At 61.7% G+C, this 57,246-nt stretch carries 47 protein-coding genes and 1 pseudogene (1 of these 48 only partly in view); 24 read left to right on the forward strand and 24 right to left on the reverse strand.

Annotation, left to right across the window (positions count from 1 at the left end; all coding sequences use genetic code 11):
- Positions 1–194 precede the first annotated feature (194 nt).
- A complete protein-coding gene (locus ABD819_RS08255) occupies positions 195–596 on the reverse strand; it encodes a DUF4783 domain-containing protein (protein WP_345122973.1) in 402 nt (133 codons plus the stop codon).
- Between the two features lie 172 nt (positions 597–768).
- Between ABD819_RS08255 and gpmI the strand changes: the two genes are divergently transcribed.
- The gene (gene gpmI / locus ABD819_RS08260) at positions 769–2,313 is read left to right on the forward strand and encodes a 2,3-bisphosphoglycerate-independent phosphoglycerate mutase (protein ID WP_345122975.1); all 1,545 of its coding nucleotides are present in this window, start codon (positions 769–771) and stop codon (positions 2,311–2,313) included.
- Entirely contained in the window at positions 2,306–2,911 is a 606-nt protein-coding gene (locus tag ABD819_RS08265; RefSeq protein WP_345122977.1) for a hypothetical protein, read from the forward strand. The genes gpmI and ABD819_RS08265 overlap by 8 nt, the downstream gene beginning before the upstream one ends.
- 9 nt (positions 2,912–2,920) lie before the next feature.
- Here the strand turns inward: ABD819_RS08265 and ABD819_RS08270 are convergent, their stop codons facing one another.
- The 5 genes and pseudogenes from ABD819_RS08270 to ABD819_RS08290 form a co-directional block, all read right to left on the reverse strand.
- Positions 2,921–4,459, reverse strand: coding sequence for a hypothetical protein (locus ABD819_RS08270; RefSeq protein ID WP_345122979.1), 1,539 nt, complete (start codon positions 4,457–4,459; stop codon positions 2,921–2,923).
- A gap of 206 nt (positions 4,460–4,665) precedes the next feature.
- Positions 4,666–5,739, reverse strand: coding sequence for a peptide chain release factor 1 (prfA, locus tag ABD819_RS08275; RefSeq protein ID WP_345122981.1), 1,074 nt, complete (start codon positions 5,737–5,739; stop codon positions 4,666–4,668).
- A gap of 71 nt (positions 5,740–5,810) precedes the next feature.
- Positions 5,811–6,431, reverse strand: a complete 621-nt coding sequence (locus tag ABD819_RS08280) for a glutaminase (RefSeq protein WP_345123225.1) — start codon at positions 6,429–6,431, stop codon at positions 5,811–5,813.
- Positions 6,355–6,789, reverse strand: a pseudogene (locus tag ABD819_RS08285) (glutaminase); the annotation flags it as partial. The pseudogene ABD819_RS08285 and the gene ABD819_RS08280, both read right to left, overlap by 77 nt.
- 779 nt (positions 6,790–7,568) lie before the next feature.
- Positions 7,569–15,203: an FG-GAP-like repeat-containing protein gene (locus ABD819_RS08290; RefSeq protein WP_345122983.1), complete on the reverse strand. Its 7,635-nt coding sequence runs from the start codon at positions 15,201–15,203 to the stop codon at positions 7,569–7,571.
- A 168-nt stretch (positions 15,204–15,371) separates the two neighbouring features.
- On the opposite strand from ABD819_RS08290, the gene ABD819_RS08295 reads away from it, so the two are divergent.
- From ABD819_RS08295 to ABD819_RS08320, 6 genes are all read left to right on the forward strand, one after another.
- Positions 15,372–16,004, forward strand: a complete 633-nt coding sequence (locus tag ABD819_RS08295) for a response regulator (RefSeq protein WP_345122985.1) — start codon at positions 15,372–15,374, stop codon at positions 16,002–16,004.
- A gap of 842 nt (positions 16,005–16,846) precedes the next feature.
- The gene (gene thrA, locus ABD819_RS08300) at positions 16,847–19,291 is read left to right on the forward strand and encodes a bifunctional aspartate kinase/homoserine dehydrogenase I (RefSeq protein ID WP_345122987.1); all 2,445 of its coding nucleotides are present in this window, start codon (positions 16,847–16,849) and stop codon (positions 19,289–19,291) included.
- Positions 19,292–19,395: 104 nt separating this feature from the next.
- Entirely contained in the window at positions 19,396–20,328 is a 933-nt protein-coding gene (locus ABD819_RS08305) for a homoserine kinase (protein ID WP_345122989.1), read from the forward strand.
- A 156-nt stretch (positions 20,329–20,484) separates the two neighbouring features.
- On the forward strand, positions 20,485–21,786 hold the full coding sequence (thrC, locus tag ABD819_RS08310; protein WP_345122990.1) for a threonine synthase: 1,302 nt from the start codon (positions 20,485–20,487) through the stop codon (positions 21,784–21,786).
- Positions 21,787–21,890: 104 nt separating this feature from the next.
- The gene (locus tag ABD819_RS08315) at positions 21,891–22,583 is read left to right on the forward strand and encodes a c-type heme family protein (protein ID WP_345122992.1); all 693 of its coding nucleotides are present in this window, start codon (positions 21,891–21,893) and stop codon (positions 22,581–22,583) included.
- Between the two features lie 344 nt (positions 22,584–22,927).
- Complete coding sequence (locus ABD819_RS08320; protein ID WP_345122994.1) at positions 22,928–24,229, forward strand: protoporphyrinogen/coproporphyrinogen oxidase; 1,302 nt, start codon at positions 22,928–22,930, stop codon at positions 24,227–24,229.
- Positions 24,230–24,304: 75 nt separating this feature from the next.
- Here the strand turns inward: ABD819_RS08320 and ABD819_RS08325 are convergent, their stop codons facing one another.
- The 5 genes from ABD819_RS08325 to ABD819_RS08345 all read right to left on the reverse strand — a co-directional run bounded on the left by ABD819_RS08325 (position 24,305) and on the right by ABD819_RS08345 (position 32,083).
- Complete coding sequence (locus ABD819_RS08325; RefSeq protein ID WP_345122996.1) at positions 24,305–25,708, reverse strand: MFS transporter; 1,404 nt, start codon at positions 25,706–25,708, stop codon at positions 24,305–24,307.
- A gap of 102 nt (positions 25,709–25,810) precedes the next feature.
- A complete protein-coding gene (locus tag ABD819_RS08330; RefSeq protein ID WP_345122999.1) occupies positions 25,811–27,634 on the reverse strand; it encodes an alpha-amylase family glycosyl hydrolase in 1,824 nt (607 codons plus the stop codon).
- A 117-nt stretch (positions 27,635–27,751) separates the two neighbouring features.
- Complete coding sequence (locus tag ABD819_RS08335) at positions 27,752–28,459, reverse strand: SDR family oxidoreductase (protein WP_345123001.1); 708 nt, start codon at positions 28,457–28,459, stop codon at positions 27,752–27,754.
- A gap of 153 nt (positions 28,460–28,612) precedes the next feature.
- Positions 28,613–30,502 (reverse strand): alpha-amylase family glycosyl hydrolase, encoded by a 1,890-nt coding sequence (locus ABD819_RS08340; protein WP_345123003.1) that lies wholly within the window; start codon positions 30,500–30,502, stop codon positions 28,613–28,615.
- Positions 30,503–30,637: 135 nt separating this feature from the next.
- Positions 30,638–32,083 carry a hydrolase gene (locus ABD819_RS08345; RefSeq protein ID WP_345123005.1) on the reverse strand — a complete coding sequence of 482 codons (1,446 nt, stop codon included), beginning with the start codon at positions 32,081–32,083 and terminating at the stop codon, positions 30,638–30,640.
- A 514-nt stretch (positions 32,084–32,597) separates the two neighbouring features.
- On the opposite strand from ABD819_RS08345, the gene glgP reads away from it, so the two are divergent.
- The 3 genes from glgP to ABD819_RS08360 all read left to right on the forward strand — a co-directional run bounded on the left by glgP (position 32,598) and on the right by ABD819_RS08360 (position 35,509).
- Positions 32,598–34,247 (forward strand): alpha-glucan family phosphorylase, encoded by a 1,650-nt coding sequence (glgP, locus tag ABD819_RS08350; protein WP_345123007.1) that lies wholly within the window; start codon positions 32,598–32,600, stop codon positions 34,245–34,247.
- A gap of 161 nt (positions 34,248–34,408) precedes the next feature.
- Positions 34,409–35,071 carry an SOS response-associated peptidase gene (locus ABD819_RS08355; RefSeq protein WP_345123009.1) on the forward strand — a complete coding sequence of 221 codons (663 nt, stop codon included), beginning with the start codon at positions 34,409–34,411 and terminating at the stop codon, positions 35,069–35,071.
- 87 nt (positions 35,072–35,158) lie between these two features.
- Positions 35,159–35,509 (forward strand): hypothetical protein, encoded by a 351-nt coding sequence (locus ABD819_RS08360; RefSeq protein ID WP_345123011.1) that lies wholly within the window; start codon positions 35,159–35,161, stop codon positions 35,507–35,509.
- A 28-nt stretch (positions 35,510–35,537) separates the two neighbouring features.
- On the opposite strand, the gene ABD819_RS08365 is transcribed toward ABD819_RS08360, so the two are convergent.
- The 4 genes from ABD819_RS08365 to ABD819_RS08380 all read right to left on the reverse strand — a co-directional run bounded on the left by ABD819_RS08365 (position 35,538) and on the right by ABD819_RS08380 (position 38,986).
- Positions 35,538–37,094, reverse strand: coding sequence for an alpha/beta hydrolase family protein (locus tag ABD819_RS08365; RefSeq protein WP_345123013.1), 1,557 nt, complete (start codon positions 37,092–37,094; stop codon positions 35,538–35,540).
- Positions 37,095–37,391: 297 nt separating this feature from the next.
- Positions 37,392–37,586 carry a hypothetical protein gene (locus ABD819_RS08370; protein WP_345123015.1) on the reverse strand — a complete coding sequence of 65 codons (195 nt, stop codon included), beginning with the start codon at positions 37,584–37,586 and terminating at the stop codon, positions 37,392–37,394.
- A gap of 52 nt (positions 37,587–37,638) precedes the next feature.
- Positions 37,639–38,094, reverse strand: a complete 456-nt coding sequence (locus ABD819_RS08375) for a septal ring lytic transglycosylase RlpA family protein (RefSeq protein ID WP_345123017.1) — start codon at positions 38,092–38,094, stop codon at positions 37,639–37,641.
- 7 nt (positions 38,095–38,101) lie between these two features.
- On the reverse strand, positions 38,102–38,986 hold the full coding sequence (locus tag ABD819_RS08380; RefSeq protein ID WP_345123019.1) for a glycoside hydrolase family 25 protein: 885 nt from the start codon (positions 38,984–38,986) through the stop codon (positions 38,102–38,104).
- 87 nt (positions 38,987–39,073) lie between these two features.
- On the opposite strand from ABD819_RS08380, the gene ABD819_RS08385 reads away from it, so the two are divergent.
- Both ABD819_RS08385 and ABD819_RS08390 read left to right on the forward strand, forming a co-directional pair.
- Entirely contained in the window at positions 39,074–39,349 is a 276-nt protein-coding gene (locus ABD819_RS08385) for a VF530 family protein (protein WP_345123021.1), read from the forward strand.
- A gap of 5 nt (positions 39,350–39,354) precedes the next feature.
- Positions 39,355–39,687, forward strand: coding sequence for a hypothetical protein (locus ABD819_RS08390; protein WP_345123023.1), 333 nt, complete (start codon positions 39,355–39,357; stop codon positions 39,685–39,687).
- A 341-nt stretch (positions 39,688–40,028) separates the two neighbouring features.
- Here ABD819_RS08390 and ABD819_RS08395 read toward each other — a convergent pair whose 3' ends face one another.
- The 3 genes from ABD819_RS08395 to ABD819_RS08405 all read right to left on the reverse strand — a co-directional run bounded on the left by ABD819_RS08395 (position 40,029) and on the right by ABD819_RS08405 (position 43,262).
- Complete coding sequence (locus ABD819_RS08395) at positions 40,029–40,412, reverse strand: Hsp20/alpha crystallin family protein (protein ID WP_345123025.1); 384 nt, start codon at positions 40,410–40,412, stop codon at positions 40,029–40,031.
- Between the two features lie 239 nt (positions 40,413–40,651).
- Positions 40,652–42,499, reverse strand: a complete 1,848-nt coding sequence (locus ABD819_RS08400; protein WP_345123027.1) for a BamA/TamA family outer membrane protein — start codon at positions 42,497–42,499, stop codon at positions 40,652–40,654.
- Positions 42,500–42,602: 103 nt separating this feature from the next.
- Complete coding sequence (locus ABD819_RS08405) at positions 42,603–43,262, reverse strand: NHL repeat-containing protein (protein ID WP_345123029.1); 660 nt, start codon at positions 43,260–43,262, stop codon at positions 42,603–42,605.
- A 182-nt stretch (positions 43,263–43,444) separates the two neighbouring features.
- Between ABD819_RS08405 and hemW the strand changes: the two genes are divergently transcribed.
- From hemW to ABD819_RS08425, 4 genes are all read left to right on the forward strand, one after another.
- Positions 43,445–44,578 (forward strand): radical SAM family heme chaperone HemW, encoded by a 1,134-nt coding sequence (gene hemW / locus ABD819_RS08410; protein WP_345123031.1) that lies wholly within the window; start codon positions 43,445–43,447, stop codon positions 44,576–44,578.
- Between the two features lie 159 nt (positions 44,579–44,737).
- Positions 44,738–45,169, forward strand: a complete 432-nt coding sequence (locus ABD819_RS08415; RefSeq protein WP_345123033.1) for a hypothetical protein — start codon at positions 44,738–44,740, stop codon at positions 45,167–45,169.
- 5 nt (positions 45,170–45,174) lie between these two features.
- Positions 45,175–45,852, forward strand: a complete 678-nt coding sequence (locus tag ABD819_RS08420; protein ID WP_345123036.1) for an alpha/beta hydrolase — start codon at positions 45,175–45,177, stop codon at positions 45,850–45,852.
- A 140-nt stretch (positions 45,853–45,992) separates the two neighbouring features.
- Positions 45,993–46,790: a cyclase family protein gene (locus ABD819_RS08425; protein WP_345123038.1), complete on the forward strand. Its 798-nt coding sequence runs from the start codon at positions 45,993–45,995 to the stop codon at positions 46,788–46,790.
- A 75-nt stretch (positions 46,791–46,865) separates the two neighbouring features.
- Here ABD819_RS08425 and rpmA read toward each other — a convergent pair whose 3' ends face one another.
- Positions 46,866–47,141: a 50S ribosomal protein L27 gene (gene rpmA / locus ABD819_RS08430; RefSeq protein WP_345123040.1), complete on the reverse strand. Its 276-nt coding sequence runs from the start codon at positions 47,139–47,141 to the stop codon at positions 46,866–46,868.
- Positions 47,142–47,250: 109 nt separating this feature from the next.
- A complete protein-coding gene (gene rplU, locus ABD819_RS08435; RefSeq protein ID WP_035560717.1) occupies positions 47,251–47,556 on the reverse strand; it encodes a 50S ribosomal protein L21 in 306 nt (101 codons plus the stop codon).
- A 506-nt stretch (positions 47,557–48,062) separates the two neighbouring features.
- Here rplU and ABD819_RS08440 point away from each other — a divergent pair.
- Positions 48,063–49,022, forward strand: coding sequence for a ribonucleoside-diphosphate reductase small subunit (locus ABD819_RS08440; protein ID WP_345123046.1), 960 nt, complete (start codon positions 48,063–48,065; stop codon positions 49,020–49,022).
- Between the two features lie 69 nt (positions 49,023–49,091).
- Here ABD819_RS08440 and ABD819_RS08445 read toward each other — a convergent pair whose 3' ends face one another.
- Together ABD819_RS08445 and parS are read right to left on the reverse strand one after the other, a co-directional pair.
- A complete protein-coding gene (locus ABD819_RS08445) occupies positions 49,092–49,541 on the reverse strand; it encodes an RES family NAD+ phosphorylase (RefSeq protein ID WP_345123048.1) in 450 nt (149 codons plus the stop codon).
- A 57-nt stretch (positions 49,542–49,598) separates the two neighbouring features.
- Positions 49,599–49,988 (reverse strand): type II RES/Xre toxin-antitoxin system antitoxin, encoded by a 390-nt coding sequence (parS, locus tag ABD819_RS08450; RefSeq protein ID WP_345123051.1) that lies wholly within the window; start codon positions 49,986–49,988, stop codon positions 49,599–49,601.
- 362 nt (positions 49,989–50,350) lie between these two features.
- Here parS and ABD819_RS08455 point away from each other — a divergent pair, with 362 nt between their 5' ends.
- The 6 genes from ABD819_RS08455 to ABD819_RS08480 all read left to right on the forward strand — a co-directional run bounded on the left by ABD819_RS08455 (position 50,351) and on the right by ABD819_RS08480 (position 56,806).
- Entirely contained in the window at positions 50,351–52,732 is a 2,382-nt protein-coding gene (locus ABD819_RS08455; protein WP_345123052.1) for a ribonucleoside-diphosphate reductase subunit alpha, read from the forward strand.
- Between the two features lie 70 nt (positions 52,733–52,802).
- Complete coding sequence (locus tag ABD819_RS08460; protein WP_345123054.1) at positions 52,803–53,636, forward strand: DUF3800 domain-containing protein; 834 nt, start codon at positions 52,803–52,805, stop codon at positions 53,634–53,636.
- 1,016 nt (positions 53,637–54,652) lie between these two features.
- Positions 54,653–55,360, forward strand: a complete 708-nt coding sequence (locus ABD819_RS08465; protein ID WP_345123056.1) for a hypothetical protein — start codon at positions 54,653–54,655, stop codon at positions 55,358–55,360.
- 89 nt (positions 55,361–55,449) lie between these two features.
- Positions 55,450–55,878 (forward strand): cupin domain-containing protein, encoded by a 429-nt coding sequence (locus ABD819_RS08470; RefSeq protein WP_345123058.1) that lies wholly within the window; start codon positions 55,450–55,452, stop codon positions 55,876–55,878.
- Between the two features lie 137 nt (positions 55,879–56,015).
- Positions 56,016–56,381, forward strand: a complete 366-nt coding sequence (locus tag ABD819_RS08475; protein WP_345123060.1) for a hypothetical protein — start codon at positions 56,016–56,018, stop codon at positions 56,379–56,381.
- Positions 56,324–56,806, forward strand: coding sequence for a DUF433 domain-containing protein (locus tag ABD819_RS08480; RefSeq protein WP_345123062.1), 483 nt, complete (start codon positions 56,324–56,326; stop codon positions 56,804–56,806). The genes ABD819_RS08475 and ABD819_RS08480 overlap by 58 nt, the downstream gene beginning before the upstream one ends.
- Before the next feature lie 13 nt (positions 56,807–56,819).
- On the opposite strand, the gene ABD819_RS08485 is transcribed toward ABD819_RS08480, so the two are convergent.
- Both ABD819_RS08485 and ABD819_RS08490 read right to left on the reverse strand, forming a co-directional pair.
- Positions 56,820–57,014, reverse strand: a complete 195-nt coding sequence (locus ABD819_RS08485; RefSeq protein ID WP_345123064.1) for a DUF433 domain-containing protein — start codon at positions 57,012–57,014, stop codon at positions 56,820–56,822.
- A gap of 98 nt (positions 57,015–57,112) precedes the next feature.
- Positions 57,113–57,246: the 3' end of an ExeM/NucH family extracellular endonuclease gene (locus ABD819_RS08490; RefSeq protein WP_345123066.1), read on the reverse strand. Its footprint extends 1,927 nt past the window's final position; only the last 134 of its 2,061 coding nucleotides appear in the window; its start codon lies beyond the right edge, outside the window — the gene reads right to left on this strand; its stop codon occupies positions 57,113–57,115.

The following is a 57,246-nucleotide window of genomic DNA, read 5'->3' on the forward strand; positions in this document are numbered from 1 at the left end:
CCGCGGCCGACTTCACCCACCACGGCCAATTTAAAGGGCAAACTGTAGTCGCGCTGACTACGCCGCACACGCGGCTCAAACTCAGTTTTCATGACATCTTTTGGGAAAGCTGTCAACCTATTTCCGGCCCCGACACAAGGACAAAAAAAGCCCCAACCCGTTAGGATTGGAGCTTTAAAAAGGCAGTACGAAAATTATTCTTTCGTGAAGTCCAGGGTGTCAATCACCGGGGCTCCGCGCGAAGGTTTGAGCTTTACAAACACGCGGTATAGGCCGTTGCGGCCGGTGTAGCGGCCAATGGCGTAGGCAATGTGCTCGCGGCTTTCGCCCTGATGGATGAACTCGAAGCTGCTGGGCGTATTCTTAGCGAAGAAGTCTTTGATGACGATTTCGGCCTGCGTGGCGTTGTAGCTCTGCTTGTCGCCGTCGAAACCAATCTCGACCGTAGGGGCCAGGTATTGCGATAGTTCACGGGAAGAACCGTTGCGCAAAGCCAAACGCACGGCCGCCAGGTTATCGGACTGCGCGTGCGCCGCCCCGGCCCCGAAGAGTAGGAATAGACCTAAAAACAGCGTCCTAAAAAAATAGCGTTTCATTATTGGGGTAGTAAATGCGTCATACGCGGGCCAAACTGAAGCGAAAATGGTGCCAGTAAGTATGCCCGACCAGCGCCGGGACCATAAATAAAGGAGAAAATGGCGGAATCCAAAGTAGCCGCGAAGGTAGATAATTCCAACTCATGGCGCGGCCCTGCCGTATCTTTGTGGCATGAGTAAGCAGGTTTTGTTGGTGATTCTGGACGGGTGGGGCATTGCCCCGAATACGGCTGCTTCGGCGGTGGATGCGGCCAATACGCCGTTCTACCACGAGCTGTTGCAGCGGTTTCCGCACAGCAAATTGCAGGCATCGGGCGAGGCTGTGGGGCTGCCCGAAGGCCAGATGGGCAACTCGGAAGTAGGCCATATGAACATCGGGGCCGGCCGGGTAGTCAACCAGGAGCTGGTGCGCATTGGCAAGTCCATTCGGGAGCGCAAGCTGGGCCAGATGCCCGCCCTCACCAAAGCCTTCGAATACGCCATTGCCAACGACAAGCCGCTGCACCTGATGGGGCTGCTGAGCGACGGCGGCGTGCATTCGCACATCGACCATGTGAAGGCCCTCTGCACCATTGCCCACGAGGCGGGGGTGCGGCGCGTGTACGTGCACGCCTTCACCGATGGCCGCGACACCGACCCCAAGAGCGGCGTGCGCTTCATCAACGACCTGGAGCTGCACGTGGAGCGCACCGGGGCCAAAATTGCCTCGGTGGTGGGCCGCTACTATGCCATGGACCGCGACCGCCGCTGGGAGCGGGTGAAAGTAGCGTACGATGTGCTGGTGCACGGCGTCGGGGCGCACTCGCAAAACCTGATTCAGACCATTCAGGAGCAATACAAGGAGGGCGTTACCGATGAGTTCCTGAAGCCCATCGTGAAAACCGGGGCCGATGGCCAGCCGCTGGCCACCATTCAGGAGGGCGACGTGGTGCTGTGCTTCAACTTCCGCACCGACCGCGGCCGTGAAATCACGGAAGTGCTGACCCAGCAGGACATGCACGCCTTCCAGATGCAGCGCCTCAACCTGCACTACCTCACCCTCACGAACTACGATGACACGTTTGTGGGCGTGACGCCCATTTTTGAAAAGGATAACCTCGACAATACCCTGGGTGAGGTATTGGCGGCCAACGGTAAGACGCAGATTCGCATTGCCGAAACGGAGAAGTACCCGCACGTCACGTTCTTTTTCTCGGGTGGCCGCGAAACGGAATTCGTTGGCGAAACGCGCATCCTGCGGGCCTCGCCCAAAGTGGCGACCTACGACCTGCAGCCCGAAATGAGCGCTGCCGAGCTGCGCGATGCCCTGGTGCCGGAATTGCAGGCCAGGTCGGCGGATTTTGTTGTCCTCAACTTCGCCAACCCTGATATGGTGGGCCACACCGGCGTGTTCGATGCCGTGGTGAAGGCCGTGGAAACCACCGATGCCTGCGCCCGCGCCGTGGTAGAGGCCGCCCTGGCCGCCGGCTACGCCAGCATCATCATCGCCGACCACGGCAATGCCGAGTTCATGCGCAACGCCGACGGCTCGCCCAACACCGCGCACACTACCAACCTGGTGCCCTGCATTCTGGCCGATAACGACTACTATGGCAGCATTGCCGATGGCAAGCTGGGCGACCTCGCTCCGACCATTCTGGAGCTGATGGGCGTGCCCCAACCCGCCGAAATGACGGGTCTGAGCCTCTTGCGCCCCAACACGATTCTGAATGCGTAAGCGCGGCCGAGTCAAGTGGGGGGAGCTGTTTCCAAACCGCACCTGGCTGCTGGCCGGAGCCGGGTTGCTGGCTGGCTGTGGCGATGCTGCTCCAGGCGCTCCGGTGGCCCGTAGCCCGCTCTATTTTGATGTGAAAGGGCTGATTACACAACAGATAGCACAACTGGCCCAGCGCAAAGCAGCCGTGACCAAGCGCGTGAGCCTGCGCGATAACGCGACGGAAACCGTGCGCGTACCCGCCGTGAAATGGGCCGATGAGCTCCAGGTTTTTTTTCAGGCCGACATCAATAAAGCGGCTCTGCGCGGGGCCTACGCCGTCGACTCGGTGGTGCTGCCCGGTGGCCTGCTACGACGCACCTATACCCGCCTGCCCGGCCAGCCCAATGCCCCGGTGGCGCGCCTTATGGTGGTGCAGCAGGGGGCGGTGGCGCAGGAAGTAGCCGCTACCATCGTGCAGCGCAACGCGCTGTTTGCGACCAATAAGCAGCTGCGGTTTCAGCTGCAAAACGGCCAGCTGCGGCACTACGAAGTGGTGGGAACCCAGAAGCTGGTGCTCTTTGATACGCTGCGCTACTCGGCTGCCGGGCAGGTAGAGTAGGTCAACGGGCTACTTGTGCTCGTAGGCACCCAGGCTGGGTTGGAGATTTCCGGAACCAGGGCGAATGAGATTCAGCAAATCGCGCGGGGGAACGGTGCCGAAGGGTGCCCGCCGTGGGGTAGTGGCGGGCGAGCCATCCTGAAGCGTATAATCGGGCTTGCTGCTGACGAGCGAGGTCCGCTTGAACAGTGGGTCTACGTTCAGGAGGTTGGCCCCGGTGCTGCCGATAACCGTGGTATTGGTGGCGTATTCCTTGGTGCGCAGCAGCGAGTTGTTGATAGTTGGGCTGTAGTCGGCGAAGTTCTTCACGAACAGCTCGTCCTCAAACGAGCCCCACACAATGGAATTGCGGATGCTGACGCTGGTGGGCAGCTTGGTGGTGGGCTTGTTGTCGTCGATATTGGTGAAGGTGAGCGACGAGGTTTCGCGGCGGAAAGCCGGCGTGTAGTTCGCGATGGTGCAGAAATTGAGGGCGTAATTCCCGCCAATGCCAATCATGGCGTACTCACCGCAGTTGGTGAACAGGCAGTTGGTGGCCGTCACGTCGCCCGAGTAGCTGATGACGCCGCCGCCGTTGCTGGCCGATGCGTTGGCAAAGGAGATATTGGCCCCGGAGATATTACGGATAACCGTATTGCTCAGCGCCAGGCTGGGGCGAGGCGTAGTGGCGTCGGGGTTGTAGAGCAGGGCCCCGAAGGTGGCATTCTTGATTTCGGCGTAGCGAATGCTGTTGTTGCGGCTGCTGCCGGTGAAAAAGATGCCGCCCCACTGGCCCGGAATGTTGGCATAACCCGGTTCCAGCCGGTCGCCCTGAAAGCGCACGATGTTGGCGTTGCTGGCCTTCACCGTATCATTGGTAGTGCCACTGGGGGGCTGAAAGTCGTCGTTCACGCGCAGGGAGCCGTCTACGAGGATGATGGCTCCCGCGTGAGAATAGATGCGCGCGCCCTTGGGAACGGTGAGGGTGATACCGGGCAATACATATACCCCCACATTGATAGCGCCGCCCGCCCGCGCCGCCGGCGCATTGAAGATGACATGCGGCCGGTCGGTGCGCCAGGTGGTGTTGGCCGTGATGCGGTCGCCCCGGTGGAAATAGGCGTTCTGGCCGTAGGCCACCAGCTTCACGTTCTGGTCGTTGCCATTGGTAAGGAAGCGTAGCTCATCATCGACGATGAATTTCCTGGCAATGGTAGCCTGGCCGTTATCGCCGAGCACGGCCCGCACCAGCACCAGCAGGCTGTCGTTGCCTCGGATGGTGATGCCGCTGGCCGCTGGCCCGGCATCGCCGTTGATGACGAGCGAATACGTGGTGCCCGCGGTGCCGGCCAGGCGCACATCGGTTTTCACGGCCCCGCTGTTGCGATTATACACCCACAGCCGCTTGGTCACCGTTTGGATGGTGGTAAACACGGTATCGAACAACACCGTGTCGGCGGCGAATTCCAGCCGGCCGGACGTTTGCACCAGGTCTTCCTTGGGCTCGCAGCCGGGCAGGAAGGTGAGCAGGCAGCTCAGCACGATGAACAGCGGGAAGAGATGGCGCATAGTTGGACGACAACTCCCCTCCTTACCAAGGAGGGGACGTCAACGCGAAGCGTTGGCTGGGGTGGTAGTGGCGTTGAACGACTCGGATAGTGTGAAAAGTATGGGAAACAGGAGTTACTTGACGGCGCGAACGCCCTAACCACCCCCGTTCGCGCTTCGCGCGAACATCCCCTCCTTAGTAAGGAGGGGAGTTGTCCGTTCTGCGCTTACTTGGTCACGCCTTCCTGCAGGCGCTCGGCGCTTTCGGCAATGCGGAGCTGCTCCACGAAGTCGTCCACGTTGCCCTCCATCACGCTGGCCAGGTTGTATACCGTGTAGCCGATGCGGTGGTCCGTCACCCGTCCCTGGGGGTAGTTGTAGGTGCGGATTTTGTCGCTACGGTCGCCGCCGCCAATCATGCTTTTACGCACCAGGCCGTCGGCTTCGTTCTTCTTGGCCAGCTCCATGTCGTACACGCGGGAGCGCAGCACGGCCAAGGCCTTGTCGAAGTTCTTGAGCTGCGATTTCTGGTCCTGGCACTGGGCCACGAGGCCGGAGGGCAAGTGAGTGAGGCGCACGGCCGAATACGTGGTGTTTACCGACTGGCCGCCGGGGCCGCTGGAGCAGAAATAATCCTTGCGGATATCGCCCATGTTCAGCTCGATGTCAAATTCTTCCACTTCGGGAATCACCACGATGGACGCCACGCTGGTGTGAATACGGCCCTGGGTTTCGGTGGCCGGCACGCGCTGCACGCGGTGCACGCCGCTTTCAAACTTGAGCTTGCCGTACACGTCCTCGCCGCGCACGGCCACAATGATTTCTTTGTAGCCACCGGCGCTGCCTTCCATGGCATCGATAAGCTCCATTTTCCAGTTTTGCTTCTCAGCGAAGCGCATGTACATGCGCTGGAGGTCGCCGGCAAAAATGGCGGCTTCGTCGCCGCCCGCGCCGGCCCGGATTTCCATAATCACGTCTTTCGAGTCGTTGGGGTCCTTGGGCAGCAGCAGGTCTTTGATAAGGTCTTCGAGGCGGTCCTGCTCGGGCTGGAGCTCGTCGAGCTCGGCCTTGGCCATTTCGCGGAAGTCCTGGTCCTTTTCGGTGGCAATGACTGCGCGGGCGTTTTCGATGTTGCTGAGCACGCCCTGGTAGTTGCGGTACTGCGTCACAATCTTGCCCAGCTCCTTGTATTCCTTGTTGAGGGACTTGTAGCGCTTCAGGTCCGACATCACGTCGGGCTGCATCAGCTCTTCGTTGACGTTTTCGTAGCGCTGGCTGATGGCTTCTAGTTTATCAAGCATCGGGGGTTCAGGAAATAATCAGATAGTGGGCAAAGATACGGAATCTAAACACCGCTATGTCGGCCGGACGTTCATTCGAGGCGCGGGAGGCTGAGCAGGTCCCTGTTCACGGCCGCCGCTACCAGCATGAGCATGTTGCGGGCGCGGGCGTGGTCTTCGTCCCTGGCCAGGCGCGGGTCCTTCTTGTTCTGGGTGCCGCTGATGCTGTCGTACACGTGGAACAGGGAGCGCTCAATCAGGCGGCGGCAGAACTCGATGCCGCGCCCCGAGTTGCCGTTGCGGTCGAGGCGCGGCGACCAGATGCGGATGCAGATGCCCATCAAACTGGAAATCACCACCCAGATGCCGCCCGACACGTCGCTCTTGGCCGGCAGTCCCACCTGAAAGTGAAAGGCTAACTCGCCGGAGAAATCATGCACTCCGCGCAGATACACGAGCGAGAGCACGGTTTTCACGGTCTGGGGTGGGAAGCTGCACTCGTCGGTGAGGGGGCACGCGCTGGCGTTGGCTACAGTGGCGGCCGTGGTGGCCAGCTTGCGGGTCGTCCGCTCGATGGAGCAGCGCTGGAAGTAGAATTCCAGAATCCGGGGCAGGTTGTCGCGCTTGTTGGGGAAGGCCCCCCTTTTCGCGCATGAAATAAGCCAGCGAGTTGTTGCGGTCGGCCGTTTCGCGCTCCGACAGGCACACCGCATTGTTGAAGCCCGGCCGGGAGCCGCCGCTGAGCTGCTGCCCGGCATCGGGCACGTAGTCGAAGCGGTCGGCGGCGGGCCGTTCCCGGCGGATGAGCGAGCAGCACCTGATGGCCCCGGCGTTGATGAGCGGGTTGTGGGGCAGGCCGTTATCGTTGAGGGTGATGGTGTTGAAGGAGTACCCGCTCGGTTCGCGGCCGATGTGCTGGTGCCCCTTCTTTTCGCCCAGCTCTTCCAGGGCCGGGGTGTAGTTGATGGGCTTGCACGTCGATTGCAGGCAGAAGCGCACGTCGCTCTCGCCCAGCGCAAACTGCTGCCCGTTCACGGTGCAGATGGCCACGGCGAACTGCTCGGGATTCAACCCCGGTAGCCACTGCCGCCTTCTCGGAGGCAGCTACCGGGGTTGAATCCCGGTGGTCCGTTCTTTGGCAGGAGGATACCTCACCCCGGCTCAGGCAGAACTTAACAGCTCTGCCCCGGCTCAGGGTGGATTGCCGGTTGGCACGCAATTTTGAAAACAGTTACAAAGGGGAGCGTTAAGAGGTAAAAGCCTGTCGTGACAGGCTTTTACCTCTTAACGCTCCCCTTTGTAACGCGGTCCCCAGACGGTAGAACTACGCCAGCTCCAGCCGTCGTCACCGATGTTACGCACTCGATTGCTGGTTGGCCGTTTTTGAGCCGTTTTTTGGCGCAAATTCAACCAGAAACCAGAAACGAGCTACCAGAAACAGCCCGAAGCACCAGCTGCTGCAGTTACCTGCGGCGTAACAGCAGTTAGTTAACCCAAGTTGCGGACTGAGCATGAGGACAATTAAAAGAAGAACCGTCCTGCTGAGCGCAGCCGAAGCATCTCTACCGCTTCATTGCCTCAAACTCCGCTGTAAAACGGCTTTCATAAGCCGAAGCCAGCTGAATAAATCCATCACCACCGCCGTAAAAGACAATTTTGGCTAATTGTCCTCCCGCCCTAGCCGCGTAGCGGCGACCGGTTTGTAGAAAATCACCCGTCTGGGCGGTAAAGCCGCGTAGCGATGACCGATTTCCCGCTATTTCCGTCACCGCTACGCGGCTTTATCCATTTTCCCAGCTTTTTACGACAACCCGGTCGTCGCGCTGCGGCTAGTCCGCAACTTGGGTTAGTTACTTGATTAGCATCACCCGCTGGGTGTACTGCTGGTCGCCCAGCTGCAGGCGGCAGGTGTACAGCCCTTCGGCCAAGCCCGTGCCGGCCAGGCCGACTTCGTACGCCTGGCCCGCCTGGGCCTGCTGGTCAAACAGGGTCGCCACTATTTGGCCCAGGGCATTGTACACCCGCAGCTGGGTGCTGCCGGTAGTCGGAACCTGGAAGCGGATGGTGGCCCGCTCGCTCATCGGATTTGGATATACCTCCAGGCGGGCCCGGCCGGGGGCGGCCTCCGCCATTGCCAGCGGGGCCGCGGGACCGGCCGGGCTATCACCGCTGCCGCGCGAGCTGTAGGCCCCGCCGCGCACTACCAGGTTGCCGCCGCCCAGCGTCAGCTGCGCGTTCTGGGTGCCCGTCCAGTCGCTGGCAAACCACAGGGTACTGCCGGGGTTCCACACGGTGATGGCGATTCGGTCGGTCGAGCCCGGGTTCCCGTTGTCGGTCATGCTCAGCTGCACCTGGTAGTTGCCCCCGTACGACACGGGCGCCAACGGATTCGTTACGTCCTGCACGTTGGCCTTGCCGGTGAAATTGGCTTGCCCCACGGTGGCCGACGTGGGCTGCACCGACAGCGACTGCATGGCGTTGCCCTTCACCTGGTACACGTGCAGCCCGTCGGGCTCCTGGTGGCGCACCAGCAGGTTCACGGCCCCCTGCAGGTTGGTGCCGCTCTTGTTGTACTTGATGTTGAAGCCGAAATTGGTCCGGGCGTTAGGTGCCCCGGCTTTCAGGCCGGCCGAGCGCGTGGTAACCACGTACCCGCCCCCGGTGACGAAGTCGTTGTAGGGCCGCGACACGGTCACCATGGCGTTGTCCGTCGCACTATTGCGGAGATAAAAGCCCCCGACGAGGATGCGGATGGTGTACTGTTTCGAATCACTCGACCCAATGTTGGGCAGCCACGCGGCCGTGGCCGTCCCCGTGCGAAAGTCGCCGGGAGCTCCCGGTACCAGCCCCACGGTCCCCGTCAGTGTGGCGATGGGAGGGGCGAGTAAGTCGTCGTATATCAGAAACGTGACGGTGGCATTGCGCACGTCGCCGGCCAAGGCGTCGTAGGCCGGGTCAAAGTCCGGGCTACTGGGGTTCGGCGACAGGGCCGAGATGTCGCGCACCGTGGCGCTCAGCGTAATCGCCGCCGTGCCCGAGGAGGTGTTGGCGGTGGCCGCAAACAGCCCGCCGGTGTACGTCACCCGCGCATCCTCCGGGGTCACGTTGAAAGCCCGGCTGCTGGTACTGGCCAGGTAGCCGGCACTCCCGGCATACGAAGCCGCGCTGATGAGGGTCCGGGGCGCGCCGGTCGCGGGCCACGTAACCGTGGCCACCCCGCTGGCGTTGGTCATGCCCGTGCCCACGGGCGAGCCAGCAATTTGAAACGTAATCAACTGGCCCGCCAGGGCGCTGCCCGTCAGCTGGTCCACCAGCGTGGCCGTGAGCACCAACTGGTCGGAATACTGCACCGTGGCGGCCGTTTGGTTCGTCAGCGTGGTCGGCCGCCTGGTCACGGCCACGAGCTGGGTGGCCAGGACGGTGTTAGGGTTGCCGGCCGCGTCCTGCGCGGTCCACGTCACGGTGGTGGCCCCCAGCGGGAAGGTCGCGGGGGCATTGTTGGTCACCGTTACCCCCGAGCAGTTGTCCGCGGCCGTTGGGCTACCCAGGGCCACATTGGTCGCCGTGGTCTGGTTCAGGTCCACCACGGTGGTAATCGCGGCGGGCGCGGTGATGGTGGGCGGGATGTTGTCCTGCACGGTCACGGTCGCCGTCGCCGTCGCAACATTGCCGAAGACATCGGTCACGGTCAGCGTCACGAGGTTGGCCCCGCGGTTGGCGCAGGTAAAGCTGCTGGGCGACACGCTCAGCCCACCGCCGGTCGCGAAGCCGCAGTTGGCGGTGGAGCCGTTATTCACCGTGGCCGCCGTGATGGTAACGTTGCCGTTGGCATCGAGCTGCACCGTGGCGGCCCGGGCCAGGGCCACCGGGGCCGCGCACACGGTGAAGGCCACCCCGTTGCTGGTGCCGCCGGGCGTGGTAATCGTCACCGGGCCGCTGGTGGCGCCCGCCGGCACGGTGGCCGTGGCGGTAGTAGCGGTGGCTACCGAGAAGGTGATGGCCGCCGTACCGTTGAAGCTCACGCCCGTGGCGCCGGTGAAGTTGGTGCCCGTGAGCGTGATGCTCGTGCCGACGATGCCGCTGGTGGGCGAAAGGCTCGTGAGCACCGGCGCGGATGACTGGTTGAGCCGCACACTCACCGTGTTGCTGACCCGGTTGGCCGTCAGGAAGTCCAGGTCGCCGTCGCCGTCCACGTCGCCCAGCGCCACGCTAAACGGGATGCTGCCCACGGCGGGGTTGGGGTTGGTGGCCGGGGCCGTGAAGTTGCCCATGCCGTCGTTGAGCCGCACGCTCACCGTGGCGGCGTTGGCGTTGGCCGTGAGCAGGTCCAGGTCGCCGTCGCCGTCCACGTCGCCCAGCGCCACACTGACCGGGGTAGCGCCCACGGCGGGGTCGGAGCCACCGCTGAAGTTGCCGCTGCTGTCGTTGAGGCGCACGCTCACCGTGCCGGCACCGTTGTTGGCCGTGAGCAGGTCCAGGTCGCCGTCGCCGTCCACGTCGCCCACCGCCACGCTCTGCGGGCTATTGCCCACGGCGGGGTCGGAGCCGCCCGTGAAGTTGCCCGTGCCGTCGTTGAGGCGCACGCTCACCGTATTGCCGCCGAAATTGGCCGTGAGCAGGTCCAAGTCGCCGTCGCCGTCCACGTCGCCCACCGTCACGCTCTCTGGGAAGCTGCCCGCGGCGGGGTTACTACCGCCCGTGAAGTTGCCGAAGCCGTCGTTAAGCCGCACGCTCACCGTGGCGGCGTTGGAGTTGGCCGTGAGCAGGTCCAGGTCGCCGTCGCCGTCCACGTCGCCCAGCGCCACGCTAAGCGGGAACGAGCCCACGGCGGGGTTGCTGCTGCCCGTGAAGTTGCCGAAGCCGTCGTTGAGCCGTACGCTCACCGTGCCGCTGCTGGTGGCGTTGGCCGTGAGCAGGTCCAGGTCGCCGTCGCCGTCCACGTCGCCCAAAGCCACGCTCGCCACCAGAGTGCCCACGCCGACCTCGGGGTTGGTGGCGGGGGCCGTGAAGTTGCCCGTCCCGTCGTTGAGGCGCACACTCACCGTGCCGGCACCGTTGTTGGCCACGAGCAGGTCCAGGTCGCCGTCGCCGTCCACGTCGCCCACCGCCACGCTGAACGGGTTAGTGCCCACGGCGGGGTCGGGGTTGGCGGTCGGGGCCAGGAAGTTGCCCCGGCCCGGGCCGCCGGTGGCCGCCGTGAACTGGTGCACCTGCCCGCGGGCCAGGGTGGCGCCGTTGGTGGCCGTGGCGGCGGTGGTGGTGGTCACCAGCAGTGTCTCGCCGGGCCGGAAGCTATTCGTCGGGGTGAAGGTGATGGTGTTGCCGCTCACGCTGGCCGCCCCGCCCTGGGTGCCAAACAGCCGCCCGCCCCGCTGCTGGCTGAACACGCGCACCGCCTGCCGGGTGGCGGCCGTGTTCTGCATCGGCTGGTTGAACGTCACGGCCACGGGGGCAGCGGCCGCCGCGTTGCGCCGGTTGCGCACGGGCGACAGGCTGGTGATGCTTATCGGTGGTATTACGGTGAAGGAGATGCCGTTGCTGGTGCCGCCCGGCGTGGTAATGGTCACGTTGCCGCTGGTGGCGCCCGCCGGCACGGCGGCCGTGGCGGTGGTGGCGCTCGTCACCAAGAAGGTGCCGGCGGCCGTGCCGTTGAAACTGACGCCCGTAGCCCCGGTGAAGCCCGTGCCCGTCAGCGTGATGCTCGTGCCCGCCGGACCGCTGCTGGGCGAAAGGCTCGTGAGCCCCGGCGCGGCTGCCTGGTTGAGCCGCACGCTCACCGTGTTGGCGCCGTTGTTGGCCGTGAGCAAGTCCAGGTCGCCGTCGCCGTCCACGTCGCCCACCGCCACGCTGTACGGGAAGCTGCCCACGGCGGGGTTGGCGTTGGTGGCCGGGGCCGTGAAGTTGCCCGTGCCGTCGTTGAGCCGCACGCTCACTGTGTTGCCGCTGAAGTTGGCCGTGAGCAGGTCCAGGTCGCCGTCGCCGTCCACGTCGCCCACCGCCACGATGAACGGGCCACTGCCCACGGCGGGGTCGGGGTTGGTGGCCGGGGCCGTGAAGTTGCCCGTGCCGTCGTTAAGCCGCACGCTCACATTGCCGCTGCCAGCGTTGGCCGTGAGCAGGTCCAGGTCGCCGTCGCCGTCCACGTCGCCCACCGCCACGCTGGCCGGGTTAGCGCCCACGGCGGGGTTGGCGTTGGTGGCCGGGGCCGTGAAGTTGCCCGTCCCGTCGTTGAGCCGCACGCTCACCGTGTTGCTGCCGACGTTGGCCGTGAGCAGGTCCAGGTCGCCGTCGCCGTCCACGTCGCCCACCGCCACGCTGCGCGGGTCAGTGCCCACGGCGGGGTTGGCGTTGGTGGCCGGGGCCGTGAAGTTGCCCGTGCCGTCGTTGAGCCGCACGCTCACCGTGTTACCGTTGATGTTGGCCGTGAGCAGGTCCAGGTCCCCGTCGCCGTCCACGTCGCCCACCGCCACGCTGAACGGGCCAGCGCCCACGGCGGGGTCGGGGTTGGTGGCCGGGGCCGTGAAGTTGCCCGCGCCGTCGTTGAGCCGCACGCTCACCGTGGCGGCGTTAAAGTTGGCCGTGAGCAGGTCCAGGTCGCCGTCGCCGTCCACGTCGCCCACCGCCACGCTGAGCGGGCCAGCGCCCACGGCGGGGTCGGGGTTGGTGGCCGGGGCCGTGAAGTTGCCCGTGCCGTCGTTGAGCCGCACGCTCACCGTGGCGGCGTTAAAGTTGGCCGTGAGCAGGTCCAGGTCACCGTCGCCGTCCACGTCACCGAGCGCCACGCTGAACGGGGCAGCGCCCACGGCGGGGTTGGCGTTGGTGGCCGGGGCCACAAAATTACCAATACCCGGGCCGCCGGTGGCCGCCGTGAACTGGTGCACCTGCCCGCGGGCCAGGGTGGCCCCGCCGGTGGCCGTGGCGGCGGCCGTGGTGGTCACCAGCAGCGTCTCGCCGGGCCGGAAGTTAGTGGCCGGGTTAAAGGTGACGGTGCTGCCGCTCACGCTGGCCGCCCCGCCCTGGCTGCCAAACAGCCGCCCGCCCCGCTGCTGGCTGAACACGCGCACCGCCTGCTGGGTGGCGGCCGTGTTCTGCATCGGTTGCGAAAAGGTCACGGCCACGCTGGTGGCGGCCGCCGCGTTGCGCAGGTTGGGCACGGGCGCCCGGCTGACGATGGTCAGCGGCGCCGGCACCGTAACCGTGAAGGCCACCCCGTTGCTGGTGCCGGCCGGCGCGGTAATGGTTACGTTGCCGTTGGTGGCCCCCGCCGGTACGGTGGCCGTGGCCGTAGTGGCATTCGTCACCGAGAAGGCGCCGGCGGCCGTGCCGTTGAAGCTCACGCCCGTGGCCCCGGTGAAATTGGTGCCCGTCAGCGTGATGCTCGTGCCCGCCGGACCGCTGCTGGGCGAAAGGCTCGTGAGCCCCGGCGCGGCTGCCTGGTTGAGCCGCACGCTCACCGTGTTGGCGCCGTTGTTGGCCGTGAGCAAGTCCAGGTCGCCGTCGCCGTCCACGTCGCCCACCGCCACGCTGTACGGGAAGCTGCCCACGGCGGGGTTGGCGTTGGTGGCCGGGGCCGTGAAGTTGCCCGTGCCGTCGTTGAGCCGCACGCTCACTGTGTTGCCGCTGAAGTTGGCCGTGAGCAGGTCCAGGTCGCCGTCGCCGTCCACGTCGCCCACCGCCACGCTGAACGGGCCACTGCCCACGGCGGGGTCGGGGTTGGTGGCCGGGGCCGTGAAGTTGCCCGTGCCGTCGTTAAGCCGCACGCTCACATTGCCGCTGCCAGCGTTGGCCGTGAGCAGGTCCAGGTCGCCGTCGCCGTCCACGTCGCCCACCGCCACGCTGGCCGGGTTAGCGCCCACGGCGGGGTTGGCGTTGGTGGCCGGGGCCGTGAAGTTGCCCGTCCCGTCGTTGAGCCGCACGCTCACCGTGTTGCTGCCGACGTTGGCCGTGAGCAGGTCCAGGTCGCCGTCGCCGTCCACGTCGCCCACCGCCACGCTGCGCGGGTCAGTGCCCACGGCGGGGTTGGCGTTGGTGGCCGGGGCCGTGAAGTTGCCCGTGCCGTCGTTGAGCCGCACGCTCACCGTGTTACCGTTGATGTTGGCCGTGAGCAGGTCCAGGTCCCCGTCGCCGTCCACGTCGCCCACCGCCACGCTGAACGGGCCAGCGCCCACGGCGGGGTCGGGGTTGGTGGCCGGGGCCGTGAAGTTGCCCGCGCCGTCGTTGAGCCGCACGCTCACCGTGGCGGCGTTAAAGTTGGCCGTGAGCAGGTCCAGGTCGCCGTCGCCGTCCACGTCGCCCACCGCCACGCTGAGCGGGCCAGCGCCCACGGCGGGGTCGGGGTTGGTGGCCGGGGCCGTGAAGTTGCCCGTGCCGTCGTTGAGCCGCACGCTCACCGTGGCGGCGTTAAAGTTGGCCGTGAGCAGGTCCAGGTCACCGTCGCCGTCCACGTCACCGAGCGCCACGCTGAACGGGGCAGCGCCCACGGCGGGGTTGGCGTTGGTGGCCGGGGCCACAAAATTACCAATACCCGGGCCGCCGGTGGCCACCGTGAACTGGTGCACCTGCCCGCGGGCCAGAGTGCCCCCGCCGCCGATGGCCGTGGCCGTGGCGGCGGTGGTGGTGGTCACCAGCAGCGTCTCGCCGGGCCGGAAGTTATTCGTTGGGGTGAAGGTGATGGTGTTGCCGCTCACGCTGGCTGCCCCGCCCTGGGTGCCAAACAGCCGCCCGCCCCGCTGCTGGCTGAACACGCGCACCGCCTGCTGGGTGGCGGCCGTGTTCTGCATCGGCTGGTCAAAGGTCACGGCCACGGGGGCAGCGGCCGCCGCGTTGCGCAGGTTGCGCACGGGCGCCCGGCTGGTGATGGCCAGCGGCGGCACCGTAACCGTGAAGGCCACCCCGCCGGACGTGCCGCCGGGCGTGGTGATGGTCACGTTGCCCGTGGTAGCGCCCGCCGGCACGGTGGCCGTGGCCGTAGTGGCGCTCGTCACGGCAAAGGTGCCGGCCGCCGTACCGTTGAAGCTCACGCCCGTGGCCCCGGTGAAGCCCGTGCCCGTCAGCGTCACGCTCGTGCCCACCGGTCCGCTCGTGGGCGAGAGGCTGGCGAGAAAGATAAATGTGCCGCCGCCGCCGCCGCCGCCGCCGCCGCCGCCATCGCCTGGTTCCACCACTCGAAAGCCCCCCAGCGGAGTAGCTGGTGAAGTTGTCGTGCCCTCCATTCCGTTCTGCATCCGCCCGCCGCGCGGCGGGCTCAAGACCTTCCCGCTGCCCGGCGTAGCCGGCGCGCCGCTCATAAAGCGGTCGGAGCCAAAGGCCGGGCTGACCGTGGCGGGCGCCTTGGGCTGGTTGCGCGCGGGACCCGGGCCGGTGAGCGTGGGAGTGACCTGAGCAAATGCCGGGGCCAGCGGTCCGCCCGCGGCCAGCAGCAGCAGCGGGACCAGGAACATTAAGCGGCGGCAAACCCGCGGCAGGACAGTGAGGGTTGGTTTCATAAGGAGGCGGGGCGAAAAGATGAAGACTGGTTTCCCGCCGGTGGGAACCGCCCACCGGGGTTGCTAATGGCAAAAATACCGAATCCGATTTAATATTTAATAAATGCAATAATAATATCTTTGGAAACCCTGGGCGGCGACGGCGCGGGCCTGTCCTTCCGTTGTGCCATGAATTCGCTCAACCTGGCCCTGGTCGCAGACGACCCCGAAATCCGCGGGCTGCTCAGCGGCTATTTGGGCTGGCAGCCCGACCTGAACCGGGTGCTGGTATGCGCCTCGGCCGAGCAGTTTCTGGCCGAGCTGTCCGACGCGCTGCCCCCCGGCGTGGTGCTGCCCGACCTGGGCCTGCCCGGCATGAGCGGGCTGGAGGCCCTGCCCCTCATCAAGCAGCGCCTGCCGCGGGCCGATATCATCGTGCAGACCGTGTTCGAGGACCCCGACCGCATCTACCCGGCCCTAAGCCAGGGCGCGAGCGGCTACGTCCTCAAAAGCACCCCCCTGGCCCAGATGCAGCAGGCCATCCGGGAGGTCGCCAACGGCGACTCCACCCTCAGCCCGTCGGTGACGCGGCGGGTGCTGGCGCACTTCAAGCCGGGCACCGTGCACCACCCCGCCGGCCTCTCCCCGCGCGAACAGCAGGTATTTGAAGCCCTGGTTGATGGCCTGGCCGACAAGGAAATGGCCCGGCGCCTCAACCTGGACCGGGAAACGGTGCACACCTACGTCAAACACGTGTACCAGAAGCTGCGCGTCAGTGGCCGCATCGAGCTGCTGAGCCGGGCGGCGCGGAGACAACTGTAACTAGAGCGGTTTCCCGGTTGGGGTACACGTGGTAGAGACGCAACAGTTGGAGTCTCGTCGTTGCGCACGTTGTTTACACGGCGCAGGGCCGCTCGTTCAACGACGAGACTCCAAGCTGTTGCGTCTCTACCACGCTCCAATCCTGTATCCCAACCGGGAAACTACTCTAAAAGGGTGTTGGCTAATTTAAATCAGATTTTCCTTTTTTCGTTGCCACTTCAGCGGACTAGGGTGTGAGGACAATTAGCCAAAACTGTCTTTTACGGCCGTGGTGATGGATTTATTCGGCTGGCATCGGCTTATGAAAGCCGCTTTACAGCGTAGGTTGAAGCAATGAAGCGGTAGAGATGCTTCGGCTGCGCTCAGCATGACGGCTTTCCTTTTAATTGTCCTCCCGCGCTAGGATTCAGGAAAAGGCATTCTGGTGGTGCGAACCTGGTATTTGGGCTGAGAATGCGCCGGTAGCTAACCCGTAGAAATGGGATGTGAGCCGGGTTTCGCTCCCCGACGCCATTGCTGCTGCCTTGGCCGGTGCCTGGCCGGTGTTTCAGAAACAGTCGTGCCACTGACAGGCGGTTCCGCTGGGGGAGGCATCGGCGGATTGGTTTGGCGGAAAATTGCGGGAATATGGCCCTGCTGGCAGTACATTGCGCCGGTCTGTTTGCCCACTGCGAACGCGGAATAGGGCCACCTCGTTTGCTCCCGGTTCGGCCGAACAGATTTTTTACGTCCTCCGGCTCCGCAAGGCCATTCAGCTACGTGCTGGTTTGCACCAGCTTGCGGTTGGCCGCCCGTAGTGGGTGGCCGGGCGGTGTTATACCCAGTAACCCGAAGTTCTGCTTATGCAAGTGTTGAAATTTGGGGGTACGTCGGTGGCTTCTGCCGATACTATCCGGCAATCTCTGGCCATTGTGGCCGCGGCGGCCGAGCAGAGTCCGGTGGTGATGGTGGTGTCGGCGCTGGGCGGCACGACCGATGTGTTGATTGGGGCCGGGCGCACCGCCGCCTTGGCCGATACTGCCTACCGCGAAACGCTTAACCAGCTGGAAAAACGTCATCTGACCGCCGCGCAGGACCTGCTCGCTCCTGAAGCCCAGCAGCCAGCGGTAGCATTGATTGATGCTCAGTTCGATGAGCTGCGGCATCTCTGCGATGGCATTTTCGCCCTGGGCGAGCTGTCGAATCGCACGCTGGACCGCCTCATGAGCTACGGCGAGCTGCTCTCGTCGCAGCTGATTGCCGCCGCCGCCCAGGCGCACGGCCTGGCTGCCGGGTGGGCTGATGCCCGGCAGCTGATTCAAACCAATTCCCGCTTCGGTATGGCTGAAGTAGACGTGGCCGCGACCGAAAATCAGGTAGCCGAGTTCAAAACCCACAATTCCGACAAAATCTGGATAGTGCCCGGCTTCATCGCCGCCGATGCCCACGGGACCACCACTACGCTGGGCCGCGGCGGCTCCGACTACACCGCCGCCCTGCTGGCCGCCGCGCTCGGGGCCGGGAAGCTCGAAATCTGGACCGATGTGAGCGGCATGATGACCGCCGACCCGCGCCTGGTGCGCAGCGCCCGGCCCATCGCGCGCATTTCGTACCAGGAGGCCATGGAGCTGTCGCACTTCGGGGCGAAGGTTTTGTATCCGCCTACCATTCAGCCCGTCATGCGGCGCGGCATTCCGCTGTGGATAAAAAACACCTTCGCACCCGCCGACTACGGTACGCTGGTGGAAGTGAGTCCGCCGCGCAGCGCGGCCGTGGTGCAGGGCATTTCCAGCATCAGCAACCTGACCCTGCTGAACCTGGAAGGCAGCGGCATGGTGGGCATCCCCGGCTTCTCGAAGCGGCTGTTCGCGGCCCTGGCCCGCGAGCGCATCAACGTGGTGCTCATCACCCAAAGCTCGTCGGAGCATTCCATTTGCGTGGGCGTGAGCGCGCAGGACGCCGCGCCCGCCCAGGTCGCGGTTGATGAAGAGTTTGCGCACGAAATCGCGGCCGGCCGCATCGAGCCGTTGCGGCCTGAAAAAGACCTGGCCATTGTGGCGCTGGTGGGCGAAAACATGAAGGACCACCCCGGCATCAGCGGCAAGCTGTTTGGGGCGTTGGGGCAGAATGGGGTGAATATCCGGGCCATCGCGCAGGGCGCTTCGGAGAAAAATATTTCGACGGTGATTCGGGCCGCCGATGTGCGCAAGGCCATCAACGTGCTGCACGAGGCCTTTTTCGAGGCCACCGTAAAGCAGGTGAACCTGTTCATTCTCGGGCCCGGCAACGTGGGCAGCAAGCTGTTGGAGCAGCTGGCCCGGCAGCAGTCGCAGCTGCTGGAGAAGCTGGGTTTGCAGGTGCGCGTGGTGGCCATTGCCAGCAGCCAGCACTGCCTGGTGAATGAGGAAGGCCTGGACCTGACCGCCTGGACTGCCGCGCTGGCCGCCGCCCCGGCCCAGACTCTGGCCGAGTTCTCACAGCTCATCATCGGCCGTAACCTGCGCAATTCCATTTTCGTGGACGTGACGGCCAACCCCGCCGCCGCCGGTATCTACGCCGACTTGCTGGCCAAAAGCGTGGCCGTAGTGGCCTGCAACAAGGTGGCCGCTTCGTCGGAATACGCGCTGTATGCACGTCTCAAAAGCCTGGCGAAAGAATTCAATACCAGTTACTTATTCGAGACTAACGTGGGCGCGGCCCTGCCCATCATCGGCACGCTCAACGACCTCACGCGCAGCGGCGACGTGGTGCGGCGCCTGGAAGCTGTGCTCTCGGGCACCCTCAACTTCGTGTTCAATAACTACGACGGCACCCGGCCCTTCGCCGAGGTGGTGCGCCAGGCCCAGGCCGAAGGCTACACCGAGCCCGACCCGCGCCTCGACCTGAGCGGCAGCGACGTGGCCCGTAAAATCCTGATTCTGGCCCGCGAGGCCGGTGAGGTGATGGAAATGGCGGATATTGAAATTGAAACCTTCCTGCCACCCGCCTGTCTGGAAGGCGATGTGGAAGCTTTCTACACCCAGATGGCGGCGCATGAGGCCCACTTCCGGGCGCTGTATGACGCGGCTACCGCGGCCGGCAAACGCCTGAAATTTGTAGCCCGCTACGCCGATGGCCGCGCCGCCGTGGGCCTGCAAAGCATAGCGCCCGGCCACGACCTCTACGACCTGCGCGGCAAGGACAACGTGGTGCTCTTCAACACCGACCGCTACGTGGAGCAGCCGCTGGTAGTGAAGGGAGCTGGGGCCGGGGCGGAAGTCACGGCCTCTGGGGTGTTTGCCGATATTATCCGGGCCGCAAGGCTGTAAATCTTTAAGTTAAAAGTTAAAAGTGAAGAGTTAAAAATGGGGGAGCTGGGGCGCTTTTACGAAAGTCCTTTTAACTCTTCACTTTTAACTTTTAACTACTGCTCATGCCCAACTCCGTTCTCGTTCACTCCCCGGCCACGCTTTCCAACCTGGGCTGTGGCTTCGATGTATTTGGCCTGGCCCTGACCGCGCCCTATGACACTATTCGCCTCACCCGCAGCACCGAGCCGGGCGTGCGTATTCGGCACCTCGACCACCACAACCTGCCCACCGAGCCCACCCGCAACGTGGCCGGCGTGGCTCTGCTGGAGTTGATGAAAGAAGTGCCCGAAGTCATTGGCTTCGATGTGGAAATCACCAAAGGCATCAAGCCGGGGAGCGGCGTGGGTAGCAGCGCCGCCAGCGCCGTGGGAGCCGTGGTGGCGGCCAACGCCTTGCTGGGCAACCGCTTCACCAAGCTGCAGCTGGTGGAATTTGCGATGGCCGGTGAAGTAGTAGCCTCCGGCGCGCGCCATGCCGACAACATCGCGCCGGCCATTTTTGGCGGTTTCACGGTGGTGCGGGCAGTGGAGCCGGCCCTGGATATTATTGCCCTGCCCGCCCCGCCCTTGTGGGTGGCCGTGGTGCATCCCCAAATCGAAGTGAAAACCAGCGACTCGCGTAAGGTGCTGCCGGCCACTGTGCCGCTGGGCTTGGCCGTGCGCCAGTGGGCCAACGTAGCCGGCCTGGTAGCCGGGTTTATGACGGCCGACTACGACCTCATTGGCCGCTCGCTGGATGACTACATTGTGGAGCCGGCGCGGCTGCCGCTCATTCCCGGTTTGGCCGAGGCGCGGAAGCGGGCGCTGGCGGCCGGGGCCATCGGGGGCGGTATTTCGGGCTCGGGGCCGTCGATTTTTATGCTGAACCGGACCGAGGAAACGGCGCGGGCCGTGGGCGCGGTTCTGGGCAGCGTATTCGCGGAACTGGGAATTGAGTTTAATGTGTATGTGGGGCCGGTGGGCGCGGAAGGGGCGCGGATAGTGGCGGAATCGTAATGGGTGCCGGTCAAAAAAACAACGTTATACTGAAGGGAAAGAACAGTCATGCTGAGCGTAGACGAAGCAACTTTACTGCGTAAGTAATTAGTATTGAGGTAGAGATGCTTCGGCTACGCTCAGCATGACGTTATTTTGCTCACTGATAACTATTAAATGAAATACTACAGCCTCCATCACCAATCACCGCTGGTTGATTTCCGCACGGCCACCATTACCGGGCAGGCTCCTGATGGCGGCCTGTATTTCCCCGAATCCATCCCAACGTTTTCGCCGGATTTCCTGCGGGCGCTACGCGGCCTGAGTAAGGCCACCGTGGCCCTGAACGTGATGCGGCCCTACGTGGGCGGCACTATTCCGGAGGTCGATTTGCAGCGCATCTGCGCCGAGGCGGTGGATTTTGCCTTTCCGCTGGTGCCGGTGGTAGATGGCGTGTCGTCCCTGGAGCTGTTTCATGGGCCCACGCTGGCGTTTAAGGACGTGGGGGCGCGGTTTATGAGCCGCTGCCTGGGGTATTTTGCCAAAGCGGGCGACACGCCCGCCGTGACGGTGCTGGTGGCCACTTCCGGCGATACCGGCGGGGCCGTGGCCAGTGGCTTCCTGGGCGTGCCGGGCGTGGAAGTGGTGATACTCTACCCCTCGGGCAAGGTGAGCCCGGTGCAGGAGCAGCAGCTCACCACGCTGGGCCAGAACATTACGGCGCTGGAAGTGAGCGGCACCTTCGACGACTGCCAGGCGCTGGTGAAGCAGGCGTTTCGGGACCCCGAGCTCGCCCGGCGGCGCTTCCTCACTTCCGCCAATAGCATTAACGTGGCGCGCTGGCTGCCGCAGCAGCTGTACTACTGCTTTGCTATGCAGCAGTGGCCAGCCGGTGCGCCCGCGCCCGTGGTGGCCGTGCCCAGCGGCAACTTCGGCAACCTGTGCGCAGGGCTGCTGGCCCAGGCCTCGGGGCTGCCACTGGGGCACTTTATCGCGGCCTGCAACGCCAACGAGCCCGTGCCGGCCTACCTGCGCACCGGCACCTACGAGCCCCGCCCGGCCGTGCCCACCTTCTCCAACGCCATGGATGTGGGCAACCCCAGCAACTTCGTGCGGATTCTCGAACTGTTCGACAACGACCTGGGCCGGCTGCGCGCCGCCCTCAGCGCCGATACCGTGAGCGACGCCGACACCGTGGCCGCCATCCGTGAGGTGTGGGAGCAGCGTGGCTACCTGCTCGACCCGCACGGCGCGGTGGCCTACACGGCGCTGCGCCGCTACCAGGCCCGGCACCCCGAGGCGGCGTCGGCCGGCATGATTCTCGCCACGGCGCACCCCGTCAAGTTTCCCGGCGTGGTGGAGCCCGTGCTGGGCCGGGCCATCGAGCTGCCGGAAGTTGTGCGGGCCTTGCAGGGCCGCGCTAAACGAAGCGTGCCCATCGCGGTTAACTACGAGGAGCTGAAAGCGCATTTGATGTAGGAACGTGCCGTCGTGTCGTTGGCGTTTCGACCTTTGTGTAAAATCAGCCATTGCCTTCGATGTTGAAAAATATGTTGCCGAAATCTGTTCTGAAATACCAAACCGTGAAACGTGCCTTGGGGCGCGGCTGCAGCCTTTTGGGCCTGGCCGTAGCTGCCGTAGCCTGCCGGCCCGACCAGGTCGAACACCTCAAAGACAGCAAGCGCATCGGCATTGAAACCGCCAACTGGGAGGTGAAGCGCATCATGCCCAACGACCTGCTGCGGGCCACCCGCTGGGCCGGCGATTCCCTCACCGCCACCGCCGATACGCTGCTGCGCCGCACCCTGGCCCGCGAGCTGGCCGCCGGTGGGGTAGCCCGGGCAATGGCGTTTTGCCGCCCCGAAACCTACCGCGTCGTCGATTCGCTGGCGGGCGTGCTCAAGGCCACGGCCCACCGCGTGAGCGAGCGGCCGCGCAACCCCGCCAGCCAGGCTCCGCTGCTGGCCGAGGAGATGCGTCCGGACACGGTGCGCACCACTAAGCGGCTTTCGCAGGAGGTGTTTTTCTACCAGCGGCCCATCGTGCTCAATAACCAGCTGTGCCTGCGCTGCCACGGCGAAGTGGGCAAGGATATTTCGGCCGCCGACTACGCCAGTATCAAGCAGAAATTTCCGCAGGATAAGGCCACCGGCTACCAGCTGGGCCAGCCCATGGGCGCCTGGCAGCTCAGCCTGCAGCGCCCCGGCGTGGCCGAGTTCTGGACCATGAAAACCCGCAAGAAATGGAAGGAGCACAAGATGCCCAAGCTGTTTTGAGGCTGGTGCTAGGCAAGCTAGGGTGGGGTAATGGCTGAAAGTGAAGGTGAAATACCCCACGTTTTTATTGAACTGTGACGCAAGCTACGCGCAGCTTCAGACATAAGTAGGTCGGGTAAATTACTTTGCAATAAAAAAGAACGTCATGCCTATCTGGCGTCCGCGCAGTCGAAGCATCTCTACCGCTTCAGCAGGGCCGTTCAGCGAAGCGGTAGAGATGCTTCGACTGCGCTCAGCATGACGTGCTGATAAGTCAAACTAATTCCCACGACCTACTTATAAGCAGGAGTTTGGCGTAAGCCTTTACGGTTGAGCGCCGGGTTGCGCTTCTCAATACTATTTACATGACTTTCTCTTCCAAACCCGTTATCATCATCGGCGCGGGCATGGCGGGGCTCGCCTGCGCCACCTGGCTGCACCGCGCCGGCCGGCCCGTGCTGGTGCTCGAAGCCGCCGATGCCGTGGGCGGCCGCGTGCGCACCGACCTTACGCCCGAAGGCTTTCGGCTCGACCGGGGCTTTCAGGTGCTGCTCACCAACTACCCCGAGGCCCGGCGCATCTTCGACTACAACGCCCTCCATCTGAAATCCTTCCGCTCGGGGGCCGTTATCCGGCTGGCTGATGGCCGCGAAACGACCCTGCAAAATCCGTTGCAGCGGCCGCTGGCGGCTTTCACGGCCTTAACCTCGCCTATCGGTACGCTGTCCGATAAGCTGCGCATCCTCAGCCTGGTGCGGCACGTGCTGAAGTACACGCCCGAGGAGCTGATAGCTCGCCCGGCCACCGATACCCTCAGCTTTCTACAGCGCTACGGCTGGAGCGAGCAGATGATAAACACGTTTTTCAAGCCGTTTTTCGGCGGTGTTTTTCTCGATAGAGAGCTGACCACGGCCAGCAACTTCTTCGAGTTCGTGTTCCAGCAGTTCGTAACCGGTGAGGCGGCCGTGCCCGCCCTGGGCATGCAGCAGCTACCCGAGCAGCTGGCATCGCGCCTGCCAGCGGGCACGGTGCGCCTCAATTCCCCGGTGGCTGGCATTGTCGATGGCGCGCAGGTGCGCCTCACCACCGGGCAGGTGCTGGAAGCGTCGGCCGTGGTGCTGGCCACCGATGGCCTGACGGCCCTGCGCCTGCTGGCCGGCCGCAGCGGCAACACCGACGATGCCGCCAGCGCGCAGGCCACCAGTTTTTCCACGGCGGCCCGCATCACTACCTGCACGTACTTCGCCACGCCCGGCGGCCACTCGCCGGGCCGCAACGACAAGCTTCTGCGTCTGAATGCCGCCCCCAGCGCGCTGGCCCACAACGTGGCCTTCCCGGCCGATGTGAGCGGTGCCTACGCCCCAGCCGGCCGCGCGCTGGTCTCGGTGAGCACCCATGGCGAGCGCAGCCTGAGCGAGGCCGAGCTCACCACTAAGCTGCGCGAGGAGCTGGCCGCGTGGTTCGGGCCAGCCGCCCGGGACTGGGAACATCTGCGCAGCTACCGCATTCCGGCCGCGCTGCCCGTGTACCTGGCCGCCCATCCCGCCCAGCAGCCCCTCAAACTGGCCGAGAGCCTCTACCGCTGCGGCGACTGGGCGGCTTATCCCTCGCTGAATGCCGCGCTGGCAACGGGCCGGGAGGTGGCGGAAACGCTGATTAAAGCGTGAGGGTGGTGCTAGTGAATAGCAAAAGAGCCGCTTCTCGTCGAGAAGCGGCTCTTTTTATGTGAAAGCAAGTAGCGTTTACACCTGTGGGTTGGCAGGAGCCAAGGCGTCGTAGCCCAGCGTTATGGCGGGCTCTTCAGCGGGAATATGAATGTCGTCGGCATCGTTGACGCGGAGCGTGAGCAGGCCCGAGATTATCATCGACACGCCACCGAGCACCAGCGTCAGGACCGATTCACCGTGGAAAAAGTGCGTGGTGAAAAAGCCCAGAATCAGGCCCGCTACCACCTGTGGAATCACAATGAAGAAGTTGAACACACCCATGTAGTAACCCATTTTGTTGCTGGGCAGTGCCCCGGCCAGCATGGCGTAGGGTACCGATAGGATGCTGGCCCAAGCCACGCCCACGCCCACCATGGAAAGCAGGAGCATTTTGGGGTCACTAACGAAGTAGATGGAAATCAGCCCCAGGCCGCCGGCCATGAGGCAGAGCATGTGCGTGAAGCGGCGGCTGGTAGCGCGGGCAATGGCCGGCAGCAACAGGGCCGCCAGGGCCGACACGCCGTTGTAGACCGCGAAGCAGATGCCCACCCAGTCGGCCCCTTCGTTGTAGAGCTTTGAGGTGGTATCGGTGGTGTGGTAGATGTGGCTGGTGATGGCGGGGGTGGTGTAAATCCACATCGAAAACAGCGCCAGCCACGAGAAAAACTGCACGACGGCCAGCTGGCGCATGGTCTTAGGCATCTCAAAAATGCCCATGAATGACTCGCGCACGCCGTTCAAAAAGCCGGCGGTCCGGGCCTTCTCGGCTTCAAACTCGGCCATGTTTTCGGGCGGGTATTCCTTCGTGCGCAGCACCGTCCAGAGTACAGCCAGGAAGAAAACTACCCCGCCAAATGTGAAAGAATAGCGCACCGAGGCCGGAATATGGCCCGCTTCGGCCGTGTTGGCCACGTTGAACCAGTTGGTGAGCATCCAGGGCAGCGAGGAGGCCACCACAGCCCCCACGCCAATAAAGAAGGTTTGGGCCGCGAAGCCGGTGGTGCGCTGCTCGGAGGGGAGCAAATCGCCGACCAGGGCCCGGAACGGCTCCATGGAAATATTGATGCTCGAATCCATTATCCAGAGCATGCCCACGGCCATCCAGAGGGCCGTCACGTTGGGCATCACGAGCAAAGCCAGGGAGGCCAAAATGGCCCCGACTAGGAAAAACGGCCGGCGGCGGCCCCAGCGTGGGCTCCAGGTACGGTCCGAGAGGTAGCCCACAACGGGCTGCACCAACAGGCCGGTGAGCGGCGCGGCTAGCCAATAGAGGGCGATTTCGGTGCCGCCCAGGGTTTCAAAAATCCGGCTGACGTTGGCATTCTGCAACGCGAAGCCGAACTGAATGCCCAGGAAACCAAAGCTCATGTTCCAGATTTGCCAGAAACTGAGGCGGGGTTTTTCGCGGGTAGGAATGGCGGACTCAACGCGGATACTCATCGGGCGGTGGGAGTTAGGCAAAAAGAGAAGGCTGCGAAGCCGCCACAAAGCGGACATTCGCAGCCTTCAAATTTAGTGCTTTACCCGCGTACTACGGCAACGTTACCGGGGCTTTATCTCGAAAATATAGGCGGAGAGTGGGGCCAGCGTCAGGTTGAGGGCATTGCGGGGCTCCTCGTCGGCGAGGAGGTTGGTGTAGGTATAGAATTTTTTCGTGCTCAGGCCCACGGCATCCATGGCCTGGGCGGGAAGGTTGATAACGGGCCGGTAGGTTTTGTCAGCTGAGAAATTCACCACTACCAGCAGCTTCTGCTTGTCGGTGAAGCGGAGGTAGGCGTAGAGGTGGCGCTGGTTGAATTCCTTGCCTAAGTTGTTGGCATCCTGTAGTTCGTAGAAGCGACCCTTGCGGATGGCTTCGCTGGTGCTGGCTACGGTGAGCAGGCGGGCGTAGAAGTCGCGCAGGCTTTTTTGCTCCGGGCTCAGCTTAGCCCCGTCGAACTTGCCCTGGTTCAGCCATTTCTGGTGCTCGGGCACGCCCCAGTAGTCGAAAATAGTGGTGCGGCCGTCCTCGCCGCTGAAGCCCTCGCTGCCGCTGGCGGGCTCGCCCAGCTCCTGGCCCATGTAGAGCATCACCGGTCCGCTGGCCAGCGTGGCGGTCACAGTCATGGCCGGAATGGCGCGGCGCGGGTCGGTGGCAAAGTCTTTGGAGGCGATGCGCTGCTCGTCGTGGTTTTCGAGAAAGCGCAGCATGCGCGACGAAAACCCGTTGCTTTCCTCTTTCCAGACGCGGGTGATTTCCTCGGTGCTGCTTTCCTGGCGCATCAGCTTGCGCAGGCCGTCGTAGAGGCCCACTTTATCGTAGAGGTAGTCGAATTTGCCTTTGTCGAGGTAGGTTTTATACTCCTTCGGGTTGTAGGCTTCGGCGATGAAAACGATGTCGGGCTTCACCTTTTTCACTTCCGGAATTACGTAGGCCCAGAACTCGACGGGCACCATCTCGGCCACGTCGCAGCGGAAGCCATCCACGTTTTTGCCGGCCCAGTACACCAGGATGTCGCGCATCTTCTTCCACGTATCGGGTACGGTTTCGAAGTGGTTTTTGCGGCCATTCTGGTAATCCACGCCGTAGTTCAGCTTGATGGTTTCAAACCAGTCGTCAACCTTGGGGGCTTCCGAAAACACGTCGTTGCCGGTAGCTTTGGCGGGCACCTCGAAGAACTTGCCGTCCTCGCGCGGGCCCTTCAGCGCGCCCAGCGGGTTGTAGCCGGCGGGCACCACAAAGTTCTTGCCGGGCAGGTAGTAGAAATTATTATTCGGGACGAAGGCCTTGGTCTTATCATCGGTCGCACCCAGGTCAATCACGCCCAGCGGCTTGGCATCCGACTTGTAGGTGCGGGCTACGTGGTTGGGGATGAAGTCCATGAGGACTTTCAGGCCGTGGTCGTGGGTGCGCTTGATGAGGGCTTCGTACTCCGGCATGCGGTTTTTCACCACCACGGCCAGGTCGGGGTCCACGTCATAATAGTCCCGAATGGCGTAGGGCGAGCCGGCGCGGCCCTTCACCACGTCGGCGTCGTCGGCCGGAATGCCCGCGGCGGAGTAGTCCGTCATGGTGGCGTGCTCAATCACGCCGGTGTACCAGACGTGGCTCACCCCCAGCTTCTTGATTTCGTCGAGGGCCTTGTCGGTGATGTCGTTAAACTTGCCGCAGCCGTTCTCGCCGATGGTGCCGTAAGGCTTGTTGAGGGCCACTTTGTTGCCAAACAGGCGCGTCATCAACTGGTAAATAACCAGCTTATGGTCCTGCGGCACTTCCGCGGTGGTATTGGGGTCGGTGACAGCGGTGCGTTTCGTGGGCACGGGTGGTTTGGGCAAAGAGAAAGCAGCCAAAGTGATAAGGCTACCAGCCAGCAACAGTTTTTTCATGATGCGGCAAGATAAGGCTTCACTAGGTGATTAATGATTAGTGGTCAGTGGTTAATGATTTAAAAATAGCGTTATGATGGTATTAACCACTGACCATTAATCATTAACCATTATAAATTACCATTCCTGGGTAAGTGGATGCAGCATAAGCTCATCAATTACCACGTGGGCCGGGGCCTCCAGCACGTAGCGCACAGCCTGGGCCACATCGGCGGGGCGGAGGTGGGTTTTTTCGGCTTCGGCGCTGCCGGGCCTGGTGTCGTTGAAGTAGGTATCGACCAGGCCGGGGTAAATGGTGCTGACCTTGATGCCGTGCGGGCGCACTTCCTTGCGCAGGCTGCCGAGCATGGCATCCTGGGCATACTTGCTGGCCCCGTAGGCGGTGCCGTGGGCGAAGGTGCGCTTGGCTACATCGGAGGTAATGCCCACGATATGGCCCTTTTTCTGGGCTTTGAAATAGGGCACCACGGCTTTGCAGAGCAGGAAAGTGCCCTTCACGTTGGTATCGAATATCCGGTCCCATTCGGTAGCGCTGAAATTTTCCAGCTCATTGAACGAGCCCACGCCGGCGTTGCACACCACGATGTCGAGGCGGCCGTACTGGCGCAGGGTCTCGGCCACTACGTGGGCGGCATCGGTAGCATCGGCTACATCGGCAACGATGCCCAGGCCGTGGGTTTTATTCGTGAGCTCGATGAGCTCGTCTTCGCTGCGGGCCACGGCTACTACTTTGGCTCCTTGCAGGGCTAATAGTAGTGCAATGGCTTTGCCAATGCCGCGGCTGGCCCCGGTCACGATGGCAACTTGGTCGGTGAGGTCGTTCATGAGCGCAAGGTTTCGCTAAGTGAAAAAAGAAAGTTTCGCAAAGGTCGTTCGCGAGGCAGGCGACATTGGAGACAAGGCACAATGGCAGCAGGAAGTTACAAAAGCTCCCCTGCCTTCGCGGGACTTGATTTTCCAACTTTGCGAGACTTTGCGCTACCGCCGCAGCTCCACCACCCACGCCGTGTGCGCCGGCACCCGCAACGTCTTCAAATCCGAAATAGCCGCCCCGCTCACCACCTCCACGCCGGACGAAAACCCGTCCGTCCGCTCCGCGAAGCGGGTGCCGTCCACCGTCTTCTCGTCCTTGGTGTTGTTGGCAATCACCATCACGCACTCCGTATCCGAGTACCGGAAATACGTGTATACGCCATCCTGCGGGATAAACTGCATCAGCTTGCCCGAGCTCAGCACCGGGTGCGCCTTGCGGTAGGTTGCCAGCTTGCTCACGTAGTCGAAGGCCTCGCCCGCCTGGCCGGGCCGGGAAGAGAAGTAATTTACTTTATCCCCCACAAACCCACCGGGAAAGTCCTCCCGCACCTTGCCGTCGGGGTTCGAGAAGTTCTTCATCAGCACTTCGGTGCCGTAGTAAAGCTGGGGCGTGCCGCGCAGGGTGAGCAGCCAGGCAATACTGGTTTTGAATTTGTTAAAATCCTCCCCAATCACCGAGTAGAAGCGGCTCATGTCGTGGTTGTCGAGGAAAAGCACGTTGCGCGTAGCGTCCACATACAGCCAGTCGGCCTGCAGGGCGTGGTAGAGCTTGCTCAGGTCGCCGTTCTCCGTTTTGAGCGCGTCGGAGATAGCGAAGGCAATCTGAAAATCGAGCACGCCCGGCAGGTTCGATTTGAAGCCGTTCACCGGCGGCAGAATGTTCTGGGCGAAGAAGGCCTGCTCCGCCTCGGTGCCTTCCCAGGCCTCGCCAAACAGCGTCAGCCTGGGAAATTCTTCCGCAATGGCCTTGCCCCAGGCCATGAGGAATTGCGGCTCCGAATACGGGTAGGTATCAATGCGGTACCCGTCAAGGCCCGTTGATTCCACCCACCACAGAAAATTCTGAATCAAATACGTTGCTACCAGCGGGTTGCCCTGGTTCACGTCGGGCATGGTCGTGTCGAACCAGCCGTCGTTGAAAAGCGTGTAATCGCGCTTCGAGCCGTACGGGTCGTTGAGGGCGAAGGCGTTGTAGTTGCTGCGCGTGAAGCTGGGGAACTGGTGAAACCAGTCGGCCGCCGGCTTGTCCAGAAACAGGTAATGGTAGCTGCCCCAGTGGTTCAGCACGATGTCCTGCACCACTTTCAGGCCGTCGGCGTGCGCGGCTTTCACAAATTGCGCGTACTCGGCGTTGGTGCCGTAGCGCGGGTCAATCCGGTAGCCATCCGTTACGGCGTAGCCGTGGTAGCTGGCTTTAGGCATGTCGTTTTCCACCAGCGGCGTGGGCCAGATGGCCGTGACCCCCAGCTGCTTGAAGTAGGCAAAGTGGTTTTGAATGCCCCGGATGTCGCCGCCGTGGCGGGCGTACATCGAGTCGCGGGCAATGTGATTGACGCGGGTGCCCTTCACCACGTCGTTTTTCGGGTCGCCGTTCGAGAAACGGTCGGGCATCAGCATGTAAATAAAATCGGCCTGGGTGAGACCCTGCGTGCGCTGCGGGTCGGTGCTGCGGGCGCGTAGCGCGTAGGCATACGTCAGTTTCTTACTGCCCTTGAATTCCAGTTTGAGCTGGCCCGGTTTGGCATCCGGACCAATGGTGAGGTTGATGACCAGGTAGTTGGCGCTTTCCACCTTCTGCACCCCGTCCAGTGTCACGCCGGGATAGGCGGCCAGCGTGGCCGTGCTATTGCCAATGCTGGGGCCGTGCACCAGCAATTGCAGCTTGGGGTTCTTCATGCCCACCCACCAAAACGCCGGGTCGACGCGCATGATGCCGGGTACTGGCTTGGCAGCAGCAGTAGCCGCCGAAGCCAGAGATGTTTCGGCCCAGGCTGGCGAGGCAACTGCGGCGGCGAGCAAAGCAGCAGCCAACCGGAAAAAACGTGAATAGCCCATCAGAAATAAACCGGAATGAGCCCCAAAAGTAACGGCTGTGGCCACCCGTTGCTGCTGGACTGGCCAAAAAAAGCCCGCAACCGGAGCGGCTGCGGGCTTGGAAATCAAAGGCGGTTGGGTGAAATCAGCCGGGCGCTATTGCAGCTTGGCGAGCCAGAGCGAGGCGTTGAGGTGCAGGCGGGGCGTGCTCACGTTTTCGCCCCAGCCGTTGTACACGGTGTTGCCGGGCGAGCCGGTGCCGTCGTCGGCCGGCGAGGAGTCGCCGATAACCACCACGCGGCCCGTGCCGAAGGTGCTGCTGGCGGCCATCGCCAGGTTGTTGCCCTGGCCGGCGGTGCTGCGCCACACCAGGCCCTGTACCGTGCTGTTGGCGGTGGGGTTCAGCGTCATGGTCGCGCCGTTGTGGAACGAGAGCTGCGACACCAGGCCCTGCGAGCCATTCATAATGGGGTTGGTGCCGGTCCGGACGTTGCTGCTGTTTTCCACGATATTGTCGGAATTCACCGAGAAGCCAAATGGATTGGCCTGCACCGAGTTGTTGCTCATTAGGTCGTTCCAGATTTGGGGCGAGTCGTAGCCGTCGTTGTTGCGGTCCGAAATAATGTGGTCCGAAATCATGAACAGGCCGCCGCCGTTCTGCACGAACCGCAGGATGGCCGTTTTCTCGGCTGCCGAGAAAATAACGTTGGGCTCATCAACCACAAACACGCTGTAGTTGGCCAAATCCTGGGGGTTGGCAGCGTTGCCGTAGCTGATGGCCGTGCCGGCGGGCAGCTGCTCCACGGTGTGGCCCAGCTTGGCCAGGGCCACGCCCCAGGCCGAAACTGCGCCGGTCCAGTACGTTTCGGGCGTACTGCTCGTGATGCCGCTCTGGGCGGGCGTGGGGTAGCGCGAGGCCACGCCGCTGTTCACGTCCAGCACCCAGTCGGCGTTGCCGGCCAGCTCTCCGTGCGAGCCGTCGAAGAGGAATTTCTTGCTGCCGCCGGTGGGCGGGGGTGTGGTGGTGCCGCCGCTATAGCTCTCCACCGTGATGTTGTCGAAGTTGAGGCGGCCGGTGCTGGCGTCGGTTTTGCGCACCTGCAGGCGCACGGTGCCGGTCAGGTTTACGGTGAAAGAGGCCGTGCTCAGCGCAGTGCTGCTGCTGGTGATGGTGCTGCCCACTTTGGCGTAGGAAGCGCCGCTGTTGGCGGAGGCCCACAGCTCCCAGGTGCCGTTGCCGTCGGTGCCGTAGCGGGCGTGGCCCACGGTCACTACGCCAGCGCCGCCGCTCAGGTTAAAATTCATGCTCAGCGAACCGCTGTTGCGCACGCGGGCCGACTGCGTGCCCGTTTTGGCATCGGCGGTGGTGTTGCCCAGCAGGGCATCGTTCAGGGTCCAGGCTCCCGAAGCCAGCGTGACGCTGCCCGTGGTGTAAGCCGTTTTGGTGCCGGTTTCAAATCCTTCCGGAAAGCCGGGGGCCGACACGTCCTGCGAGGCAACGGCGGCGACAGGGGCTTCCGGCGTGGGCTCCGACTTGGAGCAGCTCGAAAATAACAAGGCTCCCAAAAGTGGCGCTACCAGGTAGCGGGCTGAAAATGTCATGCGCATACGGTTGAAAATGAGCTTGAAAACGTGTGAATTACGCCGGCAAAGCTAGGGTAATTAATCAGGAGCAGGGCTATGTTTAAGGTTAAACAATTGTGTCTTTTTCTAAAAAATGCCTCATTGTTTAAGAATATTATATGAAAAGCACCTCTGGTTGCCTCGATAATGCAATGTTGGTGAAGTGAGCATAAGCCGTGGACATCGGTCTGCTAGCCCATTGCCGTTTTACTGCGGCCAAGCGGTGAATTACCCAAGAAACCCGGCAGTTCTGAGGAACGTGAGCAGGCATATAGTGAAAGTGTAATGCTTGCCGCTTGTATTTGATTAGGTGGTAGTTATTGCCGGTATCGTTTCGGGTGAGTAGCAGGGGCTATTGCGGCCGGTCACGTTATTATTTGCCGAAAGCTTCGGACCTTGCGACGGTATTGGGCTGCGGCTGAACGGTTAGCAGCTTGTTTTTTCACCTTGCATTTCTCTTGAGCGCGGCCGTGGCCCGCGTGCTGTATTCCTTATGGCATTCACCTTTAAACCCTACACGCCGGCTGCCAAATACAAGACGGCCGCCGCGTATTTCTCGATGGAGTTCGCCGTCGACCAGGCCCTGAAAACCTACTCCGGGGGGCTGGGCTTTCTGGCCGGCTCGCACATGCGCTCGGGCTACGAGTTGAAGCAAAACCTGGTGGGTATCAGCATCCTGTGGAGCTTTGGCTACTACGACCAGGGCCGCAACGAGGACCAGAGCATGCGGGCCGATTTCCGCCACAAGTACTACTCGTTTCTGGAAGACACCGGCCTAGTGTTCCCCATCACCATTCACGGGGCCGATGTGTACGTGAAGGCCCTGTACCTGGCCCCGGAGGTATTTGGTACGGTGCCGATGTTCTTCCTCACCACCGACATCGCCGAGAATGACCACCTCTCGCGCACCATCTCGCACCACCTCTACGACCCGGACGCCGCCGCTCGCGTGGCCCAAAGCATCCTGCTGGGCGTGGGCGGCGGGCGGCTGCTCGACCTGCTGGGCCGCCACACCGACGTATACCACCTCAACGAAGGCCACGGCCTGCCGCTGGCGTTCTACCTCTACGAAAAGCACGGCCGCGACCTGGCCGAGGTGCAGAAGCGCCTCGTGTTCACGACGCACACCCCCGAGCTGGCCGGCAACGAGGAGCGCCCCATGAAGCTGCTCACGGACATGAGCTTTTTCGGCGCGGTACCAGCGGAAGAAATCCGCCGCGTGGCCCACATCGGGGAGGGCGACTCGCTCAACTACACGCTCACGGCCCTGCGCTTTGCCCGCAAGGCCAACGCCGTGAGCAAGGTGCACGGCATCGTGAGCCTCGAAATGTGGGGTCATTACAAAGGCATCTGCCCCATCATTCCCATCACCAACAGCCAGAATGGGGCCTACTGGCGCGACCCGCAGCTGGCCGCCGCCCTCAAAGGCAAGGACGACGCCGCCCTGCTGGCCCGCAAGCAGGAGCTGAAAAAGGACCTGTTTAAGATTGTGGCCGACCAGACCGGCAACATCTTCGACCCCGAGGTGCTGACCGTGGTGTGGGCCCGCCGCTTTGCCGGCTACAAGCGCGCCGATTTGATTCTGCACCATTTCGACCGGTTTGTGCAGCTGGCCAACGATGCCAAGCGCCCCATTCAGATGATTTGGGCCGGCAAGCCGTATCCGAAAGACTACGGTGCCGTGGCGCTGTTCAATGAAATCATCAAGCGCACGGCGTACCTGAAGAACTGCGCGGTGCTCACCGGCTACGAGCTGGGCCTGTCGGCCGCCCTCAAAAAGGGCTCTGATATCTGGCTGAACACGCCCCGCTTCCCGCGTGAGGCCAGCGGCACCAGCGGCATGACCGCCGCCATGAACGCCAGCGTGAACCTGAGCATTGCCGACGGCTGGATTCCCGAATTCTGCCGCCACGGCGAAAATGGCTTCCTCATCGCCCACGCCGACGAAACCCGGCCCGATGCCGAGAAGGACGACCAGGAAGCCACCGCTCTCCTCGACGTGCTGGAGCACACCGTGGTACCGATGTACTACGACCAGCCCAAGAACTTCCTGAAAGTGGTGAAAACCGCCATGAAGGACGTGGAGCCCGAGTTCGAGTCGGGCCGCATGGCCAAGGAATACTACGAGCAGCTGTACAAGTAAAAAGGAAGGCTTGATGGAGTAACCAGCACGTCATGCTGAGCTTGCCGAAGCATCTCTCCCGCGCAACTAACGTAATCAACTGCGTTACTGCTGCAGTAGAGATGCTTCGGCCAGCTCAGCATGACGTGCTGTTTTGATTTCCACCTACCCACCTCACCGCCATGTGTGGTCGTTATACCTTCATCACGCCCGCGCCAGCTATTGAGCAGCGCTTCGATGCTCAGTTTACCGATGCGGCCCCGACCACGTACAACGCCGCGCCGTCGCAGCGGCTACCGGTTATCACCAATGCCGCGCCGCACCAGATTCAGCTGCTGAGCTGGGGCCTCGTGCCATCCTGGAGCCGCGACCCGCCCAGCGGCCCCAAGCCCATCAACGCCCGCGCCGAAACCCTGGCTGAGAAGCCCACCTTCCGGCAGCTGCTGGACCGGCGGCGCTGCCTCGTGCTGGCCGATAGTTTCTACGAGTGGCAGGCCACCCCGGCGGGCAAGGTGCCGCACCGCATTTTGCTGCGCGATGAGCGGCCCTTCGCCTTCGCGGGCCTCTGGGACGAGTGGCTCGACCGCAGCACCGGTGAGCTGCACCCCACTTTCACCATCATCACCACCGAGCCCAATGCGCTGATGGCCGGCATTCACAACCGCATGCCCGTCATCCTGCCCAGCCGCGCCGCCGAGCAAGCCTGGCTCAACGACGGCGCGGGCCTGGCCGCGCACCAGCACCAACTGCTGCCCTACGATGCCGCCGCCATGCGCGAGTACGCCATCAGTACGCGCGTGAACTCGCCGGCCAACAACGACCCTGAAGTGCTGGAAGCAGCCTGATTATACACTGGAATGCCCAAGGCCGGTCGCATTGTTGCGGGCGATTCGTGTTACTTTGCCGGCATGAACTGGCGTAATCCCTGGCTTTTGCCACTTCTTATTTTCGTGCTGGCCTCGGCCGTGCAGCTCGATGCGCCGTGGTGGAGCATGGCCGTAGTCGCGTTCATCGTGGGCCTGGCCATCGCGCCCACGGGCCGCGTGGCCTTCTGGGCCGGCTTCGTGGGGGCAGGGCTCAGCTGGCTGGTGCCCGCGGCCTGGCTTGCGTATCAAAACGACGGCCTGCTGGCCCAGCGGGTGGCCCAGCTCCTGCCGTTGGGGGGCTCTGCAGCCGCCTTGGTTATCGTTACGGCCCTGATTGCCGGCTTGGTAGGCGGCCTGGCAGCTCTGGCGGGCGTATGGCTGCGGGAGGCGTTTCGGCCCACGCCGCAGGTGCGCTAACCGGCACATTGCCGAGTACGGGGCTCGACTATTTCACCTGCTGAAACACCCACTCGCGGATGGTTTCCAGCGCATCGGTAGAAGCTACTGGGGGCTGGGCGCTGCCATTGGCCAGCGCCTGCTCGCTGGTCGGAGTCTGAAAGCTGTGGTTCACGCCTTCCAGCTTCTCAATGTTCACGCGCTTATTGCCCTTGAACCCTTTTTCCAGCGCCGCCAGGTTGGTGGCCATCGGTACCTGCGTATCGGCGGTGCCGTGCAGCAGCAGGGCGGGGCAGGCTACCTTGCCCAACTCCGCCTGCGGGTTAAAGGTCAGAAACGAGCGGTACCAGGCACTGGTGAGCTGGCCGGCCCGGGCCTGCGCCGCGGCCGAGGCCAAACCCGGATAAATCTGCTTCAGCATATTGGCCACAATGGCCTGGGCCTGGGCATTATCGTGCGTCTGCCGGATAATTTCGAGCATGGCGTACTGCCGCTTGTACAGCGCGTCGCTACGCTTTTTGGCTTCGGTGCTCAGGCGCAGCTGCTCTTGGGCCACGCGCACCTGCACCTGGGTCGGGTTGTTGCCGGCGGCCAGCTGCTTTTTGGCTTCGCGGCGGGCTACGGTCATGGCCTGGGCATAGCGGGTGCTCTGAGCCAGTTGGGCGGTATCGGGCTCCCCGGGCTGGTTCACCAGCGAGGTTTGCCGGGCCAGCAGCTCCTGGCCATTGACGCCGGCCGCGCCCAGCGCCACCAGAAACGCCGGAGCCGGTGCCTGCGCCGCCGCCAAGAGGGCTACGTTGGCTCCTTCGCCGTGCCCCAGCAGGCCCACGCGCAGTGGGTCGATACCCGGCCGGGTGCGCAGAAAGTTCAGTGCCGACTGGGCATCGGCCACCAGCTCGGTGCCGGTGCTGGCGGCGGGCACGCCCACGGAACGGCCGGTGCCGCGGTCATCGAGGCGCAGCACGGCCAGGCCCTGCCGGGTGAGGTAGTCGGCCAGCTCGGCCAGCAGGCTGTAGGTGCCGCTGGCTTGCTCCGGCGTGCCCACGTCGGAGAGCAGCACCACGGCCGGAAAGGGGCCGTTGCCGGCCGGTAAGCTCAGGGTGCCGCCCAGCCCGATTTCGCTGTTGCTGCTGCTAGCGCTGCTCACCCGCACGTCTTCGGTGCGGTAGGTGGCGGCGGGGCGCACGGCCACTACCGCACCCGCTTCATTGCCGCTCTGCGCCACCCGGTCCAGCACCAGCACCGTCCGGAAGCCGGGTTGCTGCCACATTCCACGCAGCCGCTGGCCGTCGGCCACGGGTTGCCCGGCAAACCGGCAGCCAGCCTTATCAGCGTAAAACACCACGCTGTCGGCACTGCTGCCGATGCGCATAGCGCTGTTGTTGATGCGCGCGGCGGCCATATGCAGCACGGCCGCCGTGCCCCCATCGGGCAGCAGGCTCACCGTGATGGATACTGAGCGGCTTCCACCTGGCACGGGCAGTACGCCTGCCCATTGGCCCAGGAGTTGTTCGTTGTCGAGTACTTCTTTGGGGGCGGCAGTAGCAAGCACACCGGTGATAAGAAGTAAAACCGTAGCAATGAGCAGTAAACGAACGTTTTTCATGTCCTATGGCTTAACAGATGCAGAAAAAAGTATAGCAATACTTCATGTTTATAAATAATCTTGTTATTCAAAAGTACAATAATTTCTTGCTTAAAGAAATATATTAACTATTTAACTCAAATACTTTTTTTTAACTGGTATGGCTGAGCTAATTCAAGCCGAGATACTTTGTCAATCAGCAATGAATAAAAAATTAAAATACTGATTATTAATTATTTACGTCATGTGTGGTTCGAAAAAAAGCCCCGCTCTGCTGAGCGACAGCAGGGCGGGGTAAAAAAATAGTTCAGGTTTTGGCTAGTTGGCCGTGTACCAGGTCAGGATTTCCAGGCCGGCGGCATTGCTTTCGGCTTCTACTACTTCGTTAATCACATACTGGATTTCGGCTTCGGACCATTCTTCGTCTTCAGCGGCGGGTACCCAGAGGTCGAGGGCAGCGTAGCGGTTGGTGTCGGGAGGAAGAATCCACCGCACTTTTTTACGGATGTTCATGCTAATGGGCAAGGAGTGTTGTGAGATTTTTACAGTATAAACGGCTACTTGGCTAGCGGTTGGCCGTTGCCGCCCGAATGACGGTCAGCTCCACCGGCACCACGCCGGCTTCGATGATGTCGAGCTGCACGGCGGCCCGGCGCGACACATCCACGATGTAGCCTTTGGTGTGCGGGCCCCGGTCGGTCACGGTCACTTCTACCGAGTGGCCGTTGCGGGTGTTGGTGACGCGAATGAGGGTGCCGAAGGGTAGGGTGTTGTGGGCGGCGGTCATTTCGCCGGGGCGGTAGATGGAGCCGCTGGCCGTGGCCCGGCCCGCGAATTTGGCGGCGTAGTAGGAACCCAGGCCTTTCTGGGTGTAGGTGCCGCGGGGCGCTTTGGGGGCCGCCTTCGGGCCGTTGCTCGCGCTGCGACTGCTGCTGCACGATGATGCCAGCAGCGCCAGCGCCAGGAGCAGCACGGGCAGTGTGCCGGCATAGAGAATTTTGGACTGTCGATACAAATTCATCTGAAATTTATAAGTGCCGGGCAGTTTTTGGCTTGCCCGTCTTTTTCGGTACGGCTGCTGCGGGCACCCGCAGTGCCTGTAACGCCTCAAAATTGCCCTGGAACACGTTGAAATCGACCACGCCCCGGATGCCGGGCACGTGGGATTCGTCGGAGTGCTGCCAGATTATCCACTTGCTGCGGGGCATGCTGGGGCGCTCCACCTCGTAGTGGGCCAGCCAGAGCGGGTAGTCGTCGAAATGCCCGGCCAGGTGGCGCTTGTAAAAGCTGTGGTTGGAATAGAGGATGGGCCGCACGCCGTAGTGCGCCTCAATGAGGCGGAGCCAGCGGGCTACTTCGCGGCGCAGCACGGCCACGTCGTGGAAGTTGGCGGCTTCCACATCGAGCACGGGCGGCAGGTCGCCGGGAGCCAGGGGCACCGTGCGGGCAAAGAGGTCGGCCTGAATCTGGCCGTCGCGGTTGGGCTGGAAGTAGTGGTAAGCACCGCGCAGCACGCCGGCCGCCCGGGCCTCGCGCCAGTTGCGGGCAAAGCGCTGGTCGCGTAGCGTACCGCCCTCACTGGCCTTGATGAAGGCAAACCGCACGCGGTTGCGCGCCACTTCGGGCCAGTCAATGCGGCCCTGGTAAGCCGATACATCGATGCCATGCACTGAATAGCCGGCCAGCAGCGGCGTCTTTTCGCGGCCAGTGAGGCCGCCTTTGGTGAAGGTGGCCCAGGCCCGGCGGGCGTAGCGGTTCAGCTGCACCTGATGGCGCAGGTAGTAGGCGCCCGCCAGCGCCAGGCCCAACAGCAGGGCCAGCAGCAGCCCGCGCCGCCACGGTCCCCGGGGGGCGCGGCGTGGCCGGGGCGACGCCCGGGGTGAGGCAACTGAAGCGGAGGAAAGCGGAGGCATTGCCCAAAAATAACGTCCGGCCGCGACCCATCGTGCGTTGGGCCCCGGCTTTTCACCAACTTTGCACTTTCGCTTGCCCCTTTTGCTATGTCTTTTCTCCGCGCTGCCGATGCCCGCGACGAGTCCGGCCACCTCATCCGCGAGCTGCACGGCGTCAACCTGACCACTATTCTCGAGTACCTGGTGGCGGCCTACGGCTGGCCCGAGCTCGATGCGCGGCTGCGCATGAACTGCTTCGCGGATAGCCCCAGCGTCAAGTCGTCGCTCACGTTTTTGCGGCGCACGCCCTGGGCCCGCACCAAGGTTGAAGAACTTTACATCAAAGCCCGCTCGGCCGAAGTGCAGGGCCGGCCCCGTCCGTAATAGCTATGGCCGATGTCGCCAAAAAATCTTCCAAAATGGCGCTGCTGGCCGGGCTGGCCTGGTTCATCGCCTTCGAAACGGTGGCTTTTTACGGCCTGCGCTACCTCACTTCGGGCCTGGGCGAAAGCAACCAGAATCAGCCCGAAAACACGATTGTGAGCAACTGGCTGAAGACGATGGTCTTCTTCGTGGCGCACCTGGCCCTGATTATTGCGGCCATGCTGGTGCTCAGCAACCGCCTGCCGCGCCACCACCGCGGCCAGATAATGGGCTGGTTCTACCTCGCGCTGGTCATGAGCTTCGTGCTCATTATCCCCTTGTTCGGGACCACGGATTAGCACGGATTTCAGCGGATTTCACGGATTTTGTAATCGACTGAGCAATCAAAGAGGCTTGCCAACTGGCAAGCCTCTTTTGGGTTTCTCTTCCAACAATAATCGACTACAAAATCCGTGAAATCCGCTAAAATCCGTGCTAATCCGTGGTCAAAGCAAAACCACCGCTGTGGGCGGTGGCTCAAGAGTGGAATCCCAAAACTGAAAAGTTGGTCGGTCGGCCCCGACGTTATCACTGGACTGCGGTGCCGGTCGGTCCCGGCGTTATGGTTGGGTTGGTAGGGTTGGTAGGGAAGGGACGGCAGCCGCCAAACAGCGACTGCCGTCTACTCAGGACCTACTATTTAATTGTGGCGAATGTCGATTTCGCGCTGCTGGTCATTCGTGTTGGAAAAGGGAATGCGTACGCGCAGCTCCTGGCCCTCGTGCACGGCGTCGATGCGGCTCAGGTCGAGGTTGTTGGGCAGGTCGAGGGTCTGCACGAAGAGGGGCGCGGCGAGCTGGTCGTCGGGCTCGTGGCGGTACTCTCCGAACACGGTGAGCTTCTGGTTATTGAGGACCACGCGGAAACGGTCGGCCGACACGGTGGGCATGGCCACGCGCAGAATCACACCCTTCGGAAGCTGGTCGACCCGAATTTGGGGCTGGGCTACGCCACCGCCAATGGTGTTGAGCAAGTCGAGCTGGGGAGCAATGTTGTGGATGAATTTCGAGCTGATAAGTTTCATGGCAAGGAGCCGGGTTTAGAGCGGCTTCGGACTTGCTATTACAAATGATGTACCAATCTGAATTACGGCTTATTCATGCTGAAAATCAGTCGTATTGGCGTGTTTTTTCGGGAACTTTTCCGATTTCGGCCAGGGTGTCGTAAAAGGGGCTTTGGGCAGTCAAAATGGCGGCCTAACCGGGACTTTAGGGGGCTTGGGTTTACGCCATTCAGGCGCGGACTCGCAGAGTCCACACTACGCTAGAACCGGCTGGTCAGGCCGAAGTGAATCTTGGAGGATTTCAGCTCAAAGGGCTGGCTCCTGGCCTGCCCGATGGAATACACAAACTGAAACAGTCCCGCCGCCGTGCGGAAGCTCAGGCCCGCACCGACGCCGGTGGGCTGGTCGTCGTATCGGTCGTTCTCTATATCGTGCCGCAGGTAAGCCTGGTCGGCAAACAAAAACACGTAGGAGTCGGCCCCGATAAACTGGCGGAACTCGGCCGTGGCCACGGCGTAGGAGCTGGTGTAGAACTGGTTTTCGTTGAAGCCCCGGAGAGAGTTCAGCCCGCCCAGCCGGAACAGGTCGTTGGTGAACAGGCGCGGGTTGAACAGGCCTTCGCCGCGCAGGCGGAGCAGCAGCACCCCGGCCCGCTTCACGGGCAGGTAGCGCTCGGCCCGCACGGCCAGCGAGTATTGCGTGGAACGCAGCGGAATACCCGCGTAGAGCTTGGGCCGCAGCTCGCTATTGATGCTGATGGTTTTGGTGCCCACCGCGCCCTGGGCGTTGAAGAGGTAGCCGCGATGCGGAAAAAACAGGTCGTCGAGGCTGTTCCAGGCGTAGCCCACGCCGTAGGAGTTGAACTGCGAGTCGAGGTTGGCGGGCAGCACGGCGGTGTCCTGCACGGCCTCAATGAAGGAGCCGCGCTGCTCGGCAAAAAAGCTGACGCGCCCGGCCTGCGCCGTGGGGTACGTGACCTGCAGCCGGGGCCGGATGATGGTGAAGGCGTCGGTCTGCTTATACAGGTTGAACGTGCCGGCCAGCTCCAGCGGCGTGCCGAAGAAGTTGGGATGCACGTACTGGGCGTCAAGCAGCTGCGAAAGCGCGTCGGTTTTGCGCCATTGCAGGCCCACCTGCTTGCCGCCGCCCTTGATATTACGCAGATTGATAGTGACTTCGCCCGTGAACTGCACGCCGGTCTGGTCGGCGTTGGCATTGGGCAGAATGCCCACAATGGCATCGAACTGGTTGCTGGGCCGCTCATCAAGCAGCAGGTAAACCCGCGCCCGGCCCTTGGCGAAGCGGATTTCGGGTTCGGCCCGTAGCTTCACGTAAGGTAACTGGCGCAGCAGCTGGGCGGCTGCCGCCACCCGCTGCTGGCTGAAGGGCTGCCCCGGAATAATCTGCAGATACTTGATGAGGAAACGCTTCTTGGTCTTGGTGTTGCCCACGATTTGCAAGGAGTCGAAAATCACCGCCCGCCCGCGTTTCAGCACCACGCGGCCCGAAATGTCGTGCCCGCTGAGCTGCACCGAATCGAGGCCAACGGTGGCAAAGGGGAAGCCCTGGTTCTCCGCTTCGGTGAGGACACGCTCCTGTAGCCTGGCCCAATCCTCAGGCATGAAAGGCGTATTGCGAAAGAACTTTTCGCGGTAGCCGGCGCGGGTGAGCAGGCCGTCGCCCAGGTTACCGTTGCGCAGGTAGGCCCAGCGGAACTGCTCGCCCACGTACAGGCGCACCCGCACGGTGTCGCGGGTCCAGCGCATGGTATCGGCCGAGGCGGTGAGGTAGGCATCGCCCTGCAGGGCCCGCACCAGCTCGCGCACTTGGCGCAGCGCGCTCAACGAGTCGGGTACGGTGGCGCGCACTTTGTAGCGGCGCAGCAAGGGCAGGTCGGCCGCTTCGGCATCCAGGCGCAGCACACGGGGGTGGGCCAGCACGCGGCGCGGGGCCGCCACCGGGACCGGCGTGGGCGGCGGCAGGGGCGGGGCCGCCAGGCCGGGCTGGTTGGGTGCGGTGGGGCTGAAGCCGGGCGTCTGGGCGCGGGCAACCGAGCCGGTGAGCAGCAGCAACATTCCCCAAAAACACAGCGAGAACCGGGTAGTCATTCGAGGGCACAACGCGAAAGCCGGCGTTTAATTTCCCGAAGGTAGAATGAAGGGCGCTGCTGCCGCCCATCTTGCTTCAGGGAGCCTGTAACCGGGGCCGCATTCACAGCAAATAGATGCCATCGTCCAGCCGCACCAACTCCTGACCTTGGAATTGCCGGTATTGCCACACCGGCTGCTCAAAGGTGCGGTACGTACCTAGCACTTTGGTGCGGGTATTCAGCACCACCAAGCGCTGGTTACCCATGTCGCTGATGAAGGCGTGTTCACCATAAATCGCCAGGTCCTCAGGGTGGTTAAATTCGGTAGGGTCCCAGTTGCCGCCTAATCCCCAGAGCCGCTGCCCGGTGGCCAGGTCGTATTGGCCCACGTAGTGAAATGATGGTTCGGCTGTCCAGAGCTGCCCATCAGCATCCAGCGCAATGCTGTAGATAGTGCAGCCGGCGGTCACCTCGGCGGGCAGGGTGCGCAACAGTTCGCCGGCCGGATTGAAAATCCGGACGGTTGAGCTATGGAAAAAGCACCGCAGGGTGCCACCGTCTGGCAGGGGCACCACTTCTTCGCCGTGCTCAAAGGGCACGATACCGGGGCCGTACTTAGCCGCATTGAATTCCTGCTCGGTGATGGCGACGTTCCGAGTCAAGTCGTTTTGAAAGTACTGATAATCCCGGCTCCCGTTCTTGCTGAGGTTGACGAGGTAATAAAACCAATCGGCCCGGCAGAACAGGTCGTAGCCGCCCGCTTCGGTGTGTAGTTTGGTCATGCTGAGGCGGCCGGATGATGGAACTGGCCGGCAAGAAAAGGAATCCTGGGCAAAGTGAATGGTGAAGGGCAGTCGCGAGGGATTGCGCTTCTACCTTTGCCAGTCGTTGGGCTGCACTACGGGCCGGACGGTGTTGTTACCGGATTTCCGGGGGGGGCAGGTAGTCCCGCATTTGCGTAATTATGGCCGGCCTTTATCTCCACATTCCTTTCTGCAAGCAGGCCTGCCACTACTGCGACTTCCACTTCAGCACGTCGCTGGGGCTGAAAAGCCGCTTGGTAGAGGCTATTGGGCGGGAAATTGAGCTGCGCCGCGACTACCTCGGACCAAAAGCCACGCTGGAAACCATCTACTTCGGTGGCGGCACTCCATCGCTGCTTTCGGGTGATGAGCTGACGCAGATTTTTGAGGCCATCCACCGCCATTTCGCCGTGGCCCCCCAGGCCGAAATCACCCTCGAAGCCAACCCCGACGACCTCAGTGCCGCCAAATTGCGCGAGCTGCAAGCAGCCGGCATCAACCGCCTCAGCATTGGCCTGCAAAGCTTTTATGAGCCTCACCTGCGGATGATGAACCGCGCCCACACCGCCGAAGAATCGACCACGGCGGTGCGCCGCGCCCAGGATGCGGGCTTCGAGAATATTTCGATTGACCTGATTTACGGGGTGCCCGCGCCGGGCCACCACATCTGGGAGGCCGACCTGGCCAATGCCTTCGCGCTGGGCGTGCCGCACGTTTCGGCCTACGCCCTGACCATTGAGCCGGGCACGGCCTTCGGGCACCGCTTGCAAAAGGGCACCTTCAAGGCCGCGCCCGATGAATTTGTAGCCACGCAGTTTGAGATGCTGCTGGCCGCCATGCGTGCCCACGGCTACGAGCAGTACGAAATCAGCAACTTCTGCCAGCCCGGCCGCGAGAGCCGCCACAACGGCAATTACTGGCGCGGGGTGCCCTACCTCGGCCTCGGCCCCAGCGCCCACAGCTACGACGGCCAGAACCGCCAGTTCACTCTCGCCAACAACCCGCAGTACGTGGCCGCCGTGCTGGAGCGCGACGAAGTGCCCGTGACGATGGATATCCTCACGGCCACCGACCGCGCCAACGAATACCTGCTCACCACGCTGCGCACGGCCCGCGGCTGCGACCTGGCCCACCTGCGCACCCACCACGGCCTCGACCTGCCCGCCACCCGCGCCGCCTACCTCGCCGAGCTGCAGGCCAACGGCTGGGCCCACATCCAAAACGAAGTTCTTACCTTGACCGACGCTGGCAAGCTGCTGGCCGACCACATCACGCTGGAACTCTTCAATCACTGATTTTCGCTGATTAACCGTGATTCCGCTGACTCATTTTGCGCTGGAAAGGGCCGTGGCAGCAAATGATAAGCTCAGTATCCTGCCAACAAATGAAAAAGCGTACAGCCAGCCGAAAGAGAAATCAACGAAATCACGGTTAATCAGCGAAAATCAGTGATTATGAAACTACTGAGCGACAGCATTGCCGACGATTCCGACTTCTTCGTGGAACAGATTCACGTAGTTGCCATCGTGTTCGACAACACCGACGACGTGACTGTGTGGGGCACCACAAATTTTGATAACGACACCCACTTCTTCCACCTCGCGCTGCCTTTCAAGTCGCTCGATACCCTGCTAAGCCTCGCCCACGAACGCGCCGAAGCCCTCCAGGAAGAAGTAGCCGATGCGCTGGCCACGGCAGAATGGCCCGCCCTGCTCGAATACAATTCCGACGACAGACCGCCCGTGCCCCTGCCCAGCGTGGCCCTGAAACTGTCCGTCACTTACCCCGCCACCGAGGACGGCGAGCTGGGCGACGACGACCCCGACGACCCCCAGCCGCACAATATCTTCTACCTCGAAGGCGTGTTTGTGCGCTTGGATTCGTAGGCGGCATGGAGTCGACTCCACCTGTCTTTTACCTGATTCCCGGGTTAGGGGCCGATGAGCGGGTGTTTCAATTCCTGCACCTGCGGGGCGAAGTGCATATCCTGCGCTGGCTGCCTCCCCAAACGCCCACGGAGCCGTTGGCCCACTACGCGGCGCGCCTCGCGGCCGCCATTCCAATCAAGCAGGCTTGTTGGCTGGTGGGCGTTTCGTTCGGCGGTGTGTTGGCGTTGGAAGTTGGGCGGTTGCGCCCCTTGGCTCAGGTTGTATTGATTTCCAGTTTAATCGGTCCGGAAGAATTGCCCTGGCTGGGGCGACTGGCCCGCGCTACCGGCCTTTACCATTTGCTGCCCCCACAGCTGTTGCCCCGGCTGCCGCGCGTGGCCCAATGGTTTTTTGGTGTGCGTAATGGTCGCGAATACCAACTGCTCCGGCAGATTCTGCGCGATACCGACCCCGCTTTCACTCGCTGGGCCATTGCACGTTTGTTGCAGTGGCCCGGCCAGCCAGCTATACCAGCCATCCGCATCCACGGCACTACCGACCGGCTGCTACCCGCTGGGGCCGCAGCCAGCCAGTACCGCCTATCCGGCGGCCATCTCATTATTATCAGTCGCGCTACCGAAATCAGCCAGATTCTGAATAGTTTGGTAACCGAAGAAGCATCCAGACTCCTGGCCTCCTGAGCAACCAGCATCCCACGAAAGGGGAGTGACACAGGTGGAAGCCCTCAAGCATCTTGTCCTCTGCTTCACTCCGCGTTTCCCTCTGCGCACCTCTGCGGTAATTTCCTGCAAGGCGTCCCTATACATTAAAGGCAAACCAATTGAATCCCACCTTCCCTTACGCCGGCCGCACGTACTCCTACGACCCCGCCGCGCCCATCGACATTTCCCTGCCCCTGGCTCCCGGCCCGAACCAGGTGAACTGCTTCTGGGCCGAGCCCGTGGAGTTCGACACCATTCGGGTGGGCAGCTTTGTGGGCAGCGTGGCGCTGGGCGGCAGCACCAATTACCAGCGCATCCACGTCACGCCGCACGGCAACGGCACGCACACCGAATGCTACGGCCATATCTCCCCCGACCCGGCCGTGACGCTCAACCAGTGCTTGCGCCGCTTCCTGTTCGTAGCCCGGTTGGTGAGCGTGGCTCCAGTGCCACAAGCCAACGGCGACCTGGTGGTGCTGCTGGCTGATGTGCAGGCCGCTCTGGCCCAGCAGCCCGACCGCTCCATTCCCGAAGCCTTGGTGCTGCGCACGCTGCCCAACGACGAAGCCAAGCGGCAGCGTCACTACTCCGGCACCAATCCCACCTACATCGAGCCCGCGCTGGCCGAGTGGCTGGTCGAGTACAACGTGCAGCATTTCCTGCTCGACCTGCCCAGCGTCGACCGTGAGGAGGATGCCGGCCAGCTCCTGGCCCACCACGCTTTCTGGCGCTACCCGGCCCAGCCCCGCTGCGGGGCCACCATCACCGAATTGATTTTCGTGCCCGACGAAGTGGCCGACGGCCTCTACCTGCTCAATATCCAAATCACCAGCCTGGAGCTGGATGCCAGCCCGAGCAAGCCGGTCCTTTATGCGCTGAACGCGCAGCTTGACCCCGGCATTTACTTCGGCCGGTAAGTCATTGATGATACCCCGACGCGAAAAAGGCTGCCTCTTGCGGGGCAGCCTTTTTCGGTCAAATCGAGCGGGCAATTAAGCCGGCATCGAAACTACTTCGCGGGCAATAACCGTCACCATCGAACGGTCTTTGCGGCCCTTGCGGAACTGCACTTCACCGTCAACCAGCGCGAACAGCGTGTGGTCCTTGCCCATGCCCACGTTCTCGCCGGGGTGGTGCTTGGTACCGCGCTGACGCACGATGATATTGCCAGCAATGAGAGCCTGGCCCCCAAAGATTTTCACGCCGAGACGTTTGGAATGAGATTCGCGGCCGTTGTTGGACGAGCCGACACCTTTCTTGTGAGCCATGTTTTTGGGAAATTATAAATTATAAATTATAAATTTTGAATTACTCATCAACTGAAACATTCAGTCAATTTATAATTTATAATTCAAAATTTATAACTCAGCCTTGGCCTTAGCCGATGCTGTTAATCATTACTTTGGTGAACGACTGACGATGGCCGTTCATTTTCTGGTAGCCCTTGCGGCGCTTCTTCTTAAACACCAGAACCTTGTCGCCCTTTACGTGGGCGAGGATGGTGCCAGTTACGGCGATGTTCAGCTCGGGCGCACCGATGGTCAGGGTGCCGTTGTCGTCGGTCAGCAGGGCATTGCCCAGCGTAACGACGTCACCGACGTTGCCGGCCAGTTTGTGAGCGTAAACGAATTTGTTGGCCTCAACCTTGGTCTGCTGGCCAGCTATGTTAACAATTGCGTACATCAGCTTTCTCGGGTTTTTCTGAAATGGGAAGGCAAAAGTACGACTTCGCTTCGGCATATCCAAACCTAAGTTGTTAATCATCATTGGCTGGCCAGCGGGCAAGGTCCGGAAAGCCCCTCCCGATGGATGAAGCGCAGATTACGGCACCGTTAAAAAATGGCGCGAACCGGCCCGAAAAGCAGGCAATTTGGGGACAAGTAGACTTATCCACAGCCTGAATGTGGATAAGTAGGGCTAAAGAGCCTGATATTGAGCCATTTTTACGATACTGCCGGCTTGGGAAACTATTGGGCAAAGCGGCATTTCGCGGGCGAAAAAAGATGGACGTAACTAAAAATTAGGACATAAAAAAGCTAAGAGCAGTAGTAGTCTGCCCCCTTGACTGGGCTATATTTGGTGTTGAAAGGGAGGCCGCATTTCTGGGGGCTCAGCCAAACATCTGCCCTCTAACCAGGGTTAGTCAGGCATCTTTCTCGTCAAACCCGTCATCAACACCTGCTACATTTATGGAACCGCTCCTCGCCGAAAACCCCAACCGTTTTGTGCTTTTCCCCATCCAGAACGATGAGGTGTGGCAGTTCTATAAAAAGTCGCAGGCCTCGTTCTGGACCGCTGAGGAGATTGACCTCTCGCAGGACCAGAAAGACTGGAACAACCTGAACGACAACGAGCGGCACTTCATCAAGCACGTGCTGGCCTTCTTCGCGGCCTCCGATGGTATCGTGAACGAGAACCTAGCCGTAAACTTCATGCAGGAGGTGCAGATGCCCGAAGCGCGCTGCTTCTACGGCTTCCAGATTATGATGGAAAACATTCACAGTGAGACGTATTCGCTGCTGATTGATACCTACATCAAAGACCCCAAGGAGAAGGATTACCTCTTCAACGCCCTCGAAACGGTGCCCGCCGTGCAGAAAAAAGGCGAGTGGGCCCTGAAGTGGATTAACTCCGAAAACTTTGCCGAGCGCCTCATCGCCTTCGCCGCCGTGGAAGGTATTTTCTTCTCGGGCTCGTTTTGCAGCATCTTCTGGCTGAAGAAGCGCGGCCTGATGCCCGGCCTCACGTTCTCGAACGAGCTGATTTCGCGCGATGAGGGCCTGCACTGCGACTTCGCCTGCCTGCTTTACGGCTACCTGCAAAACAAGCTGAGCGAGGAGCGGGTGCAAAGCATCATCGCCGACGCCGTGCGCATCGAGCAGGAATTCGTAACCGATGCCCTGCCAGTAAGCCTCATCGGCATGAACGCCAAGAACATGGCGAACTACATCGAGTTTGTGGCCGACCGCCTGCTGGTGTCGCTGGGCTGTGCCAAAATCTACAACACGGCCAACCCCTTCGACTTCATGGAAATGATTTCGGTGCAGGGCAAAACCAACTTCTTCGAGAAGCGCGTGGCCGAGTACCAGAAGGCCGGCGTGATGAGCGAGCGCACCGAAAACGCTTTTTCGCTGGACGAGGATTTCTAAAGCCAGCCTGCAAACCAAGTGTGAGAAAGCCCGCCCTGCTAACGCAGCGGCGGGCTTTCTTGTGGGCAGCTATTTCAGCCGGGTATCAAACGGGTGCGGCTCGATTGACACGACGCGCAGCTGCGAGTGGTCGGGATGAAGGGGATTGAATAGGTAGTTGTATTCGGCGGGCGAATGGGCCGATGGCACGCGCATGAGCCAAAAGTTGCCTTCTGCAATCCATTCCTCCGTGATAGCGGCCAGCTCCGGCGGATAGGGGAGGCCAAACCAGTTGGTGGGCAGTTGGCCAACGTCGACTACTTTGACAGAAGCATCAGCGGGCACTTCCAGCGTTAGCACGGCATAATTCACCGGGAGCGTTGGCGAGTTGGCCAGAACTTCCAGCTTCGCTAGCGAAAGGTGCTCGGCGGTATATAGGATTAGCGTGCCCTGCCGGTGCCAGCGGCCGTCGCTATACAGGCCGCCTTGCCCGGAAGTATCAGCGATGCGATGTTGCTTGCTGAATCGGTAGAGTTTCATGAGAATATTTACGCCTTTGCTGAATTGCTCGTTACTGGCCTAAACAATAAAATCAACTCAGGAAAAAATCCCCCATTCAATCCGAAACAGTATTTCACGGACTTGTTCGCGGCCTAGCGCCGACGACAGTAAGGCCTGCGGACGCTCGCCGCCGAGGGCGGGATTGCTGGTTTGTAGCCACTGGTGAAAATCGGGCTCATTCTCGAATACTTCCAGCCCTTTGGCTACTACAGCCGATAGTTGAATGGTTTTCTCGCCCTCATCGCGGGTGAGACTGCGCTGTGACTGTTCGCGCCGGGCCAGCGTACTTTCTGAAATGGACAGTACCTCGCTCATCTCGCGGTTGGTGAGCCGCATGTGGCGTTGCAGGTTTCGCACGGCCTTGATGGAAACGCCGGCGGCGGCGGCGCGCATCAGGTCAAGATTGGTGTGGACGAGTTGCGGCATAACCGATGGCCCGCCGAGCAGAGCTACAACGGCCGCTACGGATGATTGGAAAGGCTTTGCAGTCATTTGGGGGTCTGTAAGTCGTCAATTGAAGGCAATATACGCTACAACGTTTCAGTCACTGCTAATAATTCCTAAAACAGGCGTTTACGCTACGCTACAGCTGTCTGTGGAAAACTTCTCTATTTTTCCCTTGCCCTCCCGAAACAGAAGCGGTAATTTCCGGGATTGAATGAAACAAGGCTTCCACTTTCCGGTGCCTTCGACGCTACCCTTTCACATCTACGCTAACAAGTTGCGGCTACGGGGCCATCCGGCGGCTGCTTTTTATACAGAAAAACTCACACCCAAACACCACTGGTATGCTAGTAATTAAACGCGACGGCCGCCGCGAATCCGTGAAGTTTGACAAAGTCACGGCGCGCATTGAGAAGCTCTGCTACGGCTTGAATCAGGATTTTGTCTCGCCGATAGCCGTGGCCATGAAGGTGATTGACGGCATCTACGACGGCGTTTCGACGATTGAACTTGACAACCTTGCCGCTGAAACCGCCGCCTCGCTCACCACCAAGCACCCGGATTACGCTATTCTGGCGGCCCGCATCGCGGTGAGCAACCTGCACAAGGTGACCAGCAAGTCCTTCAGCAGCACCATGAAGCGGCTGTACACCTACGAGGACCCCAAGAATGGCGACAATGCCTCGCTGCTGGCCACGGACGTGTGGGAGGTGATTCATAAGAATGCCCACACCCTGGATTCGGCCATTATCTACGACCGGGACTACAACTACGACTTCTTCGGCTTCAAGACGCTGGAGCGGAGCTATCTGCTGCGCCTGGAGGGCAAGGTGGTGGAGCGGCCGCAGCACATGCTGATGCGCGTGTCGGTGGGCATCCACAAGGAGGATATTGAGTCGGTACTCAAAACCTACCACCTGCTGAGCGAGCGGTGGTTTACCCACGCTACGCCCACGCTATTCAACGCGGGCACGCCGAAGCCGCAGATGTCGAGCTGCTTCCTGCTGACGATGAAGGACGACTCCATTGATGGCATTTATGACACGCTGAAGAACTGCGCCCTGATTTCGCAGTCGGCCGGCGGCATTGGCTTGTCGGTGAGCAATGTGCGGGCCACGGGCTCCTACATCAAGGGCACCAACGGCAACTCGAACGGGCTGGTGCCCATGCTGAAGGTGTTCAACGACACGGCCCGCTACGTGGACCAGGGCGGTGGGAAGCGCAAGGGCGCGTTCGCCATTTACCTGGAGCCCTGGCACGCCGATATTTTCGAATTCCTGGACTTGAAGAAGAACCACGGCAAAGAGGAAATGCGTGCCCGCGACCTGTTTTACGCCCTCTGGACGCCCGACCTATTCATGAAGCGCGTGGAGGAAAACGGCGACTGGACCCTGATGTGCCCCCACGAGTGCCCCGGCATGGACAATAGCTGGGGACCGGAATTCGAGAAGCTGTACCTGAAGTACGAGCGCGAGGGCCGGGGCCGCAAAACCATCAAGGCGCAGGAGCTGTGGTTCGCCATTCTGGAAAGCCAGACCGAGACGGGCACGCCCTACATGCTGTTTAAGGACGCGGCCAACGGCAAATCGAACCAGCAAAACCTGGGCACGATTAAGTCGAGCAACCTCTGCACCGAGATTATTGAGTACACCGACAAGGACGAGATTGCCGTGTGCAACCTGGCTTCGCTGGCACTGCCCCGCTACCTCGTGACCGACGCCAAGGGCCACACCACCTTCGACCACGACAAGCTGTACGAGGTGACCTACCAGGCCACGCTGAACCTGAACAAGGTGATTGACGTGAACTACTACCCGGTGCCCGAAACCGCGAAGTCGAACTTCCGCCACCGCCCCATCGGGCTGGGCGTGCAGGGGCTGGCCGACACGTTTATTGCCCTGCGCATGCCCTTCGAGAGCGACGAAGCCTCGGGCCTGAACAAGGACATCTTCGAAACCATTTACTTCGCGGCCATGACGGCCTCGAAGGACCTCGCCATTAAGGACGGCTACTACGAAACCTTCCCCGGCTCGCCCCTGAGCCAGGGCAAGTTCCAGTTCGACCTCTGGAACGTGACGCCCGACTCGGGCCGCTGGGACTGGGAGAGCCTGCGCGCCGAGGTGGTGAAGCACGGCGCCCGCAACTCGCTGCTGGTGGCCCCCATGCCCACGGCCAGCACCGCCCAGATTCTGGGCAACAACGAGTCGTTTGAGCCCTACACGAGCAACATTTACGTGCGCCGCGTGCTCAGTGGCGAGTTTATGGTGGTGAACAAGCACCTGCTGCACGACCTGGTGGCCCTGGGCCTCTGGAACGACGCGATGAAGCAGGAAATCATCGCCGCCAACGGCTCGGTGCAGGGCATTGCCCGCATCCCGCAGCACATCAAGGACCTGTACAAGACGGTGTGGGAGATTTCGCAGCGCCGCATCATCGACCAGGCCGCCGACCGCGGAGCCTACATCTGCCAGAGCCAGAGCCTGAACCTGCACGTGCAAAACGTGAACTTCGGCAAGCTCACCAGCATGCACTTCCACAGCTGGAAGCGCGGCCTGAAAACCGGTATGTACTACCTGCGCACCAAAGCCGCCGCCGACGCCATCAAGTTCACGGTGGAAAAGCAAGCCGCCGAAACCCTGGAGCCCCTGGCCCTGGTGGAGCAAAACCAATCCGACATGAGCTGCTCGCTGGATAACCCGGAGGATTGCGAGGCGTGTGGGTCGTAAGCTGATTCTGGTCTATTATTAATTCAAGAAAGGAGGTCTTAAAGCCCTCCTTTCTTGCTTTTTCTACCTAATGGAATACAGAATATATTGCGACGAATCGGTTAAAGATGGCAAGTTCTTTTCAAATTTCTACGGAGGTGTATTGGTCCGCTCACGCGACTTGCGACGTGTAGAAAAGGTCATAGATGCAGTCTGCGCCGAACACCACTTCAACAACGAAATCAAATGGCAGAAGGTGACGGCAAACTACTTGAACAAGTATATTGCTCTAATGGACACTTTTTTCGACCTCATGGATGCCGGGTTGTTAAAGGTGCGAATCATGTTCACGCAGAATGCAAATCGACCGCTTAATCTATCAGATGAGCAGCTACAGAATGAATATTTCATTCTGTATTACCACTTCTTTCAGCATGCCTTTGGTCTGCCATACAGTAATGATTCTGGCCGTCCAGTATATGTAAGGGCATATTTTGATTATTTGCCCGATACATTGCCTAAGCGGCAAGCATTCAAGGAATACATCAAGGGCTTACAGACAAAACCTGAATTCAGGCTGGCTCACATCAAATTCAGAAGAGATGATATCACCGAGGTTGACTCTAAAACTCACCGGCTGCTGCAACTATTAGATGTCGTGCTTGGCAGTATGGCTTTTCGCCTCAATGACAAGCACCTCGAAAAGCCAGACGGTGCCCGGTACAGAGGCAAGCGGACCATCGCAAAAGAAAAATTGTACAAGCACATCAACGGGCGTATCCAACGACTGCTTCCCGCTTTCAATTGTGGTTGTTCTACTGGCTTGCGCGGCGGTGGTCTGGAAAACCGCTGGCTCCACGCTTACAGACATTGGCTCTTCGTACCCAATGCTAAGGAGGTAGATACTACGAAGTATAAGAAATAGAAAAAGCTCCGTTCTCCCTACATAAACTTCCCAAGTGGAACTTGGGCGTTCGGGAGCTACAGAGCTTTTCTACGGGCAAAGGTGGGGAAATTCCGCTGAAATTCCACAAAGTATTTTGCAAAAACGTAAGTAGCCTTCGATAGGTTTCCAGATATTTGTCATCTATACAGTGGTATTGACCTAAAAAGGATGGTACTATGGCCGTCCTTTTTTATATAGCCTCAAGAGGCTTAAGCCACCACAGATACCGTATCCGCACTGGCAAATCCCTGATTCAAATCCTCTGCACTATTGTGAGTAGTGTAAGTTTCTTGCTTCATTGTGACTTCCTTTTTAAATGTTCTGTCTGCGTTTATTGTCAAGTTCAAGTTTATCCAGCAAATGCTTGCGTTGAAGAGCAGAATTAGCAGATATGAGCCAATCTTGCTCTTGGTTGACATTGAAAACTTTGGTGCAGAGGAGGGGGAAATGCTGTTCTTGGGTTTAGCATCTGGGTACCAACGAGGTGGTCAAATCCAGTAACTATTCAAAGATAAGTAGGCCGGAAGAATTAGTTTATACTTCCTGACCGTCATGCTGAGCGCAGCCGAAGCATCTCGCCCGCATCGTTGAACGATTGGTTAGCTACCACAAGCAAGATGCTTCGGCTGCGCTCAGCATGACCGTTCTTATCTAATGCAAACTAAATTGTCCGACCTACTTAGCACCTTAAGCTTCTCCCAGCCGCCTGCGCCCCGGTCGCGGCGGGTGGGCGGGTGGGGCCGTGGGGCCGCCCCAACGGGCGTTCGGGCGGCGGAATGGGCATTGGGGTGGCCCCAGTGGCTGGTCGGGTGCCCAAATAGCTGTTGGGGCCGCCCCAATGCTCATTCGGGCGCCCGACTGCGGTTTGGGGCGGCCCCAATGGTCGTTCGGGCACCCGGCTGCCCGTTGGGGCGGGCGGTGGTAGGAAATGGATAGGAATAGCGATACCTTGACGGCGTAATCCGTTTCATTTCCAACCCTTTTACCAACTTTCCATGTCGCCCACTACGCCCGGCGCTTCGGCCCCTACCCCCGCTACCCCCGCCAAGCCCAACAAAAAAGAACGACTGCCCACCAGCCAGCTGGCCCTGGCCACCCTGGGCACGGCCGCCGCCAAAGCCTGGCTCGCCTCCGAGCTGCCCGCGCTGCTCTTCGTGAGCAAAGCCGCCTTTGGCACCCAGGCCGCCGCCTACGCCGCCAGCCTGGGCACCGCCGACGGGGCCGACGACGGCCTGAGCCCCCAGTCGAAGCGGATGAAAACGCTCGATAAGCTCATCACCAAAAACCTGGGCTTTGTGAAGGGCTACCTGGCCGAAGACCACGACGAGGACGGCGGCGAGGGCTACTACGCCGAGTTCGGCATCATCCGCGAGGGCAAGAACTTCCGGCTGCCCGCCGCCCGCACGGCCCGCGCCGGCGCGCTGGCCAAGCTGGTGGCCGCCCTCACGGCCCACAAGTACGACAAGCGTAAGTTCGGCGTGGCTGTGTGGCAGCCCATCGCCACCGAATACGCCCAGCTGGCCAAAGACAGCGGCGAAATGCGCGGTACCGCCTCCGAAGCCGTGGGCCAGAAAAACGCCCTCGAAGCGCCCCTGCGCGTGGCCCTGGGCTCGCTGGTCCTCAGCATCAAGGCGAACTACCCCGACGCCGATGCCCAGCGCGGCGTGCTGCGGGCCTTCGGCTTCCAGAAGGAGGTGTACTAGTATCCATTGGGTCGGAGTAACTGCCAGCCGCTCCCGATACCGGGGGCGGCTGGTTTGGTTTTTGGGCGGCTCGGTGGTAAATTGAACCCATGACCGAGCCCAAAGAAATAATCCGCGTTGGAGCGCTGGAACTGCGCTTCCTGCTCGACGGCAACGACACCGACGAGCGCATGGTGGTATTCGAGTTTTCGGTGCCGCCGGGTGCCAAAGTGCCCGCTCCGCACTACCACGAAGAGGTAGACGAGCTGGTGTATGGTCTGGCCGGCACCATGAGTACCACCATCGGGGGGCTGGTTCAGGACATTGGGCCCGGCGACCAGTGCTTCATCCCGCGCGGGGTGGTGCATCACCACGCCAACCTAGGCACCGAAACGGCCACGCTGCTCACGGTTCTCACCCCAGCCACCATCGGCCCGGCCTATTTCCGGGAATTTGGCGCGTTGCTGCAGGCCGGGGGGCCACCTGACCCGGCGCGAGTGCAGGAAATCATGGCCAAATACGGGTTGGTGGTAGCCTGAAGCATCACCCGGGGCTGCTGCCCCGGGAGCGGCTGGTTTGCGGTTGGGGCCGAGGGGGCTTTTGCCCGATGTAATTTGGCGCATCTTCTTCTCTGCAATAGGTGCTTCTTATGAATACGGCGTGGCATTTCCCTTTCATGATACTGGCCTCGTTGCTGGTGTTCGTCCTGATGCTGCGGCTTCTTTTATCGAAAGAGGTATTTTGGGCCCAACGAGTAGCTATCGGGCTGCTGGCCCTGGTGGTGGTGGTGTTCGGAATGCTATTTGGGAAATATGGCCTGCTGCTGGGGCTGCCCTGGTGGCTGTATTACCCCATTCCGATGCTGATAACGGTGCTGCTGCCCCCGTTTGTCCTGAAGCTGAACAGACCCAAAACGGTGGCGTACCTGGTACTGAGCTTTTTGTCGGCCCCGTTTATCCACGTCCTGTTTTCCTTCCTGCTGGGGTGGACGGAGTACATGCCGTTCTGGAAAATCCCCTCGGTCAGCAGCTTGCTGGCCTAGGCTGCGGGTGTACTGCCGGGGCGGCGCATTGGTGGTTTAGCCACCTGGAAACGGTTTCTTCAGCGGCGCATCCGCGCATCACTATTGACTGCCAGATTTGCCACGGGCAGCCGGTGGTGCGGGGGCTGCGCTACCCGGTGTGGGTAGTACTGGAATACCTGGCTTCGGGGATGATGGAGGTGGAAATCCTGGCCGACTATCCAGACCTGGAGGCAGAAGATTTTCAGGCCTGCCAAGCCTACGCAGCATCCCTGCTCAAAAAGATGGGGCGCATATTCGAAACCAGCGGCCTAACAGAGGAGGAAATAGCCGCTGGCAAAACGCCCCGGCAAGCAGTGACGAAACAAGCGTTGCTGGCGCACCTGATAGAAACCGGGAAAGTGCCGCCCGGCACGGTCCTGGACGAGCACGGGCAGCTACCCTAGCGGCAATAGTTGCTTAAGCGGCGTAGTGCAGGGCGGCTTGCAGGTCGGGGGCTTCGAGGTCGGGCATTTCGGCCAGAATCTGCCCGGCGGTGAGGCCGGCGGCGAAGAGCTGGAGCACGTCGGCCACGCGGATACGCATGCCGCGCAGGCAGGGCCGGCCGCCGCACTGGCGCGGGTTGGTGGTGATGCGGGCGAGTAAGGATTCCATGGGACTAAAATACTTCGGGTTTCAGTTCGCCGCTGGGGTGTCGGGCGCGGCGGTGAGTGCGGATGGCTACTGGCCCACGCTACCGGATGCGGCAGCGGCTACTCCTTCATCACCCGCTGGGTTTGCGCGAAGCCCTTGCCTTTGAGCCTCAGCACGTAGATGCCGGGCGCGAGGTGGGTGGTGTAGCGGTTGAGCTCGCCCTGGAGCAGGGCGGGCGAGCCGTGCAGCGACA

The sequence above is a fragment of the Hymenobacter antarcticus genome, assembly GCF_039539545.1.
GTDB lineage: Bacteria > Bacteroidota > Bacteroidia > Cytophagales > Hymenobacteraceae > Hymenobacter > Hymenobacter antarcticus.

What these genes read in the sequence shown, in the direction of transcription:
- ABD819_RS08255 (WP_345122973.1), bottom strand. Translation starts at nt 596, where the DNA reads ATGAAACGCTATTTTTTTAGGACGCTGTTTTTAGGTCTATTCCTACTC.
- gpmI (WP_345122975.1), top strand. Translation starts at nt 769, where the DNA reads ATGAGTAAGCAGGTTTTGTTGGTGATTCTGGACGGGTGGGGCATTGCC.
- ABD819_RS08265 (WP_345122977.1), top strand. Translation starts at nt 2,306, where the DNA reads ATGCGTAAGCGCGGCCGAGTCAAGTGGGGGGAGCTGTTTCCAAACCGC.
- ABD819_RS08270 (WP_345122979.1), bottom strand. Translation starts at nt 4,459, where the DNA reads ATGCGCCATCTCTTCCCGCTGTTCATCGTGCTGAGCTGCCTGCTCACC.
- prfA (WP_345122981.1), bottom strand. Translation starts at nt 5,739, where the DNA reads ATGCTTGATAAACTAGAAGCCATCAGCCAGCGCTACGAAAACGTCAAC.
- ABD819_RS08280 (WP_345123225.1), bottom strand. Translation starts at nt 6,431, where the DNA reads ATGCGGTGTGCCTGTCGGAGCGCGAAACGGCCGACCGCAACAACTCGC.
- ABD819_RS08290 (WP_345122983.1), bottom strand. Translation starts at nt 15,203, where the DNA reads ATGAAACCAACCCTCACTGTCCTGCCGCGGGTTTGCCGCCGCTTAATG.
- ABD819_RS08295 (WP_345122985.1), top strand. Translation starts at nt 15,372, where the DNA reads ATGAATTCGCTCAACCTGGCCCTGGTCGCAGACGACCCCGAAATCCGC.
- thrA (WP_345122987.1), top strand. Translation starts at nt 16,847, where the DNA reads ATGCAAGTGTTGAAATTTGGGGGTACGTCGGTGGCTTCTGCCGATACT.
- ABD819_RS08305 (WP_345122989.1), top strand. Translation starts at nt 19,396, where the DNA reads ATGCCCAACTCCGTTCTCGTTCACTCCCCGGCCACGCTTTCCAACCTG.
- thrC (WP_345122990.1), top strand. Translation starts at nt 20,485, where the DNA reads ATGAAATACTACAGCCTCCATCACCAATCACCGCTGGTTGATTTCCGC.
- ABD819_RS08320 (WP_345122994.1), top strand. Translation starts at nt 22,928, where the DNA reads ATGACTTTCTCTTCCAAACCCGTTATCATCATCGGCGCGGGCATGGCG.
- ABD819_RS08325 (WP_345122996.1), bottom strand. Translation starts at nt 25,708, where the DNA reads ATGAGTATCCGCGTTGAGTCCGCCATTCCTACCCGCGAAAAACCCCGC.
- ABD819_RS08330 (WP_345122999.1), bottom strand. Translation starts at nt 27,634, where the DNA reads ATGAAAAAACTGTTGCTGGCTGGTAGCCTTATCACTTTGGCTGCTTTC.
- ABD819_RS08335 (WP_345123001.1), bottom strand. Translation starts at nt 28,459, where the DNA reads ATGAACGACCTCACCGACCAAGTTGCCATCGTGACCGGGGCCAGCCGC.
- ABD819_RS08340 (WP_345123003.1), bottom strand. Translation starts at nt 30,502, where the DNA reads ATGGGCTATTCACGTTTTTTCCGGTTGGCTGCTGCTTTGCTCGCCGCC.
- ABD819_RS08345 (WP_345123005.1), bottom strand. Translation starts at nt 32,083, where the DNA reads ATGACATTTTCAGCCCGCTACCTGGTAGCGCCACTTTTGGGAGCCTTG.
- glgP (WP_345123007.1), top strand. Translation starts at nt 32,598, where the DNA reads ATGGCATTCACCTTTAAACCCTACACGCCGGCTGCCAAATACAAGACG.
- ABD819_RS08355 (WP_345123009.1), top strand. Translation starts at nt 34,409, where the DNA reads ATGTGTGGTCGTTATACCTTCATCACGCCCGCGCCAGCTATTGAGCAG.
- ABD819_RS08365 (WP_345123013.1), bottom strand. Translation starts at nt 37,094, where the DNA reads ATGAAAAACGTTCGTTTACTGCTCATTGCTACGGTTTTACTTCTTATC.
- ABD819_RS08370 (WP_345123015.1), bottom strand. Translation starts at nt 37,586, where the DNA reads ATGAACATCCGTAAAAAAGTGCGGTGGATTCTTCCTCCCGACACCAAC.
- ABD819_RS08375 (WP_345123017.1), bottom strand. Translation starts at nt 38,094, where the DNA reads ATGAATTTGTATCGACAGTCCAAAATTCTCTATGCCGGCACACTGCCC.
- ABD819_RS08380 (WP_345123019.1), bottom strand. Translation starts at nt 38,986, where the DNA reads ATGCCTCCGCTTTCCTCCGCTTCAGTTGCCTCACCCCGGGCGTCGCCC.
- ABD819_RS08385 (WP_345123021.1), top strand. Translation starts at nt 39,074, where the DNA reads ATGTCTTTTCTCCGCGCTGCCGATGCCCGCGACGAGTCCGGCCACCTC.
- ABD819_RS08390 (WP_345123023.1), top strand. Translation starts at nt 39,355, where the DNA reads ATGGCCGATGTCGCCAAAAAATCTTCCAAAATGGCGCTGCTGGCCGGG.
- ABD819_RS08395 (WP_345123025.1), bottom strand. Translation starts at nt 40,412, where the DNA reads ATGAAACTTATCAGCTCGAAATTCATCCACAACATTGCTCCCCAGCTC.
- ABD819_RS08400 (WP_345123027.1), bottom strand. Translation starts at nt 42,499, where the DNA reads ATGACTACCCGGTTCTCGCTGTGTTTTTGGGGAATGTTGCTGCTGCTC.
- ABD819_RS08405 (WP_345123029.1), bottom strand. Translation starts at nt 43,262, where the DNA reads ATGACCAAACTACACACCGAAGCGGGCGGCTACGACCTGTTCTGCCGG.
- hemW (WP_345123031.1), top strand. Translation starts at nt 43,445, where the DNA reads ATGGCCGGCCTTTATCTCCACATTCCTTTCTGCAAGCAGGCCTGCCAC.
- ABD819_RS08415 (WP_345123033.1), top strand. Translation starts at nt 44,738, where the DNA reads ATGAAACTACTGAGCGACAGCATTGCCGACGATTCCGACTTCTTCGTG.
- ABD819_RS08420 (WP_345123036.1), top strand. Translation starts at nt 45,175, where the DNA reads ATGGAGTCGACTCCACCTGTCTTTTACCTGATTCCCGGGTTAGGGGCC.
- rpmA (WP_345123040.1), bottom strand. Translation starts at nt 47,141, where the DNA reads ATGGCTCACAAGAAAGGTGTCGGCTCGTCCAACAACGGCCGCGAATCT.
- rplU (WP_035560717.1), bottom strand. Translation starts at nt 47,556, where the DNA reads ATGTACGCAATTGTTAACATAGCTGGCCAGCAGACCAAGGTTGAGGCC.
- ABD819_RS08440 (WP_345123046.1), top strand. Translation starts at nt 48,063, where the DNA reads ATGGAACCGCTCCTCGCCGAAAACCCCAACCGTTTTGTGCTTTTCCCC.
- ABD819_RS08445 (WP_345123048.1), bottom strand. Translation starts at nt 49,541, where the DNA reads ATGAAACTCTACCGATTCAGCAAGCAACATCGCATCGCTGATACTTCC.
- parS (WP_345123051.1), bottom strand. Translation starts at nt 49,988, where the DNA reads ATGCCGCAACTCGTCCACACCAATCTTGACCTGATGCGCGCCGCCGCC.
- ABD819_RS08455 (WP_345123052.1), top strand. Translation starts at nt 50,351, where the DNA reads ATGCTAGTAATTAAACGCGACGGCCGCCGCGAATCCGTGAAGTTTGAC.
- ABD819_RS08460 (WP_345123054.1), top strand. Translation starts at nt 52,803, where the DNA reads ATGGAATACAGAATATATTGCGACGAATCGGTTAAAGATGGCAAGTTC.
- ABD819_RS08465 (WP_345123056.1), top strand. Translation starts at nt 54,653, where the DNA reads ATGTCGCCCACTACGCCCGGCGCTTCGGCCCCTACCCCCGCTACCCCC.
- ABD819_RS08470 (WP_345123058.1), top strand. Translation starts at nt 55,450, where the DNA reads ATGACCGAGCCCAAAGAAATAATCCGCGTTGGAGCGCTGGAACTGCGC.
- ABD819_RS08475 (WP_345123060.1), top strand. Translation starts at nt 56,016, where the DNA reads ATGATACTGGCCTCGTTGCTGGTGTTCGTCCTGATGCTGCGGCTTCTT.
- ABD819_RS08485 (WP_345123064.1), bottom strand. Translation starts at nt 57,014, where the DNA reads ATGGAATCCTTACTCGCCCGCATCACCACCAACCCGCGCCAGTGCGGC.